The sequence below is a fragment of the Phytohabitans sp. LZ39 genome (genome assembly GCF_059359075.1).
The window spans coordinates 57672-115342 of the sequence record NZ_JCADBM010000005.1; the positions used below are offsets into that span (position 1 = coordinate 57672).

54 protein-coding genes (2 of these 54 cut by a window edge) are annotated in these 57671 nt (G+C 70.9%); 20 read left to right on the forward strand and 34 right to left on the reverse strand.

Annotation, left to right across the window (positions count from 1 at the left end; genetic code table 11):
• The 3 genes in view from AC5L36_RS11660 to AC5L36_RS11670 are tightly spaced (at most 7 nt apart) and all read right to left on the reverse strand, a layout consistent with a single transcriptional unit that may run on beyond the window.
• Nucleotides 1-742: the beginning of a S8 family serine peptidase gene (locus AC5L36_RS11660; protein WP_441215470.1), read on the reverse strand. It extends 2492 nt beyond the left edge of the window; 742 of the gene's 3234 nt are visible here — the first part of the coding sequence; its start codon is at nt 740-742; its stop codon lies beyond the left edge, outside the window.
• A gap of 4 nt (nt 743-746) precedes the next feature.
• Nucleotides 747-1997, reverse strand: a complete 1251-nt coding sequence (locus AC5L36_RS11665) for a CU044_5270 family protein (protein WP_441215471.1) — start codon at nt 1995-1997, stop codon at nt 747-749.
• Nucleotides 1998-2004: 7 nt separating this feature from the next.
• Complete coding sequence (locus tag AC5L36_RS11670) at nt 2005-2580, reverse strand: RNA polymerase sigma factor (protein ID WP_441215472.1); 576 nt, start codon at nt 2578-2580, stop codon at nt 2005-2007.
• Between the two features lie 112 nt (nt 2581-2692).
• Here AC5L36_RS11670 and AC5L36_RS11675 point away from each other — a divergent pair, with 112 nt between their 5' ends.
• Both AC5L36_RS11675 and AC5L36_RS11680 read left to right on the forward strand, forming a co-directional pair.
• Nucleotides 2693-3091: a nuclear transport factor 2 family protein gene (locus tag AC5L36_RS11675; RefSeq protein ID WP_441215473.1), complete on the forward strand. Its 399-nt coding sequence runs from the start codon at nt 2693-2695 to the stop codon at nt 3089-3091.
• Nucleotides 3092-3274: 183 nt separating this feature from the next.
• Entirely contained in the window at nt 3275-5590 is a 2316-nt protein-coding gene (locus tag AC5L36_RS11680) for a caspase, EACC1-associated type (RefSeq protein ID WP_441215474.1), read from the forward strand.
• Here the strand turns inward: AC5L36_RS11680 and AC5L36_RS11685 are convergent.
• The gene (locus AC5L36_RS11685) at nt 5587-6147 is read right to left on the reverse strand and encodes a hypothetical protein (protein ID WP_441215475.1); all 561 of its coding nucleotides are present in this window, start codon (nt 6145-6147) and stop codon (nt 5587-5589) included. The two genes, AC5L36_RS11680 and AC5L36_RS11685, sit on opposite strands and share 4 nt — an antisense overlap.
• Nucleotides 6148-6179: 32 nt before the next feature.
• Complete coding sequence (locus tag AC5L36_RS11690) at nt 6180-10610, reverse strand: hypothetical protein (RefSeq protein WP_441215476.1); 4431 nt, start codon at nt 10608-10610, stop codon at nt 6180-6182.
• Between the two features lie 487 nt (nt 10611-11097).
• Here AC5L36_RS11690 and AC5L36_RS11695 point away from each other — a divergent pair, with 487 nt between their 5' ends.
• The 5 genes from AC5L36_RS11695 to AC5L36_RS11715 are packed head-to-tail and all read left to right on the forward strand — an operon-like array spanning nt 11098 to nt 15599.
• Nucleotides 11098-11652 carry an RNA polymerase sigma factor gene (locus AC5L36_RS11695; protein ID WP_441215477.1) on the forward strand — a complete coding sequence of 185 codons (555 nt, stop codon included), beginning with the start codon at nt 11098-11100 and terminating at the stop codon, nt 11650-11652.
• A 20-nt stretch (nt 11653-11672) separates the two neighbouring features.
• Complete coding sequence (locus tag AC5L36_RS11700; protein ID WP_441215478.1) at nt 11673-12491, forward strand: cupin domain-containing protein; 819 nt, start codon at nt 11673-11675, stop codon at nt 12489-12491.
• Entirely contained in the window at nt 12488-13363 is an 876-nt protein-coding gene (locus tag AC5L36_RS11705; protein WP_441215479.1) for an ABC transporter ATP-binding protein, read from the forward strand. Before AC5L36_RS11700 ends, AC5L36_RS11705 begins: the two co-directional genes overlap by 4 nt.
• The gene (locus tag AC5L36_RS11710; RefSeq protein ID WP_441215480.1) at nt 13360-14955 is read left to right on the forward strand and encodes a hypothetical protein; all 1596 of its coding nucleotides are present in this window, start codon (nt 13360-13362) and stop codon (nt 14953-14955) included. Before AC5L36_RS11705 ends, AC5L36_RS11710 begins: the two co-directional genes overlap by 4 nt.
• Nucleotides 14952-15599 (forward strand): hypothetical protein, encoded by a 648-nt coding sequence (locus AC5L36_RS11715; RefSeq protein ID WP_441215481.1) that lies wholly within the window; start codon nt 14952-14954, stop codon nt 15597-15599. Before AC5L36_RS11710 ends, AC5L36_RS11715 begins: the two co-directional genes overlap by 4 nt.
• Before the next feature lie 32 nt (nt 15600-15631).
• On the opposite strand, the gene AC5L36_RS11720 is transcribed toward AC5L36_RS11715, so the two are convergent.
• A complete protein-coding gene (locus AC5L36_RS11720; RefSeq protein WP_441215482.1) occupies nt 15632-16666 on the reverse strand; it encodes a LacI family DNA-binding transcriptional regulator in 1035 nt (344 codons plus the stop codon).
• Between the two features lie 311 nt (nt 16667-16977).
• Between AC5L36_RS11720 and AC5L36_RS11725 the strand changes: the two genes are divergently transcribed.
• The 6 genes from AC5L36_RS11725 to AC5L36_RS11750 all read left to right on the forward strand — a co-directional run bounded on the left by AC5L36_RS11725 (nt 16978) and on the right by AC5L36_RS11750 (nt 23510).
• Nucleotides 16978-18249 (forward strand): ABC transporter substrate-binding protein, encoded by a 1272-nt coding sequence (locus AC5L36_RS11725; RefSeq protein WP_441215483.1) that lies wholly within the window; start codon nt 16978-16980, stop codon nt 18247-18249.
• A 64-nt stretch (nt 18250-18313) separates the two neighbouring features.
• Nucleotides 18314-19279: a carbohydrate ABC transporter permease gene (locus AC5L36_RS11730; RefSeq protein WP_441215484.1), complete on the forward strand. Its 966-nt coding sequence runs from the start codon at nt 18314-18316 to the stop codon at nt 19277-19279.
• The gene (locus AC5L36_RS11735; RefSeq protein WP_441215485.1) at nt 19276-20094 is read left to right on the forward strand and encodes a carbohydrate ABC transporter permease; all 819 of its coding nucleotides are present in this window, start codon (nt 19276-19278) and stop codon (nt 20092-20094) included. The genes AC5L36_RS11730 and AC5L36_RS11735 overlap by 4 nt, the downstream gene beginning before the upstream one ends.
• Before the next feature lie 37 nt (nt 20095-20131).
• Nucleotides 20132-21265, forward strand: a complete 1134-nt coding sequence (locus AC5L36_RS11740) for a sialidase family protein (protein WP_441215486.1) — start codon at nt 20132-20134, stop codon at nt 21263-21265.
• Between the two features lie 13 nt (nt 21266-21278).
• The gene (gene arfA / locus AC5L36_RS11745; protein ID WP_441215487.1) at nt 21279-22772 is read left to right on the forward strand and encodes an arabinosylfuranosidase ArfA; all 1494 of its coding nucleotides are present in this window, start codon (nt 21279-21281) and stop codon (nt 22770-22772) included.
• Between the two features lie 432 nt (nt 22773-23204).
• Nucleotides 23205-23510, forward strand: a complete 306-nt coding sequence (locus AC5L36_RS11750; RefSeq protein WP_441215488.1) for a hypothetical protein — start codon at nt 23205-23207, stop codon at nt 23508-23510.
• A gap of 118 nt (nt 23511-23628) precedes the next feature.
• Here AC5L36_RS11750 and AC5L36_RS11755 read toward each other — a convergent pair whose 3' ends face one another.
• The 17 genes from AC5L36_RS11755 to AC5L36_RS11835 form a co-directional block, all read right to left on the reverse strand.
• A complete protein-coding gene (locus AC5L36_RS11755) occupies nt 23629-24075 on the reverse strand; it encodes a Fur family transcriptional regulator (RefSeq protein ID WP_441215489.1) in 447 nt (148 codons plus the stop codon).
• Between the two features lie 53 nt (nt 24076-24128).
• Nucleotides 24129-24959, reverse strand: a complete 831-nt coding sequence (locus tag AC5L36_RS11760; protein ID WP_441215490.1) for a class I SAM-dependent methyltransferase — start codon at nt 24957-24959, stop codon at nt 24129-24131.
• 108 nt (nt 24960-25067) lie between these two features.
• Nucleotides 25068-25481: a Fur family transcriptional regulator gene (locus AC5L36_RS11765; protein WP_441215491.1), complete on the reverse strand. Its 414-nt coding sequence runs from the start codon at nt 25479-25481 to the stop codon at nt 25068-25070.
• Between the two features lie 148 nt (nt 25482-25629).
• On the reverse strand, nt 25630-26283 hold the full coding sequence (locus tag AC5L36_RS11770; protein ID WP_441215492.1) for a choice-of-anchor M domain-containing protein: 654 nt from the start codon (nt 26281-26283) through the stop codon (nt 25630-25632).
• 9 nt (nt 26284-26292) lie between these two features.
• A complete protein-coding gene (locus tag AC5L36_RS11775) occupies nt 26293-26946 on the reverse strand; it encodes a choice-of-anchor M domain-containing protein (protein WP_441215493.1) in 654 nt (217 codons plus the stop codon).
• 156 nt (nt 26947-27102) lie between these two features.
• Nucleotides 27103-28620 (reverse strand): TIGR03773 family transporter-associated surface protein, encoded by a 1518-nt coding sequence (locus AC5L36_RS11780; RefSeq protein WP_441215494.1) that lies wholly within the window; start codon nt 28618-28620, stop codon nt 27103-27105.
• 4 nt (nt 28621-28624) lie between these two features.
• Nucleotides 28625-29701 (reverse strand): WxL protein peptidoglycan domain-containing protein, encoded by a 1077-nt coding sequence (locus tag AC5L36_RS11785; protein WP_441215852.1) that lies wholly within the window; start codon nt 29699-29701, stop codon nt 28625-28627.
• 20 nt (nt 29702-29721) lie between these two features.
• Nucleotides 29722-31179 carry a choice-of-anchor M domain-containing protein gene (locus AC5L36_RS11790; RefSeq protein WP_441215495.1) on the reverse strand — a complete coding sequence of 486 codons (1458 nt, stop codon included), beginning with the start codon at nt 31177-31179 and terminating at the stop codon, nt 29722-29724.
• A 181-nt stretch (nt 31180-31360) separates the two neighbouring features.
• A complete protein-coding gene (locus tag AC5L36_RS11795; RefSeq protein ID WP_441215853.1) occupies nt 31361-32209 on the reverse strand; it encodes an anchored repeat-type ABC transporter permease subunit in 849 nt (282 codons plus the stop codon).
• Complete coding sequence (locus AC5L36_RS11800) at nt 32209-32973, reverse strand: anchored repeat-type ABC transporter ATP-binding subunit (protein WP_441215496.1); 765 nt, start codon at nt 32971-32973, stop codon at nt 32209-32211. The genes AC5L36_RS11795 and AC5L36_RS11800 overlap by 1 nt, the downstream gene beginning before the upstream one ends.
• Nucleotides 32970-33872, reverse strand: a complete 903-nt coding sequence (locus AC5L36_RS11805) for a choice-of-anchor M domain-containing protein (protein WP_441215497.1) — start codon at nt 33870-33872, stop codon at nt 32970-32972. The genes AC5L36_RS11800 and AC5L36_RS11805 overlap by 4 nt, the downstream gene beginning before the upstream one ends.
• Nucleotides 33872-35416 (reverse strand): anchored repeat ABC transporter, substrate-binding protein, encoded by a 1545-nt coding sequence (locus AC5L36_RS11810; RefSeq protein WP_441215498.1) that lies wholly within the window; start codon nt 35414-35416, stop codon nt 33872-33874. Before AC5L36_RS11810 ends, AC5L36_RS11805 begins: the two co-directional genes overlap by 1 nt.
• Before the next feature lie 190 nt (nt 35417-35606).
• Complete coding sequence (locus AC5L36_RS11815; protein ID WP_441215499.1) at nt 35607-35912, reverse strand: hypothetical protein; 306 nt, start codon at nt 35910-35912, stop codon at nt 35607-35609.
• Nucleotides 35909-36211 carry an ArsR/SmtB family transcription factor gene (locus AC5L36_RS11820; RefSeq protein ID WP_441215500.1) on the reverse strand — a complete coding sequence of 101 codons (303 nt, stop codon included), beginning with the start codon at nt 36209-36211 and terminating at the stop codon, nt 35909-35911. Before AC5L36_RS11820 ends, AC5L36_RS11815 begins: the two co-directional genes overlap by 4 nt.
• Before the next feature lie 79 nt (nt 36212-36290).
• Nucleotides 36291-37427 (reverse strand): hypothetical protein, encoded by a 1137-nt coding sequence (locus AC5L36_RS11825; protein WP_441215501.1) that lies wholly within the window; start codon nt 37425-37427, stop codon nt 36291-36293.
• Nucleotides 37428-37647: 220 nt separating this feature from the next.
• Entirely contained in the window at nt 37648-38097 is a 450-nt protein-coding gene (locus tag AC5L36_RS11830; RefSeq protein ID WP_441215502.1) for an STAS domain-containing protein, read from the reverse strand.
• A 473-nt stretch (nt 38098-38570) separates the two neighbouring features.
• Nucleotides 38571-38960, reverse strand: coding sequence for a YybH family protein (locus tag AC5L36_RS11835; protein WP_441215503.1), 390 nt, complete (start codon nt 38958-38960; stop codon nt 38571-38573).
• A gap of 94 nt (nt 38961-39054) precedes the next feature.
• On the opposite strand from AC5L36_RS11835, the gene AC5L36_RS11840 reads away from it, so the two are divergent.
• On the forward strand, nt 39055-39738 hold the full coding sequence (locus AC5L36_RS11840) for a TetR/AcrR family transcriptional regulator (RefSeq protein WP_441215504.1): 684 nt from the start codon (nt 39055-39057) through the stop codon (nt 39736-39738).
• A 256-nt stretch (nt 39739-39994) separates the two neighbouring features.
• On the opposite strand, the gene AC5L36_RS11845 is transcribed toward AC5L36_RS11840, so the two are convergent.
• Nucleotides 39995-40765: a transglutaminase-like domain-containing protein gene (locus tag AC5L36_RS11845; RefSeq protein ID WP_494907993.1), complete on the reverse strand. Its 771-nt coding sequence runs from the start codon at nt 40763-40765 to the stop codon at nt 39995-39997.
• A gap of 572 nt (nt 40766-41337) precedes the next feature.
• Here AC5L36_RS11845 and AC5L36_RS11850 point away from each other — a divergent pair.
• From AC5L36_RS11850 to AC5L36_RS11865, 4 genes are read left to right on the forward strand one after another with little or no spacing between them, the layout of a single operon-like run.
• Complete coding sequence (locus AC5L36_RS11850) at nt 41338-43479, forward strand: molybdopterin oxidoreductase family protein (protein ID WP_441215506.1); 2142 nt, start codon at nt 41338-41340, stop codon at nt 43477-43479.
• A gap of 1 nt (nt 43480) precedes the next feature.
• Nucleotides 43481-43828: a molybdopterin oxidoreductase gene (locus AC5L36_RS11855; RefSeq protein WP_441215507.1), complete on the forward strand. Its 348-nt coding sequence runs from the start codon at nt 43481-43483 to the stop codon at nt 43826-43828.
• Nucleotides 43829-46300 (forward strand): nitrite reductase large subunit NirB, encoded by a 2472-nt coding sequence (nirB, locus tag AC5L36_RS11860; protein WP_441215508.1) that lies wholly within the window; start codon nt 43829-43831, stop codon nt 46298-46300.
• Nucleotides 46297-46620, forward strand: coding sequence for a Rieske (2Fe-2S) protein (locus AC5L36_RS11865; protein ID WP_441215509.1), 324 nt, complete (start codon nt 46297-46299; stop codon nt 46618-46620). The genes nirB and AC5L36_RS11865 overlap by 4 nt, the downstream gene beginning before the upstream one ends.
• Nucleotides 46621-46632: 12 nt before the next feature.
• Here the strand turns inward: AC5L36_RS11865 and AC5L36_RS11870 are convergent, their stop codons facing one another.
• Nucleotides 46633-48837, reverse strand: coding sequence for an MMPL family transporter (locus tag AC5L36_RS11870; RefSeq protein ID WP_441215510.1), 2205 nt, complete (start codon nt 48835-48837; stop codon nt 46633-46635).
• 109 nt (nt 48838-48946) lie between these two features.
• On the opposite strand from AC5L36_RS11870, the gene AC5L36_RS11875 reads away from it, so the two are divergent.
• Nucleotides 48947-49564 carry a TetR/AcrR family transcriptional regulator gene (locus AC5L36_RS11875; RefSeq protein ID WP_441215511.1) on the forward strand — a complete coding sequence of 206 codons (618 nt, stop codon included), beginning with the start codon at nt 48947-48949 and terminating at the stop codon, nt 49562-49564.
• A 102-nt stretch (nt 49565-49666) separates the two neighbouring features.
• On the opposite strand, the gene AC5L36_RS11880 is transcribed toward AC5L36_RS11875, so the two are convergent.
• From AC5L36_RS11880 to AC5L36_RS11910, 7 genes are all read right to left on the reverse strand, one after another.
• Nucleotides 49667-49954 (reverse strand): hypothetical protein, encoded by a 288-nt coding sequence (locus AC5L36_RS11880; RefSeq protein ID WP_494908001.1) that lies wholly within the window; start codon nt 49952-49954, stop codon nt 49667-49669.
• A gap of 488 nt (nt 49955-50442) precedes the next feature.
• Entirely contained in the window at nt 50443-50958 is a 516-nt protein-coding gene (locus AC5L36_RS11885; RefSeq protein WP_441215854.1) for a MauE/DoxX family redox-associated membrane protein, read from the reverse strand.
• A 2-nt stretch (nt 50959-50960) separates the two neighbouring features.
• Nucleotides 50961-51365, reverse strand: a complete 405-nt coding sequence (locus AC5L36_RS11890) for a S24/S26 family peptidase (RefSeq protein ID WP_441215513.1) — start codon at nt 51363-51365, stop codon at nt 50961-50963.
• A complete protein-coding gene (locus tag AC5L36_RS11895; protein WP_441215514.1) occupies nt 51362-53206 on the reverse strand; it encodes an ABC transporter ATP-binding protein in 1845 nt (614 codons plus the stop codon). Before AC5L36_RS11895 ends, AC5L36_RS11890 begins: the two co-directional genes overlap by 4 nt.
• Nucleotides 53203-53751 carry a peroxiredoxin family protein gene (locus tag AC5L36_RS11900; RefSeq protein WP_494908009.1) on the reverse strand — a complete coding sequence of 183 codons (549 nt, stop codon included), beginning with the start codon at nt 53749-53751 and terminating at the stop codon, nt 53203-53205. The genes AC5L36_RS11895 and AC5L36_RS11900 overlap by 4 nt, the downstream gene beginning before the upstream one ends.
• Nucleotides 53752-53825: 74 nt before the next feature.
• A complete protein-coding gene (locus tag AC5L36_RS11905) occupies nt 53826-54056 on the reverse strand; it encodes a hypothetical protein (RefSeq protein ID WP_441215516.1) in 231 nt (76 codons plus the stop codon).
• Nucleotides 54057-54081: 25 nt separating this feature from the next.
• Nucleotides 54082-54312 carry a hypothetical protein gene (locus AC5L36_RS11910; RefSeq protein ID WP_441215517.1) on the reverse strand — a complete coding sequence of 77 codons (231 nt, stop codon included), beginning with the start codon at nt 54310-54312 and terminating at the stop codon, nt 54082-54084.
• A gap of 157 nt (nt 54313-54469) precedes the next feature.
• On the opposite strand from AC5L36_RS11910, the gene AC5L36_RS11915 reads away from it, so the two are divergent.
• Nucleotides 54470-57229 (forward strand): AfsR/SARP family transcriptional regulator, encoded by a 2760-nt coding sequence (locus tag AC5L36_RS11915; protein ID WP_441215518.1) that lies wholly within the window; start codon nt 54470-54472, stop codon nt 57227-57229.
• 28 nt (nt 57230-57257) lie between these two features.
• Here AC5L36_RS11915 and AC5L36_RS11920 read toward each other — a convergent pair whose 3' ends face one another.
• On the reverse strand, nt 57258-57494 hold the full coding sequence (locus AC5L36_RS11920; protein ID WP_441215519.1) for an FAD binding domain-containing protein: 237 nt from the start codon (nt 57492-57494) through the stop codon (nt 57258-57260).
• A gap of 84 nt (nt 57495-57578) precedes the next feature.
• Nucleotides 57579-57671 carry the 3' portion of an RNA polymerase sigma factor gene (locus tag AC5L36_RS11925; RefSeq protein WP_441215520.1) on the reverse strand. 222 nt of this gene lie beyond the right edge of the window, so 93 of the gene's 315 nt are visible here — the last part of the coding sequence; its start codon lies off the right edge, out of view — the gene reads right to left on this strand; the stop codon is at nt 57579-57581.

Sequence of the window (57671 nt, forward strand, 5' to 3'; positions counted from 1 at the left end):
CGACCTTGTCCACTGCGCCATACGGGCTGCCGCTGAAGTCTCGCGCCTCCACGACAGCTCCGGTCAGATCCGGGTGCCCGGCGTCGATGCCGCTGTCCAGCACCGCCACCGTGACACCCTTGCCGGTGTGGCCGGCCTTCCACACCTCCGGGGCGCCGATCCGCGGCACGCTCTTGTCGAGTGCGGCCCGCACCTTGCCGTCCAGCCAGATCCGGCTCGTGGCGGCAGTCAGGCGCTTCGCCCGGTCGGCCGTGACGGACCGCCAGAAGCCGGCCGCGTCGGCCTTCTTCAGCTCGGTCGCCCCGCCGCTGACGCTCGCGAGCGCCTTCGCGATCGGTACGCCGGCCGCGGCCTGTCCACTGAGGACGAGCGGCAGCGTGGTCCGGCTCCGGTCGTCGTACCCGGACCGCACCAACAGCGAGACGTCGAACAGCCGCCGGTCGACCCGGTTCGTCTTGATCAGGGCCGCCGCGTCGGCGGGCACCACGTACTCGTCGCCGTGTTCGCTCCGGTGCCGGAACGACATACCCGAGCGCCCCTTGCCCGGCTCGACCGTCACCAACCGGACAGCGTCGCCGTTCACCCGCACGAGCGCCCGGTCGCCGGTGACGAGCGTGACCCACCGCTGCTGCCCCGGCGAACCGGTCGTGGCCGCGGCAACGGTGCCCTCCCGTAGCGGCACGACCAGCGCCGTCGCGGCGAGCACCAGGCCCACCGCGTACAGCGAAGATGATCGGCGCATCGCGTCAGCACTCCCCCGGGCCGTACGCGACCGCGGCCGGGGCGTTGGCCGCCGGCGGCTCCTCGTCCGTCCAGCGGGTCGACTCCAGCACCCGGTACCCGATCACCGCGCCCTTCGGCACCCATGCCATCTCGGCGGCCGGTTTCATCGCCCGGATGACCTCCGCGAGCGTCTGTCCACTGTCGGGGTTGAAGACCAGGCTGACCTGGTACGGCCCGCCGGAGTCGGCCATCTGCTCGTCGACCGTGTCGTTGGTGGTGATGGCCACGGCGACACCGTCGCGCCCCTTGGCGTCCTTCACCGCACCGAGCGACGTCACCCCCGCCAATCCGGCCAGCACCTGGTACGCGGCCGAGCGCACCTGCGGCGTGATCGGGTTCTGGAAGAGCAGGTTCATCACCCCGTTGAAGATGGCTTCGCCGAGCTCGACGTCGGTACGGTGCGGCAGGTCCTGCTTCTTGATGACGCCGATCAGCCAGGCCTTCAGCGCGGCCGGGTCGGACGGCAGGGCACGGACCTGGTCGACCGTCAGGTCTTCGCCGAGGACCCAGAACTTGGGCACGTACGGTCTCGTGCTTGGGTACCGGTACTGGATCTGCGGGCCCTTCCCCGTGTCTTTCGTGACGGTGCTGGCCGTGGCCGGTGCGGCGGTGTACGCGTTCTTCGGATCCACCGGGCAGCCCGCCCGCGGCTCCTTCGGCCAGCTGCTCGGCGAGCCGGCCTTCTTCCAGGCCGCCTTGTCAGCGTCGGAGGCCGGCTCGCCGCCGGCCCACCGGCGGTCCAGCACCCGGTACGGGTCGACGACCGGGATCCACCATGTCTCGGTGTACGCACCCATGATGGCGTACCGGTTGCCGGGTCGGCCGACCCGGATGAGCGACCCGTGTTCGATCGTGGATGTCCAGAACTTGCCGGAGCCGGGGTCCGGCTCGTTCAGCGTCTGTTCGGCGGCGGTCAGCAGCAACTCCCGCGCCGACCGGTTGTCCGCCTCGATCGGCCCGGCGTCCGTAACGCCCGGGCCGTCCGTCGCGCCGCGCGAGGGCGGCGGCGCCGAGCCCAGCACGTGTGCTCCGACCACGATGCCGGTGGACACCGCGAGGACACCGGCGGCGACCGGCACGAGGATGCGAGTCCTCCAGCGCGACGCGCGCTTGGCGTAGATCTGCCGCGTCAGGCGACGCCGGGCCTCGTCGACCGTTCGCGTCGACGGCGGGTCTACCGGCCGGGCGCCGGCAAGCAGGTCAAGTTCGTCCACGGTAGCGTCACCTTTCCATCGGGTTGTCGTCGTCGAGTGCGGCGCGCAGCCGCTTGCGGGCCCGGTGCAGCCGGGACCCGACGGTGCCCGCCGGGATGCCGAGCGCACTTGCCACTTCGTCGTGCGCCAGCTGGCCCCAGACCACCAGCAGAAGGACGTCCCGGTCGCCCGCCGACAGGTCGGCCAGCGCGGCGACGAGCCGGTCGCGGGCGGCCTCCGCGGTCACGCGGGAGTCGGCGCCGTCGAGGTCCACGTTGTACGCCGGCTCGGCGGCCGCCCGAGCATGGGCGCGGTAGCCGCGCTCCTCCGCGCGCCGATGCTCGCGGATCAGGTTCGTCGCGATCCCGTACAGCCAGGCGCGGACCGTCCCCCGCCGGGGGTCGAACTTGTCCCGCTGCCGGAACGCGACGAGGAACGTCTCGGCCGCCACGTCATCGCCTCCCGGGCCACCGAGCCGTCGCGCGGCGTATCCGTGCAACGCCGCGAAGTAACGGTCGAACAGCTCGGCGAAGCACTCCGGGTCGGCGCGTGAGCGCGCCAGCAACTCGGCTTCGTCCACCTGGACCGCCACATGCGCACCCATCCGGCTCCCTTCGTCGCTCACGTCCTTACGACTGATTGGCCGCACCGCCAGTTGATCTTCACGCGGTGCGTGATTCCCGGCGACCCGGCGGCACGTTGAGTACCATCGCGGTGTGGCCCGTGATCATCTTCAACCGGCCGTGGACCAGCTCACCGACTACATAGACGCTTGGCGACGCCACGACGTAGCCGGCATATTGGAGACGCTGGCCGACGAGTGCGTGATCATCGAGTGTTACGGACCGGTCTACCGAGGCAAGCGGCGCGTCGAACAATGGATGCGTGCCTGGTTCGACGCGGGCGGTGTGGTGCGCGATTGGCAGATCACCACCCAAGCGGCCGCCGGTGACGTCCTGATCGCCGAGTGGATATTCTCCTGCACCTGGCAAGGTGAGGCCACGACCATCGAGGGAGCCTCGATCGCCAGGCTCGCTGGTGCGCGGATCGCTTATCTCCGCGAGTATGCGACCACCGCACCGCTCTACGACTGGACCGGCACCTGGCGAAAGTAACAACGCAGGACACCTCATACTGAGATCGCGCTACTCCCAGCGCGTCCGCTGGCAGCGCCCGCCTTCAGTCGTCAAGTCGACCGTCACTGTCCGCCGATCTTTTTCGGCCGCTACGCTGGCCGGTACTTCGATCCATTTGTCCGTCGCGAGGTCCGCATGCCTGAGGCACCGACGTCTCGGTTCGTGTTGCGTCTTTCCGCCGCGGAGGACGCGCCGGACGCCACGGAAGTCATCGAGGCGATCGCCCTGGATCTGCGGACCGAGTTGGCCGACGCCGGCGCGCTGCGGCTGGAGCAGGTGCCGTTGGGTGGGGCGCCGGAGGGCACCCGTGGGCTAGCGGAGATCGTCGCGGTCTGCTCGTTCGTCATCACCGCGGTGCAGGCCGGCGAGTCTATGGGCCGGGTGGTCGCGGCGGTCCGGCGAGTCGTGGACCGGTACACCCGCCGCAGGCAACGGGTGCGGGTCACGATCGCCGGTGTCGACATCGACCTGGCCACCGCTGACGACGAGGCCACCGCACGGCTCGTCCGGGCGCTGCTCGCGTTGCCGGCCCAACCGCCCGTGGGAGTACGCGAAGCGCTCGTCATCGCCAACGCCCACTACGACGATCCCGGTCTGGCCCAGCTGCGGTCACCCAGCCACGACGCCGACGCGCTCGCCCGCGTCCTGGGCGATCCCACCATCGGTGGGTTCAACGTGGAGCTGATGACGGACGCGGACGAGCGCAGTATCCGGCGGCGCATCGCCGCGTTCTTCGCCAACCGCGACCGCGACGACCTGTTGCTGCTGCACTTCTCCTGTCACGGCGTCAAGGACACCCGTGGGCGGCTGCACCTGGCGGCCCGAGATACCGACCTGTCCGTGCTCGGCGCCACCAGCGTGCCGGCCAGCTTCGTGCACGAGGCCTTGGACGAGACCCAGTCCCGGCGCGTGGTGCTGATCCTGGACTGCTGCTACAGCGGCGCGTTCACCCGCGGTGCCACGGTGCGCTCCGGCAACGACGTCCATATCGCCGACGAGTTCGGCGCCGGCAGCGGTCGCGTCGTGCTCACCGCGTCCAGCGCCACCGAGTACGCGTTCGAGGGCGGGGATCTGACCCAGGCGCAGGCCCAACCGTCCGTGTTCACCGCCGCGCTGGTCGACGGCCTGCAAAGCGGTGCGGCCGATTTGGACGCCGACGGTGAGATCAGCATCGACGAGCTGTACGACTACACGTACCGTACGGTCCGCGACCGCACGCCCGGCCAGGCGCCGATGAAGTGGAGCTTCGGTGTGGAGGGCAGCCTGGTCGTGGCGCGCAGCGTCCGCGCGCCCGCGTTGCCACAGTCCATCGTGGACGATCTGGCCAGCGAGCGGGTGGTCCTGCGGCTCGAGGCGGTCCGCGCGCTGGCGCAGCTGTCGACTTCCGACAAGCCTGCGCTAGCCGACCTGGCGACAGTCACGCTGGCTCGCCTGAGCGACACCGATGACAGCGCCCAGGTACGCCGCGCCGCCAGCACCGCCCTCGCCGGCGACACCAAGACGCCGGCGGCCGACGACGAGCCTGGCACTGACAGCGTGCGGCGCCAGCCCACGGCGCCGGAAGCTGACCAGGCTCCGCCGCGGCCCGCCCCAGCCCCAGCTTCTGCTCCGCCGCCCGCCGCCGTCGGCGAACCAGACGGCGGGACAGCGCCGGCCGCGACGGCAGCCACGGCACGGTCGGCCTCCGGTCACCCGGCAGTGCGGGAGGCGGGCGGCCTCCTTTTGGCCGCCAGCCTGCTCGTCACGATCAGCGTCCTGCTGTACGCGATCGCCGTCTACGGGATCGCCGAGGTGCCCCTCAGCGATGACTGGTACCACAACCTGGTCTGGGTCGTTCAGGTCGCCGGAGCCGGCCTGTTACTCGCGACTCGACAGTCCCGCTGGGCCTGGTTTCTGCTCGGGGTGCTGGCCTGGGCGTGGGTCGACCTGGCACCGACCCTGCACAGCAGCGTCCAGAGCCATTTCCAGGACGCCTGGGGATTCATGGTCACGGCCGACCTCGTCGCCATCGCCGCGCAGGCATGCCTGGTCGTCGCGATAACCCGCGACCGCACAAACCGGTTTCGCCCCGACGCGATCAGGGCGGCTACCGCGGTGCTGCTGGCCGCACTCGCGCTCACCACAACCCTGCTGCTCGTTCCATTGCTCTACGAGTCATGGCACCTGAACACCGGCGAAGGGACCACGCTACGTGCCTTCGCCGGCATCGCCTGCGCCGTCGTGATTCCGGCCGTCGTGATCGCCGGGCGCGGCGCGGTCTTCCTGCCGCTCGGATGGCTTCTGGGCGGCGCTGAGCTCACCCTCACCGGATCGGTCAACCTCTTCCGGGACGGCACCTCCGACCGCAACTACACGATCCTCACCGTGGTGTGGATCCTGCTGGTCCTCACCACCGCCGCAGCCATCGCGGCCAGCTCCTTGCTTCGGTCGCGGCCGACGAACCAACCCGCCGAACGAACCGTCAACCCCCGCCGCTAGCCGGTGCCGGCCGAGAGTGACTTGATGGCGAGACGCTCGTGTGCGGTGCTCGCCATCGGTTGTTTCACCTCGACCATGATGTCGTACTCGCCGATCATCGACAGTGTGGTGACGGCTTGGTAGGTGCCTTTGCGGTTGCCCAGTTCGGCCATCACGATGGGCCCTTTTCGATGGGACATCGGCATCTCCACCATGTCGGTGTAGGCGACGACCTGTCCCATGCTGATGGGGTCGTAGGAAACCGGTGCGGTGACCTGCGCGTCGATCTGTACTCGCAGGTTGCCGAGGTGGCGAGCGGTGATGGCGATCGCGGCCTTGGCCTGCTGTTGATGCCCGGCGTCGCTGTTGGCGGTGGTCGCCGCCGCGGTCGTCGACGCCGGTGGGGACGTCTGGGGGCGGGTGAGTACGAAGGCGACGACGGCCAGGACCAGCGCCAGGCTCATGCCGACGCTCAGGCCCAGGACGAAGCCTTGCCGGTATCGGCTGTCGTGCGGGTGGGGCCGGCCGCGCCGGGTGGCGCGGCCGGATCCGGTTGTGCGGCCGGTGGTGCCGCGCATCTCGTCCGGCAGGGTCAGCCTGCCGCGTCGGCTCACCACCGCCTCCTTCGCCCCTGCCGCCACCATGCCGCCGGTGCCGCGACCCAGGCGAGGGCGGGACGGTGGTCCTGGGTGGTGGCGGCTCCGGTCGCCGTGTTCGGTGGGTGATCGGGCAGGGCTGCCAGGCCGGGCCGTGCGCTGGCGTGGACCCGGAAGATGCCCCACTGCCCACCGGTGAGGTGCCGGGCGAGGGTGTTGGAGCGGTAGAGGTAGTCGCCGGCGACGCCGCGGCGGCCGCCCGCACCGCCGGTGACGGCCGGGTCGAGGACGATGTTGTAGGAGACGCCGGGGTTGAACTGGCCTTGCGACGCGGCGATCTGTGACTGAGGGTCGTTGGGTGACCGGCGCCAGGTGTGTCCGTTCAGCCCGAAGCTTGTGGACCTGGCGTCACCGACCGCCTGCCCCACCCGGAAGACGGTGCGGTCTCCGGCGTACGCCTCGAACAGCGGCGTGGCCGGATCACCGTGTACGGCGGAGCTGAAGATGTTGGTGATGTTCTGGTCCGCGGCGTACCGGTGCGACCATGGCTCGTTGCGGTAGTTGATCGAAAACTCGCCCTGGTCCTCGGGGTCGTCGGCCTCTCGGCTCGGGGTGAGCTTCAGGTCGAAGTTGTCCGGGACCGGCTGGTCGTCGGCGGGGTTGCCGTTGGTGTCCTTGCGGAACAGCGACAGGTCGCTGTTCATGAGCACTATGTTTTCCCGGAAGTCGGGGCCGTTCGGGTCCACGATGATGGCCTGGGTGGTGCTGGTGCGGGTCTGCCCGGTGGCCGGGTCCACCAAGGGCTGGCCGGTCTTCGGGTCGAGATAGGTCGAGCCGGCGGGTTCGATGACGAGCGCACCGTACAGGCCGTGATGCTGATGGTTGGGTACGTCGCCGAAGTCGGTCAGCATCGCCAGGCCGGGTGCGGTGGGTCGGGCGTACCAGCGGTAGGTGATCTGCTCGCCCGGACCCACGGTGGAGTCGAAGTTGGTGCCGATCGAGCTGCCCGCGGATGGGCTGTGGTAGTCGACCAGCTGTGGTCGCAGGGAGACTCGCGCGCCTACCTCCAGCGGCTTGAACCCGGGCACGTTGACCTCGTTGCGTGGAGGCTGGTCCAGGCACGCCGGATAGGTCAGCACGCCGGCCTTGTAGCCCAGTTGGCCCGGCTCGATGGCTTCGAAGCAGTGTGGTTTGAGCTTGGCCGGGTCGAGCCGGTTGGTGAGCGTCACCTCGATGCAGTCGCCGGCGTTGACCCGCATCGTGAGCGGCTCGGGCTGTTTCGTGCCGGCCTCGACGGCGGCTCGTTCGTTGTCGAGGACGAACATCCGCCCGTTCGGGTCGTGGTCGCCCGCGGCGTTGTACACGATGTCTTTGTGGATGGCCGAGACGGCGAACCGGCGGACCGGGACGGTTATCGTGCCGCCGCTGTTGACCGGGCAGGGCTGGCCGGGATCGAGTGCCGCGGCGGCGCGGTCGCTCCGCTTCTTGACGCCCGGGGCGGCCGGTGCGCTGCCGCATTCAGGGGGATAGTTGTCCGGCAGCCACGGCAGGTATCCCGGATAGTTCAGGCGTTCCCAGCACGACTCCACCTGGAACACACCCCACGCGCCGAGGAAGAGGTCGTCGCTGGCACCGTAGGACCACAGGTACTGGAAGCCGCTCTCGATGCCGGGGATATCGGCGCGGACTTCGAAGTACTCCAGCATGCCGATGTGTTGGGCTTGCACGATATTCGACTCGGGGTCGCGGGGCTCGGACTTCCATGGGAAGCGGTCGAGGTTGAACCCGTGCGACTCTTCCTGCGACAGCTGGAATAGTCGGAACTTCGTCTTGTCGCCGTCGTAGGCGCGTAGTTTGGGTGTGCCGGCGCCGTTGAGTTTCCAGTGGTCGAACAGGTTGGACGGGTCGTCCTGGGCGGTCGACGCGTACTTGGTCCGGGTTGCCTCGAACGGTTGCAGGCCGTAGTTCACCCCCATGACGCCTTGGTCGTCGGTGCTGGACGGAAACTTGGCCGGGAAGATCGGCACGCCGAATGGGGTGACCAGGGCGTCGTCGTTCGGATCGTTCGGGTCGGCCGGGCGGAACATCGGCACGTGGTCCTCGATGAACAGCCCATAGCTCTGGTAGTCCTCGCCGTTGGTCTGCCGGCCCAGATAGTCGGTGGTCGGCTGGCACTTGACGGCCGCCAACGCGCCGACCGAAGCATGGCCCCTGCTGTGGTCTTCGAACGTGCAGCCGGCCGGGTGGATGGTCGAACCCCCGAAGAGCCCGTTGTCCTGGTGCACGTTGGGGAAGAAGTGGTCGTGGAAGGAGTTGGTGGACGTGTCGTCGTGTACGAAGTTGCGGTAGGTGAATGTCTGGCCGAAGTCGGCGCCCTGGTCGTAGTTCCAGCCGTTGGCCGCGCCGTCGCTGGACAGCACATCGAACTGCACCATGTGCTGGTGGATACCGACCTCGTTGGTGATTTGCGCGCGGTCGAAGACGGTGCCGCCGAACTGTTCCGGTAGCTTGTTCGTCAGTTTGTACACCACACAGTCGCCCACGTTCAGCAACGGCGAGAACGGTTCGGGGCGCATCACCCCGTTGCGCAAGAAGGACTCGTCCGCGGCGAGCGCGTAGACGCGCGCGTGCGGGTTCTTCCAGTTGAGGTGCGGGCTGTACGTCGAACTGATCTCGATCGCCACGACGTCGAACGTCTTCACCGGCCGCCCCGCGGGACACGGATCCTGGAAGAACCCGCCGGCGACCTGGGCCCGCGGGTCGGCCGCTGCCTTCTCGAGCGCGGTCGGCGGAAACACACCGGTCGGCGAACGGTCGGACACCGACAGCGGCGGTTTCGGCGCCTTGAACCCGAACTTGCCCGGCACGAACAGCGGGAACCCGGGCGCGGCCGCGGTGGGTTCCGGCGGGTCCTGCCGGCCCGTGACCGTCGGGTCGTAGTCGAAGTCCTCCAGCGGCACCAGCGCCGGCACCGGGGTGCCGTCCGGATTTGTCCGGGTGCCCCGCTCGCGCTTGTCCAGCGTCCGGTTCAGGCCCCACATGCCGGTCGCGAAATGCGGGTACAGGTGGCAGTGGAAGATGATGTCGCCGAACGTCGCGCGCTTGTCCAGATGTGCGGAGCCGGCGCCGCCTTCGGCCATCAGCGCGTAGTGCGAGCTGGGCGAGACGGCCTGCACGTCCAGAACGTTGGTCGTGCTCGTGTGATGGTCGGGCCGCGAGACGGCGGCGAGGCCACCCTCGTCCTTGGGGTCGAACGGCCACCGGTTGACGTGCCAGTGGAAGGTGTGGGTCTCGAACTCGGCGGGATGCAGCAACCGGATCTGCATCGGCTCGCCCCGGTAGTTGGCGAACACGAGGTCGCCGCCGCCCGGGTCGCCGTACGCCCACGATGACAGGCTGGTCTCCTCACCGACGCACCGGTTCGCCTTGAAGCCCTGCGCCGCCTGGGTCGCCGCCGGGCAACCGACCTCCTCCCGGTTGAACCCGGGCTCGGACCGGTAGTTGAACGCGAACCATTCCAACTTCACCGGGACCTCGCCCTGCACGAGCGCGTCCGCGTCACCGCCACCGAGCGCGGGCAGGGTGCCAGCGGTGAGCTTGGCCAACTGGGCGGCTGTCGGGGTGACGCATTCGTTTCCGCCGGCGTCGTCGCCCGACCGGCAGAACCGCGTGAGGATTCCCGGCTCGGCCTCCACCTCGTCATGCATGAACAGCACGTGCTCGCGAAAGTCCGGGGCGTTCGGCTGCTTGACGACCGCCCGGGTGCCGGATGGCAGTGCTCCGCCGGTGCGCGGATCGACCCAGGTCGCGCCGGCCGGCTCCACGACAATCGCGCCGAACGCGCCGAACGAGTGCGAGCCGATGAACCGCACCTTGCCGTTGGCGTCCACCGGGCGCGTCTGCTGCGACGAGAAGTCCGCACCGTCCTTGAACTGGAACTCGCCTTCCACCCCCGCGTACAGCCGGTACGTGATCGTCTGGCCGGGCCTCGCGGTCGAATCCGGGTTGTTGCCCACCACCATGCCGTCCGAGCCGGTGACGTCGTAGTCGAGCCCGTCGAAATGCATCGACGCGTTCGGCGCGGTGGCCGGATCGAAGTCGTTGTCCGGCTGCGTCGCCGCGGGCGCGAACTCCCGCGGGTTGGGCGTCGCCGTGCCGCGGGCGCGCAATGTCTCGCCCGGCAGGGTGAAGATCGACGCGTCGCGGTTGAACGAAGGCGCCGGCTCGTTGAGCCGGTTGGTAAACCGCACCTCGACGCAGTCACCCAAATTGGCTCGTACCGTCAACGGCTCGATCAGATCTTTCTCGGCCGCCTTCGCCGGGTTGGCCGCGCCCGCGAAGCCCGCCCGGACCGCAGCGATGTTTTCGTCCAGCACGTACATCCGACCCTCCGGCACCACGTCGCCGAAACGGTTCAGGAAGATCGGTATGTTGATCAGTGACACGTTGAAAACTCGCGGCGTCTGCCCCTGTGCGCACGGATTACCGGGCGAGGTCGCCACCGGCGGCACCGCCAGCTGCGCGGCGGTGGCCTGACCCACCATCCACAACGCGCCTCCGACCAGGGCCAACCACAACCCAGCACCCACACCGAGTGCGATCCTGGTCAAGGACGACCTGTGCCGGCCGGCCTTGAACAGCAAAACCGAAAAGATGGCCAGAACGATCAACAACGGCGTGAGATCCACCAAATGCGCGGCCACGCGGTCCTCCCCCATGAGGTGTCAGGGGACCGCGGCACGAAGCCACGCACAAACTCCCGTCGTACTCGCGCGCAGTAGTCCCCCGTTGGCGCACAGTATCGATGGAGCGAATGCTGTCACTGCGCCATCGATGCTGTCAACAGATCGGCTTCGATGCTTCGCTAATCCGCAACCGCCTACACCAAGGCGAGCCGTGAACCGTTCGGCCGCTTCGACGCGATGAGAGGGTGTGAGGGATACGGCTGGCACGCCGAGCGACGTCGAGTTGCTCGCCGCCATCGCTCGTGGCGACCGGGACGCCTTCGAGGCGCTCTACCGGCGCTATGCGGCGTGGCTGGTGATCCGCCTGCGGTATCGCTGTGCCGACCACAGCCTCGTCGACGACGTGGTGCAGGAGGCGTTCCTGGCGGTGTGGCGAGGCACCGCGCGGTTCCGCGGCGAGCCGGGTGCTGACGTCGCAGGCTGGCTGTGGCGGATCGGTTCGCGCCGCCTGATCGACGCGCTGCGCGGCCATGGCGCCCGCGACCGGCTGCTGGGGATGTTGGCCCGGCGGCGGCCGGTCGAGGAGCCATCGGCGGAGGAGCGTGTGCTGCTCGGCGTCGAGCACGGCGACCTGGCCGGCGCGCTCGCCCGCCTGTCACCGGAGCTGCGCGCGGTGATGCAGGCGACCGTCATCGACGGCCTCACGACCGCCGAGGCCGCGGTGCTGCTTGGCATACCGGCCGGCACGGTCAAAACCAGGGCGATGCGCGCCCGCCGCCAGCTGCGCGAGGAGCTGGCGTGAGCGAGCGGGAAGGAGGGGGCGTGGACACCGAGTGGCACCTGCCCGACGACGACATCCGCCGATACGTGGCGCAGGCGCTCGCACCGCCGGCGCTGTGGTCGGCCGACGCACACCTGGCCGCCTGCGCGCGGTGCCGCGCGCGGCTCTCGGGCGCGGTCGAGCCAGAGCTGGTGGGGGCGGGCTGGCGGCGGCTGGAGGTCGAGCTCGACGCGCCGCGCCCCGGACCGATCGAGCGCCTGTTGGTCAGGGCCGGGGTGCCCGACCACACCGCCCGCCTCCTGGCCGCGACCCCCTCGCTGCGGCTGTCCTGGCTGGCGGCGGTCACCTCGACCCTGGTGCTGTCCGCGCTGATGGGCAGCCTTGCCGACCCGATCGCCTTCCTGACCATGGCGCCGCTGCTGCCGGTGGCCGGTGTGGCGCTCTCGTTCGGGCCGCGGGTCGACCCGACATACGAGGTCGCGTTGGTGGCACCGATGCACACGTTCCGGCTGCTGTTGCTGCGGTGTGCGGCGGTGCTGTCGGTGACGACGGCGCTCAGCCTGGCGGTGACGCTGGCCGTGCCCGATCTGGGGCTGGTGGCGATCGGCTGGTTCCTGCCGTCGCTGGCCCTGACCGTGACCTGCCTGGCGCTGACGCCGCGGTTCGGCCCGGTGACCGCCGCGGTCGCGGTCGGCCTGGGCTGGCTGGCGCTGGTCGGCGCCACAGCCGCGGCGGGCTCGGGCGGATCGCCGGTGTTCGTTCCCGCCGGCCAGGTCGTCCTGGCGTTGGCCACCGTCATGGTGGCCGCGTTCCTCGCCCGGCACCGCCGGGCGTTCGAGACATCAAGGAGGTTCAGGTGACCGTCACGGCGACCGCTCCGGCCGTCCGGGCGTCCGACCTGTCCATGCGATACGGGCGGACCGTCGCCCTCGCCGGTGTGACGTTTTCGCTCACCGACGGGGTGACCGCACTGCTCGGGCCCAACGGCGCGGGCAAGACGACGCTGCTGCGGATCGTGGCCACGGCGCTGATCCCGGACAGCGGCGAGCTGACCGTGCTCGGCGCCGACCCGCGCACCGGCGCCGGCCGGCTGTCGGTCCGCCGCCGGATGGGCTACCTGCCGCAGGATCCGGGCTTCCATCCGGGGTTCACCGCGTTCGAGTTCGTCGACTACGTGGCGATCCTCAAGGAGCTGACCGACCGGCGGGGCCGGCACGAGGAGGTGAGCCGCGTGCTGGCGGCGGTCGGCTTGCAGGGCCAGCGGGGCAAGCGGATCCGGGCGCTGTCCGGTGGCATGCGCCAACGGGTGGCGCTGGCCGCCGCGCTGGTCGGCGACCCGGAGCTGCTGATCCTCGACGAGCCGACCGTGGGCCTCGACCCGGAGCAGCGGCTGCGCTTCCGCGAGATGATCGCCGAGCTGGGCGAGGGCCGCACGGTGCTGCTCTCCACCCACCAGACCGAAGAGGCGATGGCACTGTGCCAGCGCGTGATCGTCCTCGACCACGGCGAGGTGCGGTTCGCCGGTCCACCGGCCGACCTCGCCGCGCTGGCCGCCGGCCGGGTCTGGACCGGCGGCACCCGCGAGCCGCGCGCGCTGGCCTCGTGGCGCACCGGCAGCGGGCTATACCGGCACGTCGGCGACCCGCCGCCCGGCGCCGACCTGGTCGACCCCACGGTCGAAGACGGCTACCTGATGCTCGTCGACGTCGCGTCCGGCAAGGAGGCGGCGTGAGCACGGCGGCGCAGGCGCCACCGCGCGTGGCGGACATCGCGGTCGTGCCGGGCGAACAGCGGCGGGCGATGCTCGCCCTGGCCCGGGTCGAGGCGGTGCGGCTGCTCCGCCACCCGGCGGTGATCTTGGGCGTGTTGCTCTTCATGGTCCCCTGGGCGGTCGGCAAGCTGATAGGCGGCGACCGCTACCCGATCCTCCAGGACGCCGACTCCGCACCGCAGTTCGTCGCGATGCTGCTGCTCGGCGGCGGCGCGCTGGTCGGCGCCAGCTTCGCGGCGCTGCGGGCCCAGCGGCACCACACGGCACCGCTGTACGAGGTGCTCGTCCTGCCCGACCCGTGGCGCACCGGCGCGTTCCTGCTCTCCGTGGTGCCACTGGCGGTGGTCGCCGCGGCGCTAGCTGGCGTGCGCATCGGCTTTCTCGCCGCGCTGCCCGGCGCCGCCGGCCGCCCCAATCCGTGGGAGCTCGCCCTCTACCCGGCGCTCGTGCTGCTGCTCGGCGCCGCCGGTGTGCTGCTGGCACGCACCATCCGGTCGCACATCCTGCCGGTCCTGATGCTGCCCGCGCTGGCCGTGGCGAGCTTCGCATCGATCCTGCCTTCCGTCCCGGGCGCGCGCCACGTGCGGTGGCTGCTGCCCGTGGCCATGGAGCCGGAGCCGCCGCGCCTGCCAGTCGACCTGCTGACCCGCCCCGCCGGCCGCCACCTGGCATACGTGGTGGGCCTGATCGTCCTGGCCGCCGCGGCCGCGCTGCTGGTCAGCGGGGCGCGCGGCCGCCGCCTCACCGCGGTCGCCGTGGCCGGCCTGTCGGTCGCCGCGTTGGCCGGGACGGCACAGCTGATCCCACCCGACAAGGCGGCGCGGGCGGCCTTCACCGCCGCCGTCGAGCGCCCCGCGGAGCGCCAGGTGTGCCGGCGGGTCGACCAGATCACATACTGCGCGTTCGCCGACTTCACCCCGTGGATCGACGCGTGGGACGAAGTAGTCCGCGGCGTCCTGAGGTGGGTGCCGGAAGACGTCGCCCGGGAGCCGTTCACGGTGCGCCAGCGGGTCGTGGAGCGGGACTCGTTCGCCAGCTCGTCAGTGGGAAACCCCTCCGCGCAGGCGGATGTCTGGCGCCGGGGCGACGCCGCGGCCGGCACTCCGCGCACCGTCGCGGTCGGCACCGCCTGGGGCGACGGCCGGTCCGAGATCGCGTTCGCCGGCATGGTGGCCTATGAGATGGTCACCCATGCGGGCACCGGTGCGGCGGGCGTCCTCTGTGGAGCGCGCGCGGTGGTGATGGCCTGGCTCGCCGCGCAGTCCATGCCCGGCGCGGTCGACGACCTCCGCGCGATAGACCAAAGCAGCGGGGGAGCCGTAGGCTTCGACGACCCGGTGAGCGGCTTGCTCGGGGCCAGCGTGCCCGACCGTGAGATGGCGGTGGCCTGGGCCCTGCTGCGCCGCCCGGCCGAGCAGGTTGCCCCACTGATCGTGTCGTCGTGGGCCCGCCTGACCGCCACAGACGCTCCGACCGAGCGGGTAGGCGAGCTCTTCGGCGTGCCGGTGCCCGCCGAGCTGCCGGAAGGCGAGCGGATGGTGTGCTCGGCATGAAGGCTCGCACGGTGCCCGCGCTGCTTGTGCCGACCGCGCGGGCGATGCCGTGGGCGCTGTTCCTCGCCGCGGCGGGGCTGGGCCTGGTGATCGTCGCCGGGCCCGCCGTGTCCACCGTTTCGCTGCGCGACGAGGACCTGCTCGGGCTGCTGCGCGTGGCGGCCGCCTGCGGCGCGGTGGGCATCGCGTTCCTGCTCGACGACCCGGCGGCGCGCAGCATCGCGACCGTGCCGACCCCACGCCTGCTGCGCCACCTGCTCCGCGCCGCCCTGGCCGCCGCCGTGGCCGGGGCCTGGTGGGCCGCCCTTCTCGGCGCCACCGTCGCGGGCGCCGAAGACGGCGCCGCGGCCACGCTGCGACTGGGCGGCGTCACCATCGAGGCGGCGGCCCTCGCCGCGACGGCACTGGCCCTGGCCGCCGCGCGGCTCCGTATGGGCGATGGCGCCGCGGGCCTGCTGGCCGGCCCCGGGGTGCTGGTGCTGGCCACCGCCGCGGTCCTGCTCCCGGCCCGCTGGGCGTTGTACGTGCCGCCCGGCGACGACCGCTGGGCCGCCGCCCACGGCCGCTGGGCATTACTGCTGGCCGCGGCGCTGATCGCGCTGCTGTGGGCGGGCCGCGATCCAGTCCACCGCCGCGGGCATTAGACGACGCTCCGCCTGTGTGGTCCGTACCGGCGCTAGCTTGCGACGTATGGCGGCGCCGTGCTGCGGCGGCGTATCAGGGTGGGAACGATCTTGGCGGGGATCTGGCCCGTGCCGGTGCGGTGATCGAGGAGGTGGAGTAGCGCGGTGACGCTTTGCCGGCCGACGTGGTCGTGGTCGGGGCGGATGGTGGTCAGTGGCGGGATGAGGTAGCCGGCTTCGGGGATGTCGTCGAAGCCGACGACGCTGATGTCGTCGGGGACGCGCACGCCGCTTTCGTGTAGTCCTCGGAGGAGTCCGAGGGCCATCTGGTCGTTGGCGGCGAAGATCGCGGTGACGTCGTCGCGGCGGGCGAGCTGGAGCCCGGCCTGAAATCCCGCTTCCGCGCTCCAGTCGCCGACGATCACGGGTGGCACGGTGCGCCCGGCGGCTTCGAGGGTGGCGCGCCAGCCCTCGACGCGATCCTGGGCGTCGAGCCGGTCACGCGGGCCGGCCACGTGCCAGACGGTCTGGTGGCCGAGCTCGAGCAGGTGCTCGACGGCGAGCCGGGCGCCGGTGCTCTGGTCGATCCGGACGGTCGGTATCTCGTCGTTGACGCCGACCTCGATCGCGACAACGGGCAGGTTGGACGGCAGGTTGTAGAGCGCGGTCGCCGCGGCGGCCTGCGGAGCGAAGACGATGATGACGCCCGCGACGGCTTGGCTTGCGAGCGTCTCGACGGCCTCGATGACACCGGCCCGATCGGCGGTTTCCGGAGTGATGATGTTGACGCCGTAGCCGGCGGCGCGGGCGGCGCGGCCGATGCCGAGGAGCGTGGCAGCCGGGCCGAACAGCACGGTGTCGAAGCTGACCACGCCGATCATGTGGGACCGGCGCCGGACCAGGCCGCGGGCCATCGCGTTGGGGCGGTAGTTGAGCTGGCGGACGGCTTCGAGGACGCGGTCGCGGGTCTCCGGGTGCACCCGGGGGTGGTCGTTGAGCACGCGCGAGACGGTCTGGTTGGAGACGCCGGCAAGCCGGGCGACATCGCCGATCACCGCCGTACGGGTGGTCCGTGCTGGAACCGTCACCTGAGTCCTCTCCCGCGCGAGTCGAGCCGTCTCCGAAGCATGTTAACGCTGCCATGCCCAGCTGTGCTGGCCCTACGCATTGATTTTTACCGACGGGTGTCGCTCTTGACAGCGCCGCGTGAGAACGATAACACTCGTCTAGGCAACCAACCTGAAACCTCGGCGTCACCACCGCGACGCGAGCGTCGGCCCACCACCTGGCGGGTCTGGCTAGCACCCATGTCTTCAAAGCACTGACCAACCAACCCACGCGCTCGAGCGGTCATGTTAACGCTCACACAGTGCGAAGGGCTTCGATAGAAGGGACGATCATGCGTCGACGACCGATGGCGAGGTGGGTGGCGCTCGCACTCGCGCTGGCGTTGCCACTAGGTGCCGCGTCCGCTTGCGGCGACGGCGAGCAGGAGCAGGCCGGCGGGCCGGTAACCGTGACGTTCTGGCACGGGTTCACCGCCGAGGACGGCAAGGTGCTCACCAAGCTGATCGACCGGTTCAACAGCTCGCAGTCCGGCGTGGTGGTCAAGCAGGAGGTGAATCCCTGGGACGTGATCGAGGACAAGCTGCTGCCGGCGCTCTCGGCCGGCAACGGACCCACGATCATCGCCCAGCCCAACGAACGCCTCGCCGGGCGGGTGAAGAAGGGCGCCTACGCCGACCTGAGCGACTACTACGCCGCGCCGGCCAACGAGACCGACAAGCTGCTCGCCCCGGCGGTCGACGGCGTGACCCTCGACGGCAAGAAGTACGGCGTGCCGATGGTCTTCGGGCCGATCTCCCTCTACTACAACAAGGCGCTCTTCGCGAAGGCCGGCATCACCGCACCGCCGGCGACCTGGGACGAGTGGGTCACGGCGGCGCAGAAGCTGACCGTCGACGCCAACAAGGACGGCACCCCGGAGCAGTACGGCATCGCGCTGCCGGACCACAGCAACCCGGGCATCTGGCCGTCGCTGTTCTGGGGCAACGGCGGTGACGTGGTCAAGGACGGCAAGGCGGTGCTGGACAGCCCGGAGAACGCGGAGACGCTCCGGTTCTGGGTCGACGCGATCCGCACCAAGAAGCTCTCCCCCGCCGGCTTGGACGGCATCAACGGCGACAAGCTCTTCCTCGGCGGCAAGGCGGCCATGTACATCGGCGGCGTGTGGATGGGTGGCCTGTCCAAGGCTTCGAAGATCGACTACGGCGTGGCGATGTTTCCCGCCGGCCCCAAGGAGCAGGTGACCGCCGCGGTCTCGCTGTCCATGTCGATCAGCGCAAAGGCCGGCGACCGCCAGGCCGAGGCGGCGCAGAAGTTCTTCACCTGGTTCAACGCGGCACAGCAGCAGACCGAGTGGTCGATCGGCTCCGGGTGGCCGCCGGACCGCACCGACGTGCCGGCCGCCAGCCTTGCCGCCAACCCCGACGTGACCGCGTTCTCCTCGTTCACCCCAAAGGCGCGGATCTACCTGCCGGGCGTCGTCAACTACGACAAGATCAGCACTGACGTGGTCGACGAGCTGACCCAGAAGGCGGTAGCCGGCCAGGGCACACCCGAGGCGCTGCTGGCCGAGTACCAGGACAAGCTCGTCGAACAGCTCGGCTAGGCGCGATGCCGGTGCCCGCGGACCGCGCGCCGCGGGCACCCGCACCCACGGGTGAGGGAGTCCCATGAGTACGTCCTCCGCGATCGCACCACCGCGGAAACACCGCAAGCCGTACCGCGCGCCGGCGCCCCTGGGAGGCCGGCGCCGCCCGCCAGGCGCCCGGCGAGGACGGGTGGCCGCCGCGTTCCTGCTGCCGGCGGTGACGATCCTCGTCGTATTCGTCGGCTGGCCGATCGTCTCGGTCGTGTGGCTGTCGTTCACCGACGCGTCCGGGCTGGGCCAGTCCTCCTGGGTCGGGCTGGACAACTACCGCGAGATCTTCGGCGACGACGACATCCGCACCGCGGTGGTGAACACCGTGGCGTACACGGTGATGTTCACCCCCGTCGTCGTGGGCCTGGCGCTGGGACTGGCGCTGCTGATGAACAGCCCCCGGCTGCCGTTGCGCTCCGCGCTGCGCACGGCGCTGTTCCTGCCGGTGGTCGTCTCGCTCGGCGTGGTCGCGATCGCCTGGTCGTACCTGCTGGACCCGAACATCGGACTGCTCGACCACTGGCTCGGCAAGGTGGGGCTGGATCTGGGCAACGTGCTGGAGGACCCGACGTGGGCGATGCCCGCCGTGGTGGCGGTGGCCGTCTGGAAGAACGTCGGCTTCTACATGGTGATCTTCCTGGCCGGCCTTCAGGGCATCCCGCGGCCGCTGTACGAGGCGGCCCGGGTCGACGGCGCCAACCGCTGGCAGAGCTTCCGGCGGGTGACCCTGCCACTGCTCTCCAACACCACCGCGTTCGTGCTGATCATCGCGGTCATCGCGGCGTTGCAGGCGTTCGACCAGATCTACGTGATGACGGCCGGCGGGCCCTACCGCAAGACCACGACGATCGTCATGCAGATCTACGAGAGCGGCTTCACCGACCTGCGGCTCGGCTTCGCGTCGGCGCTGTCGCTGCTGCTGCTCGTGGCCACGCTGGTCCTCAGTGGACTCCAGCTGCTCTTCTTCCGCCGTGGTGAAAAGGACCTCGCATCGTGACCGCCGTCCGCCGGGTGGCCACACTGGGCGCGCTGCTCGTCTGCGCCGCCGCCGTCCTGCTGCCGCTGATCTGGATCCTGACCACCTCGTTCAAGACGACCGCCGACATCAACGCGTATCCGCCGGCCCTGCTGCCGCGCGACTTCACCACCGGCAACTACTCCGGTATCGCCGACCAGCTCGCGTTCGGGCGGCTGCTGCTCAACACCGTCATCTTCGCCGGCGGGGTCACCGTGCTCGCGCTGGCCTTCGACTCGATGGCCGCGTACGCGCTGGCCCGCATCGACTTCCGCGGCCGGGAAGTGGTACTCGTCGCGATCCTGGCGACGCTGATGGTGCCGTTCCAGGCCACCCTCGTGCCGGTGTACCGGCTGGTCAACGAGCTCGGTCTGGTCAACACCTACCCCGGGATGATCCTGCCCCGCGCGGCCGACGCGTTCGGCATCTTCCTGCTGCGGCAGTTCTTCCTGTCCATCCCGCGCGACCTGGACAGCGCGGCGCGCGTCGACGGCGCGGGCGAGTTCCGGATCTTCCGGACCATCATCCTGCCCAACGCCAAGCCCGCCCTGCTGACCCTGGCGCTGTTCGTATTCATGAACAACTGGAACGACCTGCTCTGGCCGCTCGTCTTCACCACCGACCAGGACATGCGCACGCTGACCGCCGGCCTGGCGCTGCTGACCGGAAAGTTCGGCGTCGTCGACCACGGCCTGGTGATGGCCGGCTCGGTCATCTCGATGGCGCCGCTGATCGTCCTGTTCCTGCTGATCCAACGCCGGTTTATCGAGGGCATAGCCACCACCGGCATCAAGTGAAAGTCCGTTCGGGAAAGCATGAAGAGTAAGGAGCACCATGCCGGAAACCACCATCACCGAGACGACGATCTTCAGCGCGCCGGCCGGTGAGCGGGAGCCGAACTATCCGCGGCTGCTGCACACCGACCCGGACGGGCCGCACGCCGGAGCCCTGCTGCTGATCTTCGACTACGGGCTACCCGACCCGGCCGGGCTCCTGGCTTTCCCGGTGTACCGCAGCGACGACGGTGGAGTGACCTGGGCGCAGATTTCCCAGATCCGGGACACCGCGCTGGGTGTCGGGCACCGGTTCCAGCCCACCCTGTACGAGCTGCCCGCGGCGGTCGGCGGGTTCGCCGCCGGCACGATCCTCGCTGCCGGCAACGCCATCCCGGACGACATGTCCCGCACGCACCTTGTGCTGTACGCGAGCACCGACGGCGCCCGCACCTGGCAGTTCCTGTCGGTGATCGACTCGGGCGGGCCGGCCGTCTACGACCCGGGACCGGAGTCCACCACCAGCGCCGTGTGGGAGCCGGAGCTGGAGCTGATCGGCGGGCAACTGGTCTGCCTCTACTCCGACGAGCGGTACAAGGACCGCGGGATGCTCCAGGTCCTCGTCCACCGCACCTCCACCGACCTGCGCACCTGGAGCGAGCCGGTCCTCGACTTCGGCGTCCCGGACCGGCTTACCCGGCCCGGCATGCTGGTCACCACTCCGGCCCTGCCGGACGGCCGCGTCCTGGGCGTGCTCGAGCTGGTCGGCCCGCCCGGCGTGCCGGTCCACCTCGTGTCCTCACCGGACGGTCTGCGGTGGACCCCGGCTGACAACCTCGGGACCCTGCTGGAGTCCGTCGAAGGCACCCGCCTGTCCGGCACGCCGAACATCAGCTGGACCCGCCCGCCCGGCGCGGACCACGCCACCGTCCTGGTCACCGGCCGGATCGCCGTGGCCGCCGACGGCGCCATCCGGAACGTGGCACTGGTCAACCGCGCCAGCGGTCACGGTGACTGGCACGAGGTGCCCCTGCCGGTCGCCGCCACCGTCGCCCCGGACGACCCGAACGCCGGGTACAGCCAGACCCTGCTGCTGTCACCCGACGGCCGCACCCTCGTCCAGTCGACGAGCCGCCGCAACGCGGCCGGAAACCTCGACATCGTCGTCGGCACCGCGCCGGCGCCGGCGGCCTGAGGGTGGGGCCACGATGACGGTGAAGATCCTGATCGACTCCGAGCACCACCGCGGCGAGGTCGACCCGCGCCTGTTCGGGTCCTTTGTGGAGCACATGGGCCGGTGTGTCTACACCGGAATCTACGAACCCGACCACCCCAGCGCCGACCCGCACGGCTTCCGCGGCGACGTCGGCGCCCTGGTCCGCGAGCTCGGCACCACCCTGGTCCGCTACCCGGGCGGCAACTTCGTCTCCGGGTACCGGTGGGAGGACGGCATCGGGCCGCGCGCCGACCGGCCCCGCCGCCTGGACCTTGCCTGGCGCGGCATCGAGACCAACCAGGTCGGCACCGACGAGTTCCTCGGCTGGGCCGAACGCGCCGCGGTCACCCCGATGATGGCGGTCAACCTCGGCACCCGCGGCATCCAGGCGGCCGCCGACCTGGTCGAGTACTGCAACCTGCCGGGCGGCACGCACTGGTCGGACCTGCGCCACCGGCACGGCCGCGAAGAGCCGTACGGGGTGCCGCTGTGGTGCCTCGGCAACGAGATGGACGGGCCCTGGCAGACCGGGCACCTGACCGCCGAACGGTACGGCGAGCTCGCCGCACAGGCCGGCCGGGCCATGAAGCTCGTGGACCCGTCGATCGAGCTCGTCGCGTGCGGCAGCTCCAGCCACACCATGCCGACCTTCGGCTACTGGGAAACGGAGGTGCTCGAACGCGCCTGGGACGTCGTCGACCACATCTCCATGCACGCCTACTACGAGGAGCACGACGGCGACCGGCGCAGCTTCCTGGCCTCCGGCGTGGACATGGACCAGTTCATCCGCGGCGTTGCCGCCACTGTCGACGCGGTCGCCGCCCGCAAGCACAGCGGCAAGCGGATCGGCATCTCGTTCGACGAGTGGAACGTGTGGTACCAGAGCCGGTTCGAGGCCGCCGGCCTGCCCGACATCGACGTGGCCGGCCCGAGGATCGAAGACACCTACAGCGCCTTGGACGCCGTCGTCGTCGGCGACCTGCTGATCAGCCTGCTCAACCACGCCGACCGGGTCCGGATCGCCTGCCTGGCCCAGCTCGTGAACGTAATCGCTCCAATCAGGACAGACCCGGGTGGCGCCGCGTGGCGGCAGACCACCTTCCACCCCGTCGCCGCCGTCGCCGCCACCGCACGCGGCCACAGCCTGGTCACCCGGGTCACCGCGCCGGAGCTGTACACCCGCCGGTACGGCGACGTCCCGGCGGTCGCGGCCGCGGCCGTGGCGGACCCGGCGACCGGGCGGGTGACCGCCTACCTGACCAACCGCGGCGACGAGCCGGCCACTGTGGAGGTCCGGTACCGCGGGCCGGGAACGCTGAGCGCCGAGTCAGGCCGGGTGCTCGTCGCCGACCAGAAAGGTCCCCGCGACCGGGAGGCGGCCGCGGGATTCGGCTTCACCACGCTGCCGGTCAGCGCCGGCACCGATCCGCACACCGTGACCACGACCCTTCCCCCCGAGTCCTGGACGGTCCTGGCCGCCCGCTGAGGCTCTCGCACACGCAGCGGCTACGCCCATGCCTTGGCAAGAGCGGCCAGGTCGAGACCGCCGCCGCTGGCCGCGACCTCGTCCAGGCAGTCGGCCTCCCCACGGCCGGGCCTGTTGATGGCCAGCTGCCACCGTGGACCGCCGGCCGGACCAGCAGTCGCGACGTCTGTCCTCGGACAGATCGCCGCCGCGGCACTGGCCCGGTCGGTGCCGGCTCAACCGCCCGTGTCGTCGCCTGCCGCCGCGCCGGCACGCCCGGCGGCCTGCTACTGGTTGCCGACGCGATGCCCGAACGCTCCCGGCGAGCCGGACCGGACCGGCCGGACAGCCCCGAGCCGTGGCAACGGTGGTGGGGTGCTCTGGCACCAGGCCGCCGCCGGGACCGTTCAACCGGATCCTATCCCTGACATCGGGGCGGATAGGGTCCGTTGCATGCGCAGCTCAGCTTGGCCATGGCTGAGGATCATGGCCTTTGCTCTGGTCATCGTCGGCTTGGCCATGGTCTTCATCAACGCCGAGGCCCTTTCGAACGGCGACGCCGTCGAGTGCGACGGTAGCCCGATGAGACCTGATCAGTTGTGCGTGAGCTTTGCCGGTGGCGAAACCAACAGCTACGACGAGGAGAAGAGGAACGAAGCCCGGGGAGAACTCGCTGGCTACGTCGGAGTGGGCCTCGGCGCCCTCGGCATCGTCCTCTTCATCAGCAATGCGATCGCCACGCGACGAGGAAACCGGTGACGGGGGTCAGGGTGTCGGTGAGCCAGCCGATGGCGGCGTGGGGTGGGCGTCCGGGTCGAAGGCGGACTCGTTGGTCGGACCGGTGCGGGCGAATCCATGGGAGTTCTGGTAGTGCTGGTCAGCCGTCGGCCTTGCGCTGGCCGTTTCCGGCGGCGGCGCAGTGAGCACACGTGCCGAAGATCTCCAGTGTGTGGTTGACGTCGGTGAAGCCGTAATCGGTGGCGACCTTGTCCGCCCAGCGCTCGACCGCCGGCCCGCTCACCTCGACGGTCGTTCCGCAATGCCGGCAGACCAGATGGTGGTGGTGGGTGCGGCTGCACCGCCGAAACAGCTGCTCCCCACCACCGGTGCGGGTCGTGTCGACCTCACCGGCGTCGACGAGCAACTGAAGGGTGCGGTAGATGGTCGTGAGCCCCACCTTGACTCCCCGCTGCCGCAACGTCTGATGCAGGTCCTGCGCGGTACGGAAGCCCTCGGTCTCCTGCAACAGCGCGAGCACCTCGGCCCGCTGGCGGGTGTTTCGGGTCGCGTTGGGGATGGTCTGGTTCACCGACCAATTATGCATCCACTCGCATATGCGCTGCTTGCCCCCGCAGCTCGCCGCTCGGCGGGCGGCCCCTACCGAGCTTGGAACAGGTTCAGGTGGTAGCCGCGTACTTGCCGGCGGAACAGCGCCCCCATCACCACCGCGAGGGCCCGGAAGCGCAGCGGCATGCGGGCGCGCAGCTCCGGCTGGGGTTCGGCGAAGGTCCGCGAGTCCAGCAGCCGCACACCGAGCCGCTCCACCTCGGCCGGGTCCTCGCAAATCCAGGTCATCCGCGCGCCCATGTCGCGCATCACGTCGTTGCGGTTCACCGAGTCGGCCATCACCTGACCGCCGGTGTCCAGCGCCAGCAGGGCTTCGGGGAAGTTGGCGGCGATGAGCGTGATCGCTTGTTCCACCTGGTCGGGTGTGAAGTAGAGCAGCACCGCCTCGGCCACGAACAGGTACGGCCCGGGGCTGGCTCGCACGATGTCCACCCACGCCGGCTCCAACACGGAGCCGGCGATCATGCGTCGCCGGTCGGTGTCGGCGAAGAACCGGCGGCGCAGCTCGATCACGTCCGGCAGATCCAGGTCGAACCAGTGCACACTGCCGTTGTCCAGTCGCTCGAACCGGGTGTTCAGCCCGGTGCCGATCTCCACCACCGTGCCGCCCGGGTGCTCGGCCAGGAACCGCTGCACCCACACGTCGAACATGGCGGTACGCAACACCGCGCCCCGCGCCCCGCCGGCGAACGCCTTCATCTGGGCGAAGTCGTAGTCGATGGACTCGACGATCTGCACCGCCCGGTCGTCGCGCAGCAGCGGCCGCCGTTTGCGGCTTTCCACCGACCGCCCGTACAGCGGGATCATCAACGTCTGCTGGACGGCACCCAACCGGACGTCGGCCCTGTCGTTGTCCGTCATGGTTCGCTCCCCTCGCCGGCCTTACACCTTGAAGAACTGTCCGCGGTGGAACGATCCCGGCCACCGGCCGCCGCCCGACGTGAACCCCTACGACCAACCGGGCGCGGCTCAGGTCGCGCCCAGCGCGGCGCAGTCGGCGCAGGTGCCGAAAAGTTCCAGGGTTTGGGCGACGTCGACGTATCCGTGCTGCCGCGCGATCCGCCGTGCCCAGGTCTCCACGCCGGGTCCAGGGATCTCCACGGTGCGGGCGCAGTGCCGGCAGACCAGGTGGTGGTGGCGGTCGGTGCCGCACCTCCGGTATAGGTGTTCGCCGCTGGGCAGCCGCACGACGTCGACCTCGCCAGCCTCGGCCAGGATTTGCAGCGTGCGGTACACCGTGGTGAGCCCAACCTGTTCGCCGCGCGCCCGCAGCATCTCGTGTAGGCGTTGGGCGCTGCGGAACTCGTCCGTCTCGTCCAGCAGAGCGGTGACCTGTAGCCGCTGCCGAGTGTGCCGTCCCAACCCGGACAACTCCTCGGTCATCACAGCCCCCTCGCCACCATCGGCCAGCCATCACAGCCTATCGGAAACGGTTGTCATTCTAGTCTGTACTGAGGGCTTCGCCCACCTTGCGCGGACGGGCCCCCGCCTCGAACGGGAGGTCGGCGGGGGCCCGGTGGAGCGGAAGTCCTCAGCTGTTGAGGACCTGGAAGGTGAACTGCTTGGAGCCGGAGCTGATGCTGCCGCCGCCGACGAGGGTGCCGGTGACGTTGAAGGTGACGGTGTAGGTGCCGGCGGCGTCGAAGCCGAAGTTGGCGTGGGCGTGCGCGAGCCGGGCGACGTCGAGGGTGTCGGGTAGGCCGTTGCCGCTGTCGAACAGCACTGTCGGGGTGCCGCCCGCGGCGGTGTAGATGCTGAAGCCGGCCGGGCCGCTGACCGCGGTGAGGTTGAAGGTGACCTTGTCACCGACGAAGACGCCGGCGGGGACCTCGGTGGTGTTCCAGCCCGGCCAGAGCAGGCCCGAGGTCTGGTTCTGCGGCAGGATCCAGGCGGTGCCACCGGTGCCCAGGAACGACCACGCCGGCGTGTTCGGCACGCCGGTGGTCTTCGCCGCGACCGGCACCTGGAAGACCACGTCGGCGGGGTTGCGCTCGACATCGGTCGATCCGGTGCCGTCGAGGACCCGCAGCACGAGCGCGCCGCTGGCGTAGTCGACGTCGAGGACGTCCACGTGACCACTGGTGAGCGTGATCGGCACGGCCTGCGCCGGCGCCGCGGTCAACGTGCCGGCCAGGACGGCGGCGGCCAACGCGACCGGCGCGAGCAGTTTGGTTCTGATGCGCATGGCGCTCTCCTAGCTGAGGACCTGGAAGTGGTAAAGGCCGGCGTCGGCCACGGTTTGGCCGGTGGCGGCGAGCTTGCCGCTGGCGGCGACGACGACCCAGTAGTGGCCGGGCGCGTCGAACGCCCAGTTGGCGTGCATGTGGTCCCCGGCGGGCAGGGTGACCGTGTCGGGCAGCCCGTCGCCGCTGTCGACCAACACGCTGTCGGGCAGGCCGAAGGCGTTCTCGGTGTAGACGGCCACCTCGCCCGGGCCGGCGACGAACGCGAACGTCACCTTCACCGAGTCGCCCTGGAACACGCCGGGCTCGATCTCCTCGGTGCCGAAGCCGGGCCAGATCAGCTCCGGGTTCTCCACCTGCGGCAGGATCCACACCGGGTCTCCGGCGGCGCCGAGGAAGCCGTACGCCGGGTCGGCCGGGACGGTGGTCTCGGCCTGCGGCAGCACCTGGAACGTGACCTCGTGGGGCTCGCGCTCGACGCCGGGGTCGACGCTCTCGTCGTGGATGTGCAGGTTGAGCTCGCCGTCCTCGTAGGCCACGCCGACCACGTCGACGTGCCCCTGGCTGATCACGACCTGTGAGCTCGCCTGGGCCGGCGTGCCGGTCGCGACGAGGGCACCGACCAGCGCCCCGGACGCGACCAACAGACGGAATGGGGTGCGCACGTAACTGACTCCTCCCCGACGGTCCCCAATGGACCGCACTAACGATAATGATAACCGTTAGCGATAGCGCGACGGTGGACTGACGGTTAAGAAAATTCGCACCCACTGTGGTGAGGGCGTCGCGCACGCCGCCCTGATTTGCCGGCACGTCCCTAGTCAGGCAGATCGGGCGCGACGGCGGGTGGCCACCACGAGGCTGGCGCCGACGATCAGTAGCAGGGCACCACCCGCGACAGCCGGGACCACCCAGCCCGACCCGGTACGCGCCAGGCTGCCGCCACCGTTCGAGCCGCCACCGTTCTCGCCGCCCCCTGAGGAGCCGCCGCCGAACCCGGTGTTCGGGTCGACCGGACCGACCGCGACGTTGAGCGTGCGGCTGTCGGTGACGCTCTGGCCGGCCTTGGTGGTGCCGGTCATCTGCACGCCGAGGCGGTACACGCCCGGTTTGGTGAAGGCCCAGTTGCCGTGGGCGTGCGTGTTCGGCGGGATGCTCAGCTGTTGCGGCAACGACTTGGCGGAGTCGAAGAGCACGTTGGGTTTGCCGAAGGAGCCGGTGAGGAAGAGCTTGAACTGTCCCGGACCGTCCACTGTGGTGAGCCGCCAGGTGACGTTGCCGCGGGTGCCGCCCACGACGGAGGGGTCCTGGGTGTTCCAGCCGGGCCAGACGATGCCGGACTGCTGCGCCTGGGGCAGCAGCCACACGTCCGAGCCGGCCGGTCCGAGGAAGCTGTAGTCGGCTCCGGACGGCACCTTTATCTTCGCCTTGTCTACGGCATGGATGACCACATCGGACAGTTCGCGCCAGACCGGCGGGCTGCCGGTGTCGTCGCGGATCCGGATCCGCCAGGTGTTCCCGGACAGCTGCGGGCCCATGTCGATGTGACCGTCGGCGAACACCTTGCGCCCGCTGGCCGGCGCGGCGGCGGCCTGGGCAGCGACCTTCGGCGCCGCTCGGGCCTCGGGCGCCTCGAGGGTGTCCGCCGGTGGCGACGTGGGCGGCGTCCGGAGGGCGGGCGGCGCCGGGACCGCCTTCGCCGGCGGCTGCGGCGGCGAGGCGGGCGAGATCTCCGGGACCTCGATCCGGTACGTCGCCGTGGTGGTGAGCTGCCCGGCGGATGCGTCGAGCGTGACGCGGTAGCTGCCCGGTGCGTCGAACGCCCAGAGCGCGGCCCCGGTGCGGATGCCGACCGGCAACGTCATCGCGCGCGGGCCGGCCTCGCTGGTGCCGAGCAGCGGCGTGGGCACCCCGAACGACGAGACCGTGTACGCGTGGAACCGGCCCGGACCCGCCACGTCGCGCAGCCGCAGCGTGACGGTCTCGTTGGCGATGCGGCCGCGCGGGATCGCGGTGGTGTCCCAGAACGGGAAGCCGCCGGCGCCGCCCAGCACCCAGACAGGTGTGCCGGCCTTGCCGAGGAAGCCGAACTCGGCGCGGTCGGGCACAGTGCCGGCCATCCCGCCGCCGAACGTCACGGCGGCCGGGTCATGGCCGGGTTCGCCGCGGCGGGCCTGGCCGGCGTCGCGGACCCGCACCGACAGCGCGTCGCCGTCGAGGCGGACGGAGACCAGGTCGGCGCCGGCCGCCGGCAGCGGTCGGGGCTCGGCGTGTGCCGCGGCCGGGGCGGTGGCGATCGCCAGCGTGATGGCGGCCAGCAGGCTCGCGGTGCGTTTCATCGCGTCATGTCCCTCGTGATCGGGTTGTGTTGGCATCGGACAGCTCCGGGCCGGCCGCCGGCGAGGCCGCGGCTTCGGCGCGGCCCTGCGCGCGGGCGGCGGCCAACGCGCGGGCGCTGGCGCGGCGGCGGTACAGCACCAGCCAGACGGCGCCGGCGCACAGCAGGAGCAGCACCGCTTGTGGCCCCGGCCACGCCCACACCGCCGCGTGGCCGGTGGCGGCCGGGGCCGCCGCGGTCGCGTTGACCGGCACCGGGGCGAGCTCGACGTCGACGTCGAGGCGGAACAACGGGATCGCACCCGGCACCCGGGTCGTCACGGTGTACTCGTCGCCCGGCAGGATCTCCGGCAGCGCGGCCGCGTCCACCCCGCGACGGCCGATCCCGAACGGGCCGGCGATCTCGACGCGCGGCCTGCCGGTGAGCCGGACGTTGCCGGTGTTGCGCACCCGGTAGGTGGCGGTCACGGTGCCACCGGCGAACGGGTTGAGCGTGCCGCCGTAGCCGGCGTCGAGCCGCTCGACCGTGAACGCGGGCGCGAGCTCACCGGTGACCCGCAGGTACACCCGGGCGCCGACCCGCCGGTCGACCCGCACCCGGTTGCCGCCGGCGTCGGTACCCGGCTCGGCGATCGACGCCACGATCCCGCCCGCGTGGTCGCCTGGGGTGGCGTCGCGCGGCACGGTCAGCCGGAACGGTACGTCCACTCTGGACTTGGACGGGATCACCAGCCGCCGGTACCGGGGCTCGAACACCACCCACGCGCCTACGTCGGTCGGTCGCTGGGCGGCGGGCAGCAGGTCGAAGCCGCCGCTGGGCGTGGTGAACGCGTCGCTGGCGTACACGTCTACGGTGATGGGCTGGCCGGAGTAGTTGGAAATGCCGGCGTAGTCGGTCAGCTCCGCGCCGGGGTCGAGCTTGTAGGTGAAAGCCGCCCGGCCGTCCGGTCCTTTCCGGCTGGACGGCGCCACCCCCCAGGTGACCGGCGCGGCACCCGCCGCTGGGGCGGGCGCTGACGGCGACGGGGGTGGGGCGGCGGCGACCGGCCCGGCCGGCAGTACGCCGGCCAGGACGGCCACCATCGTGAGAAGGACGCGCACGGCTAGATCGCGGTCAGCGTGAGCGTCGCGGTGTAGGTGCCGGCGCCGGTGTCGGTCGGTAGCTCCAGACGCAGCTCGGCGCCGAGCCGGGCCGTGCCACGACCACTGCCGGCCGGTGCCGAGCCCAGCACCGCGCCACCCGCGATACCGTTGCCGGACGTGAAGCCGGGTGGCGCGATCGGCCCGGCCACCACACCCTGCCCGCTGGCCTGCGCGAGGATCTGCGGCGTCCAGCCCAGGTACTTGCCCCCGAAGTTGGCCCCACCGTCGGCGGTGAAAGCGGAGACCTGGCCGGACGCGTTCCAGCCCGGCTTGGCGGCGCGGGTGTCGGTGACGGTCACCGGACGCAGCGCCCCGGCGGCCTCCAGCCGGTCGCCGGCGGCGCCGAGCGTCGTGGCCGGCAATGCGACGGTGCGGTCGTTCGGGTCGACGCTGAGCACCAGCGCGCCGTCGCTTTCCCGGACCGTGGCGACGATCGACTGGCTGCCGCCCGGCTCACCTGGCCCACCACCGTCCTCCACGACGAGGGTCACCGGTGCCGCCTCGGCGACCGCGTTGTGGTCCTCGTCGTAGAGCACCGCCTTGTACTGGCAGCCGTCCAGCGCTTCGGTCGCGGTGAACGAGTACGCGGCACCGCCCTCGCCCGGCACCACGGCGAAGTCGGCCGCGCCCGCGCACTTGCTGAACCAGTGGTAGTGGTCCAGTTCGGTTTCCGGGGTCTGCAAGGCGACGAGGTTGACCTGCTGTCCCGGTGCGTAGCTGTCCTGCATCCCGAAGATGTCCAAAGCCACCTCCGGATCAGGGTCGGTCAGCTCACCAACCGCGAACGTGTAGTCGACCGCACCGCTGGACACCGCTGTGCCGTCGGTCAGCGTGCCGTCCGCCTGGAACTTCAGCGTGTAGCGGCCGGTCGCGCTGAACGCCCAGTTGGCGTGGGCGTGCACGTGGTCACCGACCTCGATCGCGTCCGGCAGGCCGTCGTCGCTGCGGAACAGAACCTGAGCGTTGCCGAACGGGTCGTTGACGAACACGGACACCCGGCCCGGCCCCTCGACGCCGACAAGGCTCAGCCGGATCTTCCCGCCGGCGAAGACACCGGTGGGCAGGTTGAGCGTCTCCCAGCCCGGCCACAACAGGTTCGGGTCCTGCACCTGCGGCAACAACCAGACCGGCGTGCCCGGCGCGCCCAGGAACGCGTAGCTGGGCACGTCCGGCACCGTGGTCTGCGACTCCGGCAGCGCGTGGAACAGCACGTCCGCCGGATCCCGGGTGACCGGCGACGCACCCGTGTCGTCTCGCACCTTCAGCGACAGCGCGCCGCCCTCGTAGTGCACGTCGATCACGTCGACGTGCCCCCGCGAGAGCACTGTCTGCTCCGCCGCCAGCGCCGGCGATGGCGTCACCACGGCCGCCGCCACCAGCGAACCGATCGCCGCGAGCAGCACCAGCGGTCTGCTCATCGGTCTCATTCGGCTTCTCACATTCCTCCCCCTTGCGCCATCTACCTCATATTGGAAATGAAATCCAATACCACTAACTGCGCCGGAATCTAGCACGGACGCGACCGGCGCGTCGAGGTGAGGCGGGCCATCCCGGTCGTCCGTCCGATCCGAGGTGTCGCCTCGTTTTCCGCTTCCGCGGCTAGAAGACGTGCCGGGCCAGCAGTCCGTGCCGGGGCGCGCCCAGCCAGGCGCCGAGGAAGACCGCGGTGAGCACGAGCACGATGGTGCCGCCGACCGGCAGGTCCCACGACCACGAGACGTACAGGCCGGCGAGCGCGGAGAGCCCACCGATCGCCGGTGCGAGGACCATCATCACGGCGAGCCGGTCGGTCAGCAGGCGGGCCGCCGCGGCCGGTGTGACGAGCAGGGCCAGCACCAGGATGTTGCCGATGGTCCGGACCGAGATGACCACGGCGAGCGTGACGAGCACGTACAGCAGCAGGTCGAGCCAGAACACCCGCAGCCCCATCGCGCGGGCCGACTCGCGGTCCAGCGAGATGGCGACGAACTCCTTGTGCAGCAACAGGATCGCCAGCAGGATGACCAGGCCGGTACCGCCGACGACGTACACGTCCTCGTCCGGGATCCCGGTGATCGACCCGAACAGGAACTGTTGAAGCGAACCGGCGTACCCGGGGGCGCGGGAGATGACCACGATGCCGAGCGCGAACGCGGCCACGAAGAACACCCCGATGACCGAGTCCTCCTTCAGCCGCCGCTGCTGCGCGAACACCGCCACCAGGATCGCGGTCACCACGCCGGCGACGGTGCCGCCGAGGACAAGGTTGCCGGAGACGAGGAACGCGACCGCCAGGCCGGGAAACACCGCGTGGGCGACCGCGTCGCCGATGAACGCCATGCCGCGCAGGACCACGTAGCAGCCGACCACGCCGCACACGGTCGCCGACATCACCGCGATCAGCAGCGCCTTGCCCAGGAACGCCAGATCGGGGTTGAACAGGTCGGCGACGAAGTCCGCGGGCGACATCACGCACCCACCGTCTCGGGCTCACCGGCCGTGGCCGGCTCCGGCTGAAGGCCCAGCGCGGTGAACAGGTGGCTGCGCTCGCCGACCTCGAACGCGTCCATCCACACCCGACGGTCGCGCAGCTCGCCCGGCGGGCCGGCGACGATCACCGTGCGGTTGAGCAGCACCAGCCGGTCGCAGTCGTGCACCGCCGCGGCCAGGTCGTGGGTCGCCATCAGTACCGCCCGCTCGCGGGCCAGGGTGGCGAACAGCTCACCGAGCAGCTCCTGGGTCGGCATGTCCAGGCCGGCGTAGGGCTCGTCCAGCAGCAGGATGTCGGGCCGCAACGCCAAGGCCCGGGCCACGAGTACCCGTTGCCGCTGGCCGCCGGACAGCTCACCGACCGGCCGGCGGCGCAGGTCGGCCAGGCGTACCCGGTCCAGGGCCTCACCCACCGCGCGCCAGTCCGCCACGCCGGGACGGCGCAGCAGGCCGATGCGGCCGGTGCGGCCGCTGAGGACCGCCTGTTCCACGGAGATGGGAAAGTCCCAGGTGAACTCGTGCCGCTGCGGCACATACCCGACCGTCGCGCTGCCACCGACCGCTATCCTGCCGGCCTTGGCTCGGATCAGGCCGAGCACGCAGCGCAGCAGGGTGGTCTTGCCGGCGCCGTTCGGGCCGAGCAGCCCGACCAGTTCACCGGTGTCGACGCTCATATGCACGTCTCGGAGCACGGGCCGCCCGCCGAGGTCGACCGCCAGGCCCTCGACCGTAAGCGCGCTCATTGCTGCTCCTCCGCGGCGAGGGCGCGGCGGCGAGCCCGCGCGCCGCGTACCGTGACGACGATCAGCGCCACGGCGAACAGGGCCGCGGCGGCCACCAGCAGGGCAACGACGAGTCCGGACCCGCCGGAGCCGTTCTCGGACTCCGCAGCCGCGGCCGCGCTCGGCGTGGCGCCGGTGCTCGGCAGGCTTCCGGTGTAGGAGGCGGTGAACGCGCCGTCGACCGGGGTGCTGTCGCCGACCGCGATCCGCAGCACCTCCCGTCCGGCGACCCGGGTGCCGTCCACCAGGTCGGCGGTGATCTCGACCGCGACCAGGTACACGCCAGGCTTGGAGAAGATCCAGTTGGCGTGCGTGTGCGTGTTCGTCTCCACCCACAACGGCTGCGGATACGGCTTGGTGGAGTTCCACAGCACCTGTGGTGCGCCGAGGTTGCCGGACTGTAGGTACACCGTGAGGCTGCCGGGGCCTTGCACGCCGAGCAGGTTCATCGTCACGCCCCGCGCGATCGCCTCCATGACGCCAGGATCCTGGGTGTTCCAGCCGATCCACACCACGTCCTGGTCCTGCGTCTGCGGCACCACGTGCACCGGTGTACCCGGGCTCTGGCCGAGGAACGCGTATGCCGGGTCGTCCGGCACCCGCTGCACCGCCGCGTCGCGCACGCGCAGGACCGCGTCGGAGGGTTTACGCCAGACCGGTGGTACCACGGTGTCGTCGTGGATCTGAATCGTCCACGCACCGTCGCGGTAGCGCGGTCCGATGTCCACGTGCCCGGTTTCCAGCACCGCCCGGCCGGCCGCCACCGACTGGTCGGGGTCGAGGGTCTGGCCCAGGCCGTCCGGCTGCGGGGTCGGCGCGAGCGCCAGCGTCGCCGCCAGCGCGGCTGCCATCGTCTTCATCAGCTCAGGCATTCCTTCAAGGAGTCGGCGTTGAAGCGCATCATCTGTACGTAGGTCTCGACGGTGCCGTCGAACGTGTCCCCGTAGATCGAGCACACGCGCACGCCCTGCTCCTTGGCGACTTCGACCAATGTGGACGAACGGGCGCGCAGGTTCGGTTCGAGGAAGACCGCCCGTACCCGCAGGTTGCGGATCGTCTCGGTGAGCTTGACCCGGTCGGCCAGGCTCGGTTCGGTGGCCGGGTTGGGCGTCACGAAGCCGGCGACCGGGATGCCGTAGGCGTGGGCCAGGTAGCCGAACGCGTCGTGGGTCGTCACCAGGTAGCGGTTGGCCGGTGGGATCGCGGCGATCGTGGCGGCGACGTACGCGTCCAGCGCGGTCAGCTCGGCCAGATAGGCGTCCGCGCCGCGCCGGTAGCCGGCGGCACCGGCCGGGTCGACGCCGATCAGCGTGTCCCGGATCAGCTCCACATAGGACTGCGCGTTGCCGACGTCCTGCCACAGGTGCGGGTCGATCTCGCCGTGCACGTGCCGGCCCAGCACCGCCTGCGGCAGCTGGTACACCTTGTCACCCGGCCGGCCCAGGAAGCGGTACCCGCGGCCGGACGGGATCTGCTTGAGCGCCTTGCCCGGCACCTCGATCACGGTGGTCGCCGGGTCGTAGGTCTCCTGGTGCGCCTCCCCACCCCCGTGCGGGTCGGCGTACAGGTACAGCCGCCTCTGGTCCACGTCGACCGCGATGTCGGCGTGACCCGCGCCGAGCACCGTCCCGCCGACCGAGTGCGGGTCGACACCCACCGCGAACGTGAACGTCTGCCGGCCCAACTCCACCGGCTTCGAACCGTGCGCCACCGCCAGCCGGGCCTCCATCGTCAGCCGGTAGACACCCGGCTCGGTGAACGCCCAGCTCATGTGCGTGTGCGCGTCCGGTGGCAGCACGGCCGTGTCGTCCCGGTAGCCGCCGGCCGGGTCGAACCCGTCCGCGGAGTTGACGTAGAACTCCGGATCGCCGAACGACTCGGTCAGGTAGGCGACCAGGTCACCGGGGCCGGACACCTCCGTGGCGGACAGCAACACATCCGACGAGCGGTTCGCCCCGTACTGGCGGCCGGTGCCACGCACCCGCATGCCGAGCCAGATCGTGTCCAGCGAGGCATCCTCCACCAGCGGGATGATCTCGGCGGCGTACTTGGTGGCGCCCTCGGCGAGCGAGATATTGGGTACGCCCTCGCCGAGGTTGGCGTCCAGCGCCTTGATGACGCTCTGCGCCTCCAGCAGCAGGTAGTTACTGAACGCGACGTCGGCGTAGACCACGTTCCGGACATCCCGCAGCGTCGGCTCGTACCCGTGCGCGTCGGCGTCGTCCGGCACGATCGAGTCCACCAGCACCCGGTCACCGCCCACGTTGCGCACCAGGTCGGCCAGGATCCCGGTCGTCGTCACCACCTGCACCCGCTCGTCCGAGTCGCTCAGCGCGACCGGCGCCGTGCACCCGGACAGGACAACCGCCGCCACGACGGCAGCGGTCAACCACGGCGTCCTCATCCGCTGGTCTCCTCCCCACATGGCCAGCCGACCCGCACCGCTCACTATCAGTAATGAAAACGGTTTTCGGTAGCATAGCCAGTGATCCAGCGGCGGCAAAGACCCTCAACGAGATCTGTGACGCAGGCAGCGAAAAGCGGGACGGGGCCGACCCGGTCGACCCCGTCCCGCTATACCACCCGAAGGCGGATCAGTGTTCGTCGTAGTGTTCCCCGTGTACGGCGTGGCGGTGCCCGTCATGCACGTAGTCCACGTGGTCTTCGTGTGTCACGGCGTCGTGCCCGCAGCCGTCGGCATGGGTGTGCTCGTGCGCCTCGGCCTGCACGTGCACGCCCTGGACGCTGCACTCGTCGTAGTGGTCGCCGTGACTGTGGTGCACGTGGCCGTCGTGCAGGTAGTCGACATGGTCACCGTGCCGCACGCTGGCATGTCCACAGTCGCCGGCGTGGGTGTGCTCGTGCCCAGTGTGCGGGCGGTGTTCGGTCGCGGTCGTCATCTCTGGTTTTCCTCCTTCACGTGGGCGATGGCATCACGCACGATGTGCGCCACATGGGCATCGCGCAACGCGTACGCCATCTCCCTCCCCCTTCGGACCCGCCGCACCAGCCGTGCGTCCCGCAGCACCTTCAGGTGCTGCGACACCAGCGGCTGCGCCAACCCGGTCGCCGCCACCAACTGGTGCACGAGGTGTTCCTGGTCGGCCAGCAGGTCCACGATCGCCACCCGGACCGGCGAGGCCAGCACCCGAAACAGGGCCCCCACCTCCTCGTAACGATCCAGCGACGCCTCTGTCACCGATACATAGTCGCATGCGCAATGAAGCATACAAAGTCCGTGAGCTGCGAAGTCCGGCGACTGATCAGCGGACACGTGGTCACACGGTGCGCAGGTCGAGCGTGTGCCAGGCGATGCTCTCTCCTATGGCGGTGGACCACCACAGCACCCCGCCCCGGTAGAACACCCTGGCCACCGCGTCGGCCACGCTGATCAGCCGCCGTACCTTCAGGTCGTAGACGAGCAGCCGCCGTCCACCGTTCGCGGCGACGACCGTGCTCGAGCCCGCCAAGAGCACCTCGAACCGGTCCAGCACCGCCACGTCGACGATCGCGGCGGTAGCGCCGTCGTCGGCCACCCGCCGCCGCTGCGAGCCGTCCACCCGTATCAGCTCGCTCCGAACAGGGCCGTCGCCGGACAAGACGAACACCCGGCACCAGCCGGGCCCGCATCTGTCCAGCATGTCGCCGGCGGCGTCGACGGTAACCACCTGCGCGGTGTCCATACTGCGCAGCCGAGCCCGACCACTACTGCCGGCGCTGGCCAGCCACGGCCAGCCGGACAGCGTCCACGTACCAGGCTCCGTGCGCACCTCAACCCGGCCACCGCCGACCGGCACCGACCGTACCTCGGTGGCTTCCTGGCCGCCGGGTGCCTCCGCCGTCCAGTACAGCCGGCCGGACTCGACGACGATGTCGTAGTCCGAGCCGAAGAACGCCACCCGGCCGGTGTCCCCGGTAATCTTCCGCGGCGTCCCACCAGGCAGACCTGCCCGCCACAGCTCGGTCCGCACTGTGCCGTCCCGGCCGGTGACCGACTCGGCCCAGACCAGCTGCCCGCCGGCGGGGGTGAAGCCGGCGTACCGCGGGGCCACCGCCGTCGGGAGCCGGCGCAGCACATGGACCGCCCCGTCAGCTCCCCGCACCACCAGACGCACCTCACCGCCGCCCGGATCGGACGCGGTACCGACCGAGACCCGCTCGTCCAGGAAGTAGACCGGGCTGTAGAGCGCGCCGTCAGACAGCACACCAGGCACTTGCGCGCGCTGGGCATGCGGCCACACCACCTCCGCGGCAGGCGGCCGAGGGCGCGGCGAACGGAGCCGGTCCGGCACCTGCGCCACCAGCACTCCGGCCGCGCCCACGGCAGCGACCAGCCCCAGCACGCCACGAACCGACTGCCGGGGCCGCCACCGTGACGGCTCCGGCACCGGTCCACTCTGTCGGTGCACCACCACGCAAAAACCGTAGCCGCCACGTCTGCGACCGGCCGGCCGCGTATGACGCGCTGTCCTGGTGTAGCGGGTCGGGGGTGTTGCCGCGGCGGACGCGAGTGGGCGCGATCGATTCTGCGGACGGCCGGACAGCCCGCATAGCTGGGCTTTGACAGCCTGAACCGAGTCGGCGAGGGCACCGTCGTTGCCGGGGGCAGCCGATCGGGCGCCGGTGGTGCGTGCGTCAGGCGGTGGCCAGCATGCCGGGCGGATCAGTCGCGGTCGCGGCGGCGGGGCCGGTCCGGGACTGGTTTTCAGAGCCGGTCGACATGGGCAGGGACCGGTCGATCGGGGCGGTGAACAGGCCAAGCAGCCCAGTCACCTCCAGCACGCGGCGGACTATCGGTTGCGGATGGGTGATCCACACCCGGCGTCCGGCCCGGACGGCGGCGTTGCGGACGGCGACGAGCGCGCCGATGCCGGTGCAATCCAGAAAGCTCACCCCGGCCAGGTCGACGTCAAGCACAGCGGGGCCGTGCTCGTGCAGGAGGCCGAGCAGCCGGTCGCGGAGCACGTAAGCGGTTGCCAGGTCGACCTCGCCGGCCACGGCGACCAGCGCCGTGGACGGTGATGGCCAACTGGTGTCGAGGTGGAGCTGGGTAAACGCGGTCCCGGGCGAAAACGTGGTGGCCATGATGAACCTCCGGCCCAACTGCCGTACGGGGATTGCGTGGTGAGCGGGCGAGGGCTGGGCCCGTGGCCGGGGAGGCAACCACCCGAAACTGCGGCTGGTGGTTGCGGGCTCGATGAGCCGCGCACATCGGTGCGGCGCAGCTACCCCGCAGGCTACCCCAGGAGTGTTCGCGCAGGGAGCCTTCTGTGTCCTGCGCCAACCCCGCGGCACTGCGCGGCTGGCAGCGGAACAGGTCGGGCACGACCATCTGGAAGGACATCGAGGTTTCTCTATGTGTTGATCTGTCCGAAGTGAGCGAGACCCCGTTGTCGTATTCGCTGATCGCTTCGATGTCCACCGCAGCGGATCGGTCGAGGCTAGGCACCAGTCCGCCGGGTTGCCGGCGCCACCCCGCGATCCCCACCAAGGCGATGTTGACCTGCTCGGCGCCAGTGCCGACCCGGCGTTCGGGTGCGTCGCTGCCTGGTCAGGACCTACGGCACCGGCGTCGTCTGTGCGACAGCGATTTTCCAGCCGGCGGGCTCGCGCACCACGGTGAACGTGAGGCTGCCCCTCGTCGGCACGGCGGATCCTTCGCCGCGCTCGTCGGAGACGTACTTGGCACAGCTCACCAGCGCGACGTCGGGACGAATGAAGCGGATGTCCTCGATTTCCAGACGGGTGAACACCTTGGCCATCGGGCTCTTCAGCCCGGCTGTCATCGCCTCGCGCAGCGCCTCCCTTCCGAGGACGCGGCGCCCGGCGATGTTCACCAGTACCAGGTCGGGGTGGTGCAGTGCGACGAACTCCTCGACGTCGCTCTGGTGCCGGTCGACGGCGGCGACAAGGTCGCGGATGGCGGTCAGATCCTGCTGGTCGGTCATCGGGACTCCCCGGGATTTCAGTTGCGGAGTGATTTGCTCCGCACTCGGAACAGTACGCCGGAGCGAAGTGCTCCGCAATGCGTATGATGCGGACGTGAGCAGGCCCACCCGACGTACCCACCGGCAGGCCGAGGCCGAAGCCAACGACCGTGCGCTGCTCGAAGCCGCACGCGAGGTCGTCGCCGTCGACGGCGTGCACGCGTCGGTGGCCACGATCGCCGCGCGGGCCGGCGTGGGCATCGGCAGCCTCTACCGGCGATACCGAACTAAGGAGGAGCTCTTTCAGCGGCTGGTCGTGATCGGGCTAGACCGCTGGCTCGCCGCGGCAGAGGCGGGTCTGGCCCACGACGACCCGTGGGACGGGCTCGCGCACTACGTCCTGGCCGGGATCGACATCGGCCAGGGGTCGCTCGGCGCGATCGCCGGCACAATCGAGATCACCGACGAAATCACCGAGAAAAACCGGCGCTGCGACGAAGCCGTCGACGCGCTCATCAGCCGCGCGCACACGGCCGGTGTGCTGCGCCCCGACGTCACCAGGACCGACCTGCACCTGCTGATCGAGCAGCTCGGAAAGTCGCCAATGATCGACCAGCTGCGCCGGCAGGGCCGCACCGACCTCATCGACACGGCCAGGCACGCACGCGCCCGCATCAACGCCATCGCCCTCGATGGCCTCCGCGCCGGCGCACCCCACCAGCTTCCCGGTGGGCCACCCGATGCCGCGTTGCTCTCCGGACGGTGGGAGCGGCCGGCGGGGACCCCTCAGCCGTCATAGATCACCAGCGCTTCCGATCGTGCTGTTATCCGCGCGCCGAAAGGGGTCGAACCCACCGGCCGGCTCGGCCGACGACCGCCCCGTAGTGTCTGGCGCACGCCACGCCGCCCGCTGATCTGCGACGAGAAGAAGGGGGCAACCGCCTGCGTGAGCGGCCAGGCGCCGCGCGCCCGGCGGCCGGCGGTGCCTGGTCAATCGACCGCCGGTGTGGGGTGCTGCCGCTGCCCGGATCCATGGCCGGACTGCTGGTCGAGAATCAGCCGAGGGCGGCGAGGCGCACGTGGTCGTCCAACGGGAGTTCGCCGGCGGCTACCGCGTTGATCTCCAGACTGCGCAGCTCGGCGCGACCGCCCGTCACCGTGGTGAACGCGGTGTCGGCGGCGTCCCTGCCCGTGGCGATGCGGACCAGGGCCGGGCGAGGTGCCAACCGCGTGGCATCCCACACCTGCCAGCGGCCATCGATCTCGGCCTCCACCACGGCGTGGAAATCCATCGGGTCAAGGCCAGGGGCGTAAACGGAAGCGATCCGCGCGGGCACGTCAACCGCCCGGCACAGCGCGGCCACCAGATGGGCGAAGTCACGGCAGACGCCGCGAGCGGACATCAGCGTGTCCACCGCGTCCGTGGTCGGGCCGCTCGATTCGGACACGTACCCGACGTGCCGCCACACGTAGTCATGGATCGCCCGCACTCGCTCCAGGGCCGTGGGCAGTTCGCCGAAGTGGCTCTGCGCCAGGCCAGCCAGCCGGTCCGACGGGCAATACCGGCTCGGGCGTAGGGCCTCCACCCGCTCCTCATCGGTCACCGGTGCAGGCGTTCCAGCGCCGGCGGCGACTGTCGCCTCGTAGCCGACGGTCACGGTCCCCGGCTGGACGTGGAACAGGTGCTGCCGACCCCCGACCGCTCCAACCAGTTCCTGAGCGGGCATCGGAACCGTGTTGTTGACGATCTCGAGACGCTCGCTGATCGTGGCCCCGTGCCGGCGGGCGACCGCGATCTGGATCACGACGGTGGCCGGTGTGGCCACGTCAAGGGCGAGCGTGCAACCGACACGACTCGCCTGGCCATCCCGGTCCGGCAGGCTCACCCGCGGGGTTCGGCCGCATCGACCGGACCGACATCGAAAGGTGTCCGCAGTCGCACCATCGCGGCCTCGCCCGCGTCCGGCACGGCCCGCCGCTGCGCCGACGTCTCGGCGGTCGGCGCCGGCAGGAAAAGATCTCCGTATGATCCGGACGCCTCCGGGGCGGGATCACGTACTGCCTCACTGGTCATTTCGGCTCCAATGCAAGCTAACAAGGCGAAGAGCGCCGCCCGCTGCGAAACGCGAGCCGGCGGGTTGGGGTACCACTCCTGAAAGGCTAACCGTACTCGCCCGCTCGAGGCAGGGCCCGCGCCGGCACCGTGAGCCAGGACGAAGTTCCATAGTGGACGGAGGTAGTATACATGGCGAAGGGGAGAAGCGCCCACCAGGCCCGAGCTGGCGGACGCCAACTATCGGAACGGGTCGGCCACTCCTTCTGCCCTTGGTAGCACTTGGCGACTGCGGTGTAACGGCGGCGGCATACGCCGGTAACGTGCGGTCGCGATCGTCACGGGATGGGCGCGCGGGTCGAGACGCATTGCCCGTACTGCTCGTTGCAGTGCGGCGTGCGGATGCGGGTCGAGCCGCGCCGTGCTCCGGCCATCGAGCCGACTGAGTTTCCGACCAACCGGGGTGGCCTGTGCGCCAAGGGTTGGAGCGCACCGGAGCTGCTGGACCACCCCGACCGGCTGACCACACCGCTGGTCCGCGACGACCGGTCCGGCCCGTTCCGGCCGACGAGCTGGGACGAGGCGCTCCACCGCGTCACCGCCGCGATCCGGCGTGCGCAGCGGGCGTACGGGCCGGCAGCCGTCGGCTGCTTCGGCGGCGGCGGGCTGACCAACGAGAAGGCGTACCAGCTGGGCAAGTTCGCGCGGGTGGCGCTGCGGACGCCGCATATCGACTACAACGGCCGGTTCTGCATGTCCTCGGCGGCGACGGCGGCCAACCGCGCGTTCGGCATCGACCGGGGGCTGCCGTTTCCACTGGCCGATATCGCCGAGGCCGATGCCGTGTTGCTGGTGGGCAGCAACCCTGCGGATACGATGCCGCCGGCGATGCAGTACTTCGACGCGGGGCGGGCTCGCGGCGCGGCGCACATCGTGGTCGACCCGCGCCGCTCGGCCACCGCGCGGGGCGGCACGCTGCACCTCCAGCCGACCCCCGGCACCGACCTGGCACTGGCCAACGGGCTGCTGCACATCGCGATCCGCGAAGGCCACGTGGACAAGGCCTATGTGGACGGCCGCACCACAGGCTTCGACACGGTACGCGCGGCGGTGGCCGCCTGGTGGCCGGACCGGGTGGAGCGGGTCACCGGGGTGAGCGAGGCGCTGCTGCGCCGCACCGTGCAGCTGCTGGCCACCGCGCCGTCCGCGATGATCCTGACCGCGCGCGGCGCCGAGCAGCACAGCAACGGCACCGACACCACGCAGGCCTACATCAACCTGGCCCTCGCCCTGGGCCTGCCGGGACGTCCGTACTCCGGGTACGGGACGGTCACCGGCCAGGGCAACGGGCAAGGCGGGCGGGAGCACGGGCAGAAGGCCGACCAGCTACCCGGCTACCGGCGCATCGACGACCCGGCCGCCCGCGCGCACGTCGCCGGCGTCTGGGGTGTGGATCCGGCGGACCTGCCCGGCCCGGGCGTCTCCGCGATGGAGATGCTCGACCGGCTCGGCACGCCCGGCGGGGTACGCGCGCTGCTGGTGCTCGCCTCGAACATCGTCGTCTCCGCCCCGGACCGCAACCGGGTTCGCGCCCGCCTGTCCGCTCTGGACTTCCTGGCCGTCTCCGACATGTTCCTCTCCGACACGGCGGCGCTGGCCGACGTCGTCCTGCCCACCGCCCAGTGGGCCGAGGAGGAGGGCACGATGACCAACCTGGAGGGGCGGGTCATCCGGCGCAAGCGCGTGCTGGCGCCGCCGGAAGGAGTGCTCGACGACCTGGCGCTGCTCGCCGCGCTCGCCGAGCGGCTGGAGGCACCCGGCCGGTTCTCGGCCGACCCGCGCACCGTCTTCGAGGAGCTGCGCCGGGCCAGCGCGGGCGGGACCGCCGACTACGCGGGCATCTCGTACGAGCGGATCGAAGCAGAGCAGGGCGTCTTCTGGCCCTGCCCGGCACCCGACCACCCGGGCACACCGCGGCTCTTCGCCGAACGGTTCGCCACCGCGGACGGGCGGGCCCGGTTCATCCGGGTGGACCACCGCGAGCCGGCCGAGCCGCCCGATGCGGAGTACCCGTACGTGCTCACCACCGGCCGCATCATGCAGCAGTACCAGAGCGGCAACCAGACCCGCCGGTCCCGCTCGCTGCGGCTGACCGCGGACGACCCGAGGGTGGAGATCCACCCCGACCTGGCCCGCCGGCTCGGTATCGGCGCCGCGGACCTGGTCCAGCTGCGCACCCGCCGCGGCACCGCCGTCTTCCGCGCCTACCTGACCGACACGATCCGGCCCGACACCGTCTTCGCACCCTTCCACTGGGGCGGGCTGGCCAGCGCGAACGCGTTGACCGACCCGACGCTCGACCGCCACTCGAAAATGCCCGCGTTCAAGTCCTGCGCCGTCGCGGTGCGCCGGATCGGCGGGCCCGACGACCGCTCGCCCGCCACACCACCACCCACGCATCCACCGCCGTCCAGAAGGGACAGCTGACGTGCAGTCCACATCGAAGTTCCTGCAAGGGGTCTTCCCGTTCCAGGGCAAGGGGATCGAGTCCCCCTTCCCGATCGACGCCGCACTCGCGTACACCGTCCCGGACGGCGTGGTCACCCAGCCGGTCTACTTCCGCGGTGGCAATACCACCGGCGAGCTGATCTACGTGGTGCTGATCCGCGACGGCACACCGATGCGGTACTTCCCCATCGGCGCGAAGAGCGAGGTGCACGTGGCGCTGCGGGTGGTCGAGGACCTGGACAGCGGCACGGTCATCGAGCTGCACCTGGCCGCGCCGGAGGGCGTCGGTGGCGCCGTCGTGGTCGATCTCGGGCTCGTGGAGGTCTGAATGGAGCGGCTGGTGGTCATCGGCAACGGCATGGCCGGCGCCCGCACCGTCGAGGAAATCCTCGAACGGGGCGGCCGGGAGCAGTTCGCCATCACGATGTTCGGCGAGGAGCCCTACGGCAACTACAACCGCATCCTGCTGTCCAATGTGCTGTCCGGTGTGGAGGACGAGGCCGACATCTTCCTCAACAGCCTGCCCTGGTACGAGGAGAACGGCATCGCGCTCCGGGCCAGCGTACGCGTAGAGCGGATCGACCGGTTCGCCCGCGTGGTGCGCGCCGCGGACGGCTCGACGACCCCGTACGACAAGCTCGTCATCGCAACCGGCAGCCGCCCTTACGTGCCGCCCATCGAAGGGATGCACCATCCCCGGCGCGGCTACCACCAGGGCGTGTTCACGTTCCGCACGATCGACGACACCCGCGCGATGATCCGGTACGCCCGCGACCACGAGCGGGCGGTGGTCATCGGCGGCGGCCTGCTCGGGCTGGAGGCGGCGCGCGGGCTACAGCAGTACGGCGTCCAGGTCACGCTCCTGCACTCGGCGGACACGCTGATGAACGCACAGCTCGACGCGCAGGCCGGCACGATCCTGCGGCGCAGCGTGGAAAGCCTCGGCATCGCCGTCGAGGTCGGGACGCGCACCACCGCGGTCGTGGGCAAGGACCGGGTCGAGGGGGTACGGCTCGCCGACGGCCGCACCGTTCGCTGCGACATGGTCGTCGTGGCCGCCGGCATCCGGCCCAACGTGGAGGTGGCCGCGCTGAGCGGGCTGCCGGTGGAGCGGGCGATCCTGGTCGACGACCACATGCGGGTGCTCGACGAGCCGCACATCTACGCGGTCGGCGAGTGCGTGCAGCACCGCGGCCAGACGTACGGCCTCGTCGCGCCGCTGTGGGAGCAGGCCAAAGTGCTCGCCGACCAGGTCACCGGGCGGGACCGCACCGCGGCGTACCACGGCTCGCGGACCGCCACGAAGCTGAAGGTGGCCGGCGTCGACGTGGCCGCGATGGGCGTCACGACTCCGGAACGGGAGGACGACGAGTTCGTGGTCTTCGCCGAGCCGCGGCGCGGCGTCTACAAGAGCGTCATCATCCGCGACGACCGGCTGGTCGGCGCGACGCTGCTCGGTGACGTAGCCAAGGTGGGCTTCCTCATGCAGGCGTTCGACCGTGGCCTGCCGCTGCCGGAGGAGCGGGTACGGCTGCTCTTCGACCTCGGTGGGCCACCGGCCGAGGAGTCGGCCGCGGAGCTGGACGACGGCGCGCAGGTGTGCAACTGCAACGGCGTCAGCAAGGGTGACCTCGTAACGACCGTCCACAGTGGCGTCAAAACGGTCGGCGGGGTGATGGACGCCACCCGGGCCGGCAAGGGCTGCGGCTCGTGTAGGTCGCTCGTGGCACAGATCGTGGAGTGGGCGGCCGGCGGCGCCGTCGAGGAGGACCCGTCCGCCACCTGGTACGTCCCTGGCGTACCCCTGGACAAGCCGGCGCTGATGGCGGCGATCCGCGCGCGGGGTCTCAAGAGCGTGTCCGCGGTCTTCGACGCGCTGGCCGGCGGCCACGAGGACGCCAAGAGCAAGATGGGCCTGGTCTCGCTGCTACGGATGATGTGGGGCGAGGAGTACCAGGACGAGCGCGGCGCCCGCTTCATCAACGACCGCGTACACGCGAACATCCAGCGCGACGGCACCTTCTCGGTGGTACCTCAGATGAAGGGCGGCGTCACCACCCCCGACCAGCTACGCCGCATAGCCGACGTGGCCGACAAGTACCAGGTGCCGATGGTCAAGCTCACCGGCGGACAGCGCATCGACCTGCTCGGCATCCGCAAAGAGGACCTGCCCAAGGTGTGGGCCGACCTCGACATGCCTTCCGGGTACGCGTACGGCAAGAGCATGCGCACCGTGAAAACCTGCGTCGGCAGCGAGTTCTGCCGCTTCGGCGTGGGCGACTCCACGGCGCTCGGCATCGCCATCGAGTCCCGTTTCCAGGGCCTGGAAAGCCCGGCCAAGATGAAGCTCGCGGTCACCGGCTGCCCGCGCAACTGCGCCGAGGCGTACGTCAAGGACCTCGGCGTGGTCGCGATCGAGGGCGGGCGGTGGGAGATCTACGTCGGTGGGGCGGCCGGCGCCCACGTCCGCAAAGGCGATCTGCTAGCCACTGTGGACAGTCCCGACGATGTCGTTGCCCTCACCGGCCGCTTCCTTCAGTACTACCGCGAGAACGCCAACTGGCTGGAACGCACCTACTCCTTCGTCCCCCGCGTCGGCATCGACCGCCTCCGCGCCCTGATCGTCGACGACAGCGAGGGGCTCGCCGCCGGCCTCGACGAGCGGATGGCCGCGGCGGTGGGCGCTTACAAGGACCCGTGGAAGGAGGGCACCGAGCCGTCCACGCCCGGCCAGTTCCGCACCGCCCTCCCGTTGCTGCCGCTGCCCCGGGTGCCGGTCCGAGACGGGGGCACGCCATGACCGCCCACCTGGTGGAGTACCGGGTCGGGCCCGTCACGGAGCTGCCGGTCGGCGAAGGCCGCGCGTACGCGATCGGCGGCGACATGGTGGCGGTCTTCCGGCTGCGCGACGGCACGCTGCGGGCGGTCTCGGCCGTCTGCCCGCACGCCGGCGGCCCGATCGCCGATGGGCTCGCCGACGCCGAGGTCGTCATCTGCCCGCTGCATCAGCACATCTTCGACCTGGCGACCGGCTGCTCCAAGACCGGCCAACCACCCCTCACCGTGTACCCCGTCCGCGTCGACGACGACGGCGAACTGGTGATCGGCGTCCCCGCCTGAGTGAGCCGACGGTTATCGGGCTGCTTGGCTTTCGCGGCTGCCGCGCCGGACGGGGCTGGTCGCGTGCGGGTCGACGCGTCGTTGAAACCGGCGCAGCCGAGCGGGGGCCCACCAGTTCGCCCGTCCGGCGAGGCGCATGAGGGCGGGCACCAGGATGGCGCGGATGACGGTCGCGTCGACGAGGATCGCGATCGCGACGCCGACGCCGATCATCTGGAGGTACATGACCCTGCCGGTGGCGTAGAGGGAGAACGACATCGCCAGGACCAGGGCCGCGGAGGTGATCAAGGGAGCGCTGCGTTGGAGCCCTTCCAGGACCGCGCGGGTGTTGTCGCCGGTGGCCTCGTACCGCTCCTTGATGCGGGACAGCATGAACACCTCGTAGTCCATGGACAGTCCATATGCGACGCAGAACATCAGGATCGGGAAGGCGGGATCCAGCGTGCCGATCGGCGTGAAGCCGAGCAGCGAGGAGAACGCCCCTTCCTGGAAGACGAACACGAGCGCGCCGAACATGACCGAGAGGCTGAGCAGGTTCAGCACGGTGGCCTTGACCGGGATGAGCAGGCTGCCGGACATCAGAAACAGCAGCACGAATGTGACCGTCAGGATCAGCGTGCCGACCAGCGGCACGCGATCCATCAATGTGGACCGGAAGTCGGTCAGCTCGGCCGGGTACCCGCCGACGAGTGCCCCTTCGAACGGTGATGGTGTGGCGCGGATCCTCTCGACCAGGCCGGCGACGTCGGTGCCGGCGAGCACCTCGCGGGTGGGGATCGCCTCCAGGCGGGTGCCGCCCGCGCTCGTCAGCCGCTCGGGGTTGGGCGCCGGGCGGATCAGCGCGCCGTCGACGAAGACGCCGGCCGCCGAGTTGACCTGGGCGATGCCGTCGATGCGGGACAGCTCACCGGCGTACCCGGCCGCGGCGGCGGGCCGCCCGGTCGCGGCGACGATGTGGATGGCGTCGTTCGCCTCCGTGGCGAAGTTGGCCCGCAGTTGGTCGTACGCCTGCCGGGTGGACGCCGACGGCGGCAACACTCGATCGTCCGGCAGGCCGATCCGTAGCCCGAGCGCGGGTGCGGCCAGCACCGCGACGAAGACCAGCCCGGCCGTGGCGAAGAGCAGTGGCCGGCGCATAACCCGGGCACCGAAGCGGTGCCAGCGCAGCCCGCTGTCCCCGACGGGCGCCGAGCCGCGCCGCACCGCGCGCGGGCCGATGGCGGCGAGCGCGGCGGGCAGCAGGGTGAGTGAGCCGATGACCGCCATCGCGACGACAAGGACGCCGGCGTAGGCGAACGAGCGCAGGAACGAGTACGGGAAGACGAGCAGCGCCGCCAGGGACGCGGCGACGGTGAGCCCGCTGAAGATGACGGTGCGGCCGGCGGTGCGGACCGTCGTCGCGACCGCGTCGGGCACGCGTGCGCCGGCGCCCAGCTCCTCGCGGAACCGCGCGATGACGAACAGGCTGTAGTCGACGCCGAGACCGACCCCCATGACCAGCGTGATGTTGGCGGCGAAGGTCGACACCTCGGTCACGCTGGCCAGCAGCCGGAGCCCGGCCAGGGTGCCGAACACGGCGAACAACCCGATGCCCAAGGTGAGCAGGGCCAGCCGGGCCCGGCGATAGAGCGCGAACAGGAGCAGGAACATCAGCGGGATGATCATCATCTCTGCCCGTAGGAAGTCGGCCGCCGCTTGCTCGCTGATCTGGGCGGACGCGGCTTCCCCGCCGGCGACGCGGACGTCGATCGTGCCGCCGGTGCGCGTGAACGCCGGCAGTAGCCGCTCCCTGATCTCCGCGCGGGCGGTGGTGGCGTCGCCCTCGATGTGCGCCAGCACCAGCGCCTGCCGGCCGTCCGTGCCGCGCAGCATCGGGTCGTCGCCCTCGGACCAGTACGACCACACGTCGCCGACCAGCGGCCGGCTCCGCAGGTCGTCGGCGAGCGCTTGACCGGCGGCGCGGACCGGGGCGCTCTCCACCGTGCCGGTGCGGGCGGTGACCAGCAGGATCAGGTTGGCGTTGCCGGTGTCGAAGTCTCGCAGCAGCTGCTGGGCCTGGACCGACTCGGTGCCGGGCGCCTCCCAGCGGCTGAGCACCATGGCACCCAACGCACCGGCGCCGAAGACTGCGAACACCAGGGTCACGACCAGGCCGGTGGCCAGCGTGAGACGCCGGCGCCTGGCGACGAACGCGCCGAGGCGGTGCAGTCCAGTCATGTGCCGTTCCCCCTGCTAGGCTCAGAACACGAGCGGTCGCCCGCATTTTGACAATACGAGCGACCTCTCGTATTCGTCAAGCCTGTCAGGACCGTGAGGAGGGAGACAGGTGACCGAGACGCGTCCCGTCAAGCGTCAGGCGCGAGGGCGGCAGCGGATCGCCGACATCCTCGACGCGGCGCTGGCCCTTTTCGCCGAGCACGGCTACGAGCGGACCAGCACCAACGCCATCGCCGCCCGCGCCGGCATCTCCCCCGGTTCGCTCTACCAGTTCTTCCCGAACAAGGACGCGATCGCCGAGGCGCTCGCCACCCGCGTGGTGGAGCAGATGCGGGCGGCGCACGCCGCCGCGTTCGACCTCGCCCAGGTCACCGAGCTGACGCTGGACCAGCTCATCGACAAGATCGTCGACCCGCTGATCTCGTTCAACGTGGCCAACCCGGGCGCGAAGGTCCTGCTCGCGAACACCGACATGCCAGCCGACCTGCGAGCGGCGACCCGGCCGCTACACGAGGCGGTGGTCAGCAGAGTGGCGGCCATCCTCCAGGCCCGCATCCCCACGCTGACCGCCGCCGAACAGAGCCTCACCGCCATGGTGGCGGTGCGGATCGTCGCCGCCATGATGCCGCCCATCGTGGCCGCGAAAGGCGCCGAACGCCAAGCGCTGACCGGCGAGCTCAAGAAGGCGCTCCACGGCTACATCGCCCCAATCGACCGAAGCCGTTGACCCGACTGGGTCAACGGCCGAACGCACGTACCGGGCATCGTCACACAGATCGGCGCCCTCCTAGTAACCGCGGGTTACCAGGAGGGCGCCTTGATCAGGGGGCTACGGGACGTAGTACCAGAAGTAGTAGCCGAGGCCGGAGGCGTAGTAGCACCCATCGGTCTCGAAGAACGCGGCCATGAGACCGCGGTCCTGCTCGCACCAGAACGCCGTCAAGTAAAAGTCCGAGTAGCGCCACTCACCTTCCTGAGCGGCCCGCTGTGCGGGCGCCGGCCCGGGCGCCTCTGCCGTGACGGCATGGTCGCCCGCCCGGGTGAGCGTGCCGGAGGCGGCGGCCGGCCCCCCGAATGCCAGGACCGCGGTCAGCCCGACCAGGAGACCGCCGATCACCGCCACAACGTTTCTCGTCGCTCGCATCAAGACCGTTTCCTTCCACCACGTTGTCTTTCGGACCAGGAAAGTATCGGCAAACAGGGGTTTCACATGGCTCTCACAAACCTTTCGCCCCTGCTCACGCGCTCCACCGCCACAGCGGCTGTGAAACGGTGCCATCTTGAGCCTTTTCGGAGTCGAGGTGGCCGAACCGCTAAGTTCCTTTTAGGACAAAGATTTGAGCTACCGCGACGTCCGTCGTGGTCCAGACCGCTGCTCCCGCGGCCTCACCCGTCCGCCGCCGGTCGCCCTCACCCCGTCGGGCCGCCGCGACGGTCACTGTTTGTCTCGCGGACCTGGCAGTGGACGGCCGGGGATCGGCTCGCCCCGCGAGCCGCCGGCCGGGAACGGTCCCCGCGGGAGCGTACGGTCTCCAACTGACACGGACCGGGAAAAATCTGCCGGAGCGCCGCCACGCGCGTAACCCCAACTCCGAAAGCTCTCTACTACCGGGACGCCACGACCATGGAGGCGATGTCAGCCATGCGGGAGATGAAGAGGGCGGTCACGGCGCCAGCGGCGAGGGCGAGCGCGACTCCCGCCGCGTCCGGCGGCGTGCCGGCTCCGCTCACGGCTGTCACCAATCCGAGGCCACACAGCGCGAGCAAGATTAGATTGCGCATCACGTGTGGCAAGCCCAGCGGCGTCGTGGACGCGCCGAAGCAGTGGCACGCCATACGGTTGCCGCGTCTCAACGTGCGCGCGATGCCCGCGGTGAAGATCGACAGCAGCGCCGCGGCGCTCGTCAAGCCAATCGGTGCGGTCGGCGGCGTCGCCACGAGAATCACCGTGGCCGCTTCGGAAACGAGCACAGCGTGCGCCACCAGCCGCGTCCACTTCGCCGGCACGATACCCATCGCGTCCACAGAGGACACCCACTCGGCGGGGCGGCGCGCCTTCGCCGATACCGCGAGAAGGAACACCCCGGCGATCACCGCCTGGCACCACAGCTGCGCGTACATGGTCACGCGGCACCGCCCAACCGTGCCACGACAACGCCGACGACGTTCTCGACCGCGACCGGACCCCACACCCGCGAGTCGGTGCTGCCAGGACTGTCTCCGATCAGTACCACCGTCCCATGTGGAACGGTCGGCACGGCCGTCGCCGGTCGCACCGCCGGCGGCACCTCGTTGCCGGCGACCGCCGCGATCCGCTTGATGACGAGGCTCAGGAAGCCTGGCGGCCGCGCCACCACCACTTGGCCACGCCTTACCCGGCTGGTGCGCCGGACCAGCACCCGGTCGCCCGGCCGGTAGGTGGGCACCATGCTGGTGCCGATGACCGTGACGACGACGAGGGTGCGCCGCGCCAGGAGTGCGCAGCCGCACGCGAGCAGGGCGGGCGCGAGCCACGCCAGCTCCTTCATCGTTCACCTCCGACGGCGATCTGGTATCCGCTGGCCTGGGTCCGGAACAGCGCCGCGTACCGAGCGTCGGCCAGCATCAGCTCGTCGTGGCTGCCTTCTTCGACGATCCGGCCGTTGTCGAGGACGACGATCCGGTCCGCGGTGCGGATGGTGTTCATCCGATGCGAGATCAGCAGGCTGGTCCGCCGTTCCCGCAGATCCTGGAATTTGGCGTGGACGGCGGCCTCCGCCTCCACGTCGAGCCCCGCGGACGGCTCGTCCAGGATCAGCAGGTCGGCGTCGTCGCGCAGGACCGCCCGCGCCAGCGCCACCCGTTGCCATTGCCCGCCGGACAGTGGCACGCCCACCTCCGGCGCCTCCCTCTTGCCGCCGTCCGTGGGCAGATTCACGAACGTGCGGCTCAAGGTCGTGTCGTAGCCCATGGGCAGGCTGGCCAGCGTCTGGTGGACGCCGGCGAAGGCCGCGGCCTCACGTACCCGCGGCTCGTCGCCGAGTGCGTCGAGGTTGCCGACGCCGATGTTGTCCGCGGCGGAGAGGTCGTACGTCATGTAGTCCTGGAAGACCACGGCGATGCGGCGCCGCACCTGCGCGGGGTCCATCTCGCGGATGTCCACGCCGTCCCACGTGATCCGGCCGCGTTGCGGCTCGTAGAGCAGGCACAGCAGCTTGACGAGGGTGGACTTACCGGCGCCGTTGAGCCCGACCAGGGCGGTGGACTGTCCATGTGGGATGGTCAGGCTCAGACCGCGCAGGACCCAGTCGTGGCTGGGGTGATAACGAAACCACACGTCGTGCAGCTCGATCCCTCGCCGCAGCGGCACGGCGGTGACCGCCGCGGCCGGCGGGCGCTGTGCCGGCCGGGCCTCCCGGCCGACCACGTCCACGTAGTGTCCGAACAGGATCAGCGTCTGGTGCACCATGGCGATCTGGCCGACGATGCCGGCAAGGCCGCCCTGCACGCCAGTGAGCGCCGCGATCAGCACGCTGAAGTCTCCGACCGAGCCGCCGGCGGCGATCTGGGCCGCCCCGACGAGCAGCGCGACGGCGGACACCCCCGCGGTCAGCGTGGCGAAGAGCGTGTCCACGCGCACGGTCCGGCGGTCGACTCGCCGCTCGCCGGCTTGCGCGCCGCGTAGCTCGGTCAGCATCCGGCCACGCAGGAAGTCACCGAGCCCGAACAGCCGGATCTCCTTGGCCGCTCGCAGGTCCAGCAGCAGTCCATAGTAGAACGCCTGCCGCCGCAAGCGCGGGCTGGTCGTCAGCATCATGCTGCTGCGGTCGCGGGCCAGCGAGAGCTGCGCGTACAGGCTTGGCGCGGCGGACGCGGCGACAAGTGCGACCACGAACGGCGAGATGGCGGCGAGGCTGACCACGAACCCGCCGACCGTCAACGTCACCTGCGCGATGGCGAGCACCGCGTTCGTCAGCTGCTGCGGGCCCACGCTGCTCGCCTGCTGGGCGAGGCGCAGGCGGTCGTGCACCGCCGGGTTCTCCATCTCCGGCAGTCGCAGCTCGCTGACCGCGCGAAACAACCGGTCCTGCGTGTACGCGATGACCCGGCGGCCGATCTCACGGTCGACGTACCGCATGAAGTGACCAACGACGGCGAGCAAGCCGACCACCGCGGCGAGGGCGGCGACGGGCCGGATGCTCTGTCCCCCCGAGGCCGCGAGCGCGTCGAGCACCACCTTGGTGAGCCAAGCCACCGCCACCGGGCCGAGGCCGGCGACGAGGCTGGCCACCAGCCTCAGCACCGCGAAGCCGGGCGCGGCCCGTACGCAGATGCCAACGGCGTGGCCGAACGCCCGCAACGATCCGGTGCCCGCGCCCGGTCCCGTCATGACGGGCTGCCAGCCAGACACTCGGCGAGCGTGAGCCCCTTGCCGCTGACCCGCCGGTCCGGCCCGACGGCGAAGTACGACGGGGTCGCGCGGGCTTCGAAGCTGGTGGCCAGCGCGCCGACGCCGTCCTCGACCACCAGGTGGCCCGCGCCGGCCAGCAGGTCCCGCAGGCCGTCCGCGCCCTCGCCTTCGCGCGTGTTGCCCATCAGCAGGAGTACGGAAAGCACCTGCGTACCCTCGGCGGCGAGCGTCTTGGCCTCGTCGGCGAACCGCGGCGCCTGCGCGCGGCAACCCTCGCAGCTCGTCGAGTAGAAGGCCACCACCGTTCGCCGGCCGGCCAGCGCGTCCGTCGTCAACAGGTCGCCGTCGACCGCCGCCGCCTCGAAGGCCGGCACCTCGGCGCCGACCGGAAGGCCGCCGAGATCGGGTGGCTGCTGGCGGCTTTCCTCGACACGGCCCAGCCGCCGAACCATGGCAGCGGTCACCGACATGTTGAGCAACACCAGAGCGGCGAGCAGCACCACCGCGGCGGTCAACAGATACACCATCGCCCCTTTCCGACACTCCGATGAGACGGTGGCGGCCATCCGATACAGGACGGCCGCCACCTGATCGCTGACTAGCAGCAGCCGCGGTAGTTGTAGTCGTAGCTGCCCGGCGCGTCGACGTGGCAGTACGCCCCGTCGACGTTGTTGTGGCACTGGTACCAGGTGGTGCAGGTCGCGCCGGCGTAACACTCCTGGTACACCGCGCGGCACTGGTTGGCCCAGACGGTGCAGGCCGACGCGGTCGCCCGCGGCAGCACGGCACCGAGCAGGCGATCGCCCAGCCGGTTCAACAGAGCGGTCATGTGAACTCCTTTCGGATCGGGACCGCTAGCAGCAGCCGCCGTAGCTGTAGTCGTAGCTGCCCGGCGGATCGACGTAGCAGAACGCCCCGTCCTGGCTGTTGTGGCACTGCCACCACGCGGTGCACGCCGTGCCGCCGTAACACTCCTGCTTCACCAGGTAGCACCGTTCTCGCTCGACGAAGCACGCCGACGCGGTGGCCCGCGGCAGTACCGCACCGAGCAGGCGGTCGCCCAGCCGGTTTAGCAGAGCGGTCATGGGTTACTCCCTTCCAATCGGGTGCCCATAGTGAACCGCCCGCGACGCCTCACAAACCTTTCAAACGCGTGTCGCCGAGCGCCGTCCGAGTAAGATGGCCGTCGATCTGCTGAGGATCGATGCGGGTCGGGCGGAGCCGTTTGGGGGACCGGAGACGATGCCTGATCGAAACGCGCTGGCGGTCGGGGTGCTCGGACCGCTGGACGTCCGGGTGGCCGGGCGCGCGGTAGCCGTGACCGCGCCAATGCTGCGAGGTCTGCTGGCGGGTTTGGCGCTGCACCCGGGCACCGCCGTGCCGGCGGACCAGTTGGCCGCGGTGCTGTGGGGCGACGACCCGCCCGCCGATGAGCGGCGCAGCCTGCGCACCTACGTCAACCGGCTGCGCGGCCTGCTGGGCGCCGACCTCATCACGACGGTGCGGGCGGGTTACCAGCTGGAGGCCGAGCCGGACCAGGTCGACGCGGTGCGGTTCGTCCGCCTGCTGGACGCGGCGGCGCAGGCGACGGACCGCGCCGCCGAGCGCGCGCTGGTGGGCACCGCGGTCGCTCTGTGGCGCGGAACACCGTTCGAAGACGTGCACTCGGCCTGGCTGGACGAGTCGGAGACGCCAGGACTTGTCGAGCGGTACCTGAGCGGGGTGGAGCGGTTGGCCGACCTCGACGTCGCGGACGGTCGGGCCGACGAAACCGTGGCTCAGCTGCGGGCGCTGGCCGAGCGGCACCCGTTGCGCGAATCGTTGTGGCTGCGGCTGATCGTGGCGCTGGCCAGGTGCGGTCGGCGGGCCGAGGCGCTGAGCCGGTACGAGATCATCCGGCTGCACCTGGCCGAGGAGCTGGGCGTGGATCCGGGTCAGGAGCTACAGGCCGTCCACCTGGAGATGCTCACCCACCGGTCGCCCATCCGGCCACGGGCGACGATTCCCCGGCAGCTTCCCGCGGACATCGACGCGTTCACCGGCCGCGAGCCCGCGATGGTGGCCCTCGACAAGCTGGTACCCGATCAGCCGGTGGTGGGCCGCGAGCCGCCGGCGATCGCCGTGATCACGGGCACCGCCGGAGTCGGCAAGACCACGCTGGCCGTCCACTGGGCGCATCGGATGGCTGACCGGTTCCCCGACGGCCAGTTGTACGCGAACCTGCGCGGCTTCCACCAGTCGGGGCCGGTCCGGTCCCCCGCCGAGGTGATCCGCGGATTCCTCGACGCGCTGGGCGTGCCGGCGTCCGCGGTACCCGATGGCGTGGAAGACCAGGCCGCGCTGTACCGCGGCCTGCTGGCCGAGCGGCGGATGCTGGTCGTGCTCGACAACGCCCGCGACGCCGAGCAGGTACGCCAGTTGCTGCCCGGCGCGGGCGCGTCGATGGCGGTGGTGACCAGCCGCGACCAGCTATCCGGGCTGGTCGCGGCCGCCGGCGCGTACCCCGTGGCGCTCCACCTGCTCGGCGTGGACGAGGCACGCGCGCTGTTGACGCGCCGCCTGGGCGCGGACCGGGCGGCGGCCGAGCCCGGCGCGGTGGCGGCGATGGTCGCGCACTGCGATGGTCTGCCGCTGGCCCTGGCGATCGTGGCCGCTCGGGCGGCCGACCACCCGACCTTTCCGCTGGCCACGCTCGCCGACCAGCTGCGCCTGGCCCGCGACGACCTGGACGCGTTCGCGGGTGGCGACCCGGCCACCGACGTGCGCGCCGTGTTCTCCTGGTCCTACCGCACGCTCGGCGCCGGCGCGGCGCGGCTGTTCCGGTTACTCGGCGAGTACCCGGGCCAGGACCTCGGTGCGCCCGCCGCGGCCAGCCTGGCCGGCCTGCCGGTCCGGCGGGCGCGGGCGCTGCTGGCGGAACTGACCCGCGCGCATCTTGTCACCGAGCACGCGCCCGGCCGCTACACGCTGCACGACCTGCTCCGCGTGTACGCGGCCGAGCTGCTCCACACCGTCGACGCCGCCGACCAGCGGCGGGAGGCCACCCGGCGGCTGCTCGACCACTATGTACAGACCGGCAACACGGCCGCATTGCTGATCTACCCACGTGACCCGATCACGCCGGCGCCGCCCCTGCCCGGAGTCCATCCGGAGGCGCTCGCCGACCACGCGCAGGCCATGGCGTGGTTCACCGCCGAGCACCAGGTGATGGTGGCCGCGGTGGATCTCGCCGCCGGCGCCGGCTTCGACACCCACGCCTGGCAGCTGGCCTGGACGCTCTACAGCTTCTTCGACTGGCAAGGGCGCTGGCACGACCAGACCGCCACCCAGCGGACGGCGCTGGAGGCCACATCGAGGCTGGGCGACCGGGCGGCCAAGGCCCGGATCCAGGTCAACCTGGCGCAGGTGAACATGCGGCTGCGGCGTTACGACGAGGCCCACCTCCACCTGAACGAGGCACTCGACCTGTACACCCAACTCGGCGACAAGACCGGGCAGGCCCGTACCCACCTCAACCTCGGACAGCTGTTCAGCCGGCAGGACGATCACCGGTCGGCGCTCGAGCACAGCCTGCTCGCCCTCGACCTGCACCGGGCCACCGACCACCGCTCGGGGCAGGCCGACGCCCTCAACGAGGTCGGCTGGTGCTACGCCATGCTGGGCGAGTACCGGCGCACCATCGAGTTCTGCGATCAGGCCCTGGCGGTGCACCGCACGCTGGACCACCGCCACGGCCAGGCCACCACATGGGACAGTCTCGCGTACGCACACCATCACCTCGGGGCGCTCCAGCACGCCGTCGCCTGCTATGACGAGGCGGTGCGGCTGTACCGCGACCTCGGCGACCGCTACCGCGAGGCCGAGACCCTGGCCCGCCTCGGCGACACCCACCACGCCGCCGACGACGCCCGCGCCGCGCGGTCGGCCTGGCAGCGGGCGTTGGAGATCCTCGACGAGCTCGGCCACCCAGACGCCGACCAGGTACGCGCCAGGCTGCGGTGATCCCCGGGACGTGACGTCTACAGTGGACTTACTTCGTCGCCTGTTCGAGGACCTCGGTCACGGTGGCGGCCAGGAGGTCCCGTTTGTACTCTGTCTGCGGCAGTCCGGTCGCGCCGTCGGCCGCGCGGGCGCCCGCCTGGCCCAGCAGGTCGGGTGTGACCGTCGCCCCGGTGATCAGCGCCTCCACCGCCGGCAGGCGCAGCGGGATCGGCGCCACCGCGCCGACCGCGACCGCGACGAACGCGATCCGGTCACCGTCCAGCACGACGCGCTCAGCTCGCGGCGGTCGGTGGTGACGATGGCGTCGTCCGTGAGCAGCGGTCGGGGGGTCTGCTCCGACGGTGTGGTCTCAGCGGTCGGCGGCGGTGGGTCGGTGACCCAGCAGCGCGGTGAGCTCGCGAAGGGTATGGCTGTCATGGTCGTCGCGTAGGGGGCAGGTTGT

Coding starts and splice junctions, on each gene's coding strand:
- AC5L36_RS11715 (WP_441215481.1), top strand. CDS start 14,952: ATGAAGGCTCGCACGGTGCCCGCGCTGCTTGTGCCGACCGCGCGGGCG.
- AC5L36_RS11835 (WP_441215503.1), bottom strand. CDS start 38,960: ATGACCGACCAGCAGGATCTGACCGCCATCCGCGACCTTGTCGCCGCC.
- AC5L36_RS11785 (WP_441215852.1), bottom strand. CDS start 29,701: ATGGTGGCCGTCCTGGCCGGCGTACTGCCGGCCGGGCCGGTCGCCGCC.
- AC5L36_RS11730 (WP_441215484.1), top strand. CDS start 18,314: ATGAGTACGTCCTCCGCGATCGCACCACCGCGGAAACACCGCAAGCCG.
- AC5L36_RS11765 (WP_441215491.1), bottom strand. CDS start 25,481: ATGACCGAGGAGTTGTCCGGGTTGGGACGGCACACTCGGCAGCGGCTA.
- AC5L36_RS11755 (WP_441215489.1), bottom strand. CDS start 24,075: ATGCATAATTGGTCGGTGAACCAGACCATCCCCAACGCGACCCGAAAC.
- AC5L36_RS11885 (WP_441215854.1), bottom strand. CDS start 50,958: ATGTACGCGCAGCTGTGGTGCCAGGCGGTGATCGCCGGGGTGTTCCTT.
- arfA (WP_441215487.1), top strand. CDS start 21,279: ATGACGGTGAAGATCCTGATCGACTCCGAGCACCACCGCGGCGAGGTC.
- AC5L36_RS11905 (WP_441215516.1), bottom strand. CDS start 54,056: ATGACCGCTCTGTTGAACCGGCTGGGCGATCGCCTGCTCGGTGCCGTG.
- AC5L36_RS11725 (WP_441215483.1), top strand. CDS start 16,978: ATGCGTCGACGACCGATGGCGAGGTGGGTGGCGCTCGCACTCGCGCTG.
- AC5L36_RS11800 (WP_441215496.1), bottom strand. CDS start 32,973: ATGAGCGCGCTTACGGTCGAGGGCCTGGCGGTCGACCTCGGCGGGCGG.
- AC5L36_RS11805 (WP_441215497.1), bottom strand. CDS start 33,872: ATGAAGACGATGGCAGCCGCGCTGGCGGCGACGCTGGCGCTCGCGCCG.
- AC5L36_RS11895 (WP_441215514.1), bottom strand. CDS start 53,206: ATGACGGGACCGGGCGCGGGCACCGGATCGTTGCGGGCGTTCGGCCAC.
- AC5L36_RS11795 (WP_441215853.1), bottom strand. CDS start 32,209: ATGTCGCCCGCGGACTTCGTCGCCGACCTGTTCAACCCCGATCTGGCG.
- AC5L36_RS11865 (WP_441215509.1), top strand. CDS start 46,297: ATGACCGCCCACCTGGTGGAGTACCGGGTCGGGCCCGTCACGGAGCTG.
- AC5L36_RS11830 (WP_441215502.1), bottom strand. CDS start 38,097: ATGGCCACCACGTTTTCGCCCGGGACCGCGTTTACCCAGCTCCACCTC.
- AC5L36_RS11760 (WP_441215490.1), bottom strand. CDS start 24,959: ATGACGGACAACGACAGGGCCGACGTCCGGTTGGGTGCCGTCCAGCAG.
- AC5L36_RS11910 (WP_441215517.1), bottom strand. CDS start 54,312: ATGACCGCTCTGCTAAACCGGCTGGGCGACCGCCTGCTCGGTGCGGTA.
- AC5L36_RS11850 (WP_441215506.1), top strand. CDS start 41,338: ATGGGCGCGCGGGTCGAGACGCATTGCCCGTACTGCTCGTTGCAGTGC.
- AC5L36_RS11815 (WP_441215499.1), bottom strand. CDS start 35,912: ATGACGACCGCGACCGAACACCGCCCGCACACTGGGCACGAGCACACC.
- AC5L36_RS11915 (WP_441215518.1), top strand. CDS start 54,470: ATGCCTGATCGAAACGCGCTGGCGGTCGGGGTGCTCGGACCGCTGGAC.
- AC5L36_RS11810 (WP_441215498.1), bottom strand. CDS start 35,416: ATGAGGACGCCGTGGTTGACCGCTGCCGTCGTGGCGGCGGTTGTCCTG.
- AC5L36_RS11790 (WP_441215495.1), bottom strand. CDS start 31,179: ATGAGCAGACCGCTGGTGCTGCTCGCGGCGATCGGTTCGCTGGTGGCG.
- AC5L36_RS11670 (WP_441215472.1), bottom strand. CDS start 2,580: ATGGGTGCGCATGTGGCGGTCCAGGTGGACGAAGCCGAGTTGCTGGCG.
- AC5L36_RS11870 (WP_441215510.1), bottom strand. CDS start 48,837: ATGACTGGACTGCACCGCCTCGGCGCGTTCGTCGCCAGGCGCCGGCGT.
- nirB (WP_441215508.1), top strand. CDS start 43,829: ATGGAGCGGCTGGTGGTCATCGGCAACGGCATGGCCGGCGCCCGCACC.
- AC5L36_RS11770 (WP_441215492.1), bottom strand. CDS start 26,283: ATGCGCATCAGAACCAAACTGCTCGCGCCGGTCGCGTTGGCCGCCGCC.
- AC5L36_RS11780 (WP_441215494.1), bottom strand. CDS start 28,620: ATGAAACGCACCGCGAGCCTGCTGGCCGCCATCACGCTGGCGATCGCC.
- AC5L36_RS11890 (WP_441215513.1), bottom strand. CDS start 51,365: ATGAAGGAGCTGGCGTGGCTCGCGCCCGCCCTGCTCGCGTGCGGCTGC.
- AC5L36_RS11740 (WP_441215486.1), top strand. CDS start 20,132: ATGCCGGAAACCACCATCACCGAGACGACGATCTTCAGCGCGCCGGCC.
- AC5L36_RS11750 (WP_441215488.1), top strand. CDS start 23,205: ATGCGCAGCTCAGCTTGGCCATGGCTGAGGATCATGGCCTTTGCTCTG.
- AC5L36_RS11685 (WP_441215475.1), bottom strand. CDS start 6,147: ATGCGCGGCACCACCGGCCGCACAACCGGATCCGGCCGCGCCACCCGG.